The sequence below is a fragment of the Hymenobacter sp. BT491 genome, from assembly GCF_014349165.1.
In the GTDB taxonomy this organism is placed as follows: Bacteria; Bacteroidota; Bacteroidia; order Cytophagales; family Hymenobacteraceae; genus Hymenobacter; species Hymenobacter jejuensis.
Window position 1 is genome coordinate 1 of record NZ_JACSJJ010000001.1, and the last position, 57671, is coordinate 57671.

The 57671-nt window shown below is 55.3% G+C and carries 49 protein-coding genes (1 of these 49 running past the window's edge); 14 read left to right on the forward strand and 35 right to left on the reverse strand.

From position 1 onward, the window contains the following. The 5 genes from H9I52_RS00005 to H9I52_RS00025 form a co-directional block, all read left to right on the forward strand. Window positions 1-644 (forward strand): sensor histidine kinase (locus H9I52_RS00005; protein ID WP_262385910.1); only part of this gene is annotated, 644 nt, incomplete at its 5' end. 170 nt (window positions 645-814) lie between these two features. After that, window positions 815-1468 carry a response regulator gene (locus H9I52_RS00010; RefSeq protein ID WP_187452143.1) on the forward strand — a complete coding sequence of 218 codons (654 nt, stop codon included), beginning with the start codon at window positions 815-817 and terminating at the stop codon, window positions 1466-1468. A 464-nt stretch (window positions 1469-1932) separates the two neighbouring features. After that, window positions 1933-2727: a 3'-5' exonuclease gene (locus H9I52_RS00015; protein ID WP_139514761.1), complete on the forward strand. Its 795-nt coding sequence runs from the start codon at window positions 1933-1935 to the stop codon at window positions 2725-2727. A gap of 352 nt (window positions 2728-3079) precedes the next feature. Beyond that, the gene (locus H9I52_RS00020) at window positions 3080-4231 is read left to right on the forward strand and encodes a DUF937 domain-containing protein (RefSeq protein ID WP_187452144.1); all 1152 of its coding nucleotides are present in this window, start codon (window positions 3080-3082) and stop codon (window positions 4229-4231) included. Between the two features lie 120 nt (window positions 4232-4351). Then, window positions 4352-5692: an OmpA family protein gene (locus tag H9I52_RS00025; RefSeq protein ID WP_187452145.1), complete on the forward strand. Its 1341-nt coding sequence runs from the start codon at window positions 4352-4354 to the stop codon at window positions 5690-5692. A 251-nt stretch (window positions 5693-5943) separates the two neighbouring features. Here the strand turns inward: H9I52_RS00025 and H9I52_RS00030 are convergent, their stop codons facing one another. The 5 genes from H9I52_RS00030 to nuoK form a co-directional block, all read right to left on the reverse strand. After that, a complete protein-coding gene (locus H9I52_RS00030; protein ID WP_187452146.1) occupies window positions 5944-7347 on the reverse strand; it encodes an NADH-quinone oxidoreductase subunit N in 1404 nt (467 codons plus the stop codon). 18 nt (window positions 7348-7365) lie between these two features. After that, the gene (locus H9I52_RS00035; RefSeq protein ID WP_139514757.1) at window positions 7366-8823 is read right to left on the reverse strand and encodes a NuoM family protein; all 1458 of its coding nucleotides are present in this window, start codon (window positions 8821-8823) and stop codon (window positions 7366-7368) included. Then, entirely contained in the window at window positions 8823-9170 is a 348-nt protein-coding gene (locus H9I52_RS00040) for a superinfection immunity protein (protein ID WP_222940378.1), read from the reverse strand. The genes H9I52_RS00035 and H9I52_RS00040 overlap by 1 nt, the downstream gene beginning before the upstream one ends. Before the next feature lie 12 nt (window positions 9171-9182). After that, window positions 9183-11123, reverse strand: a complete 1941-nt coding sequence (gene nuoL, locus H9I52_RS00045; protein ID WP_187452147.1) for an NADH-quinone oxidoreductase subunit L — start codon at window positions 11121-11123, stop codon at window positions 9183-9185. Between the two features lie 85 nt (window positions 11124-11208). Beyond that, on the reverse strand, window positions 11209-11541 hold the full coding sequence (nuoK, locus tag H9I52_RS00050; protein ID WP_139514754.1) for an NADH-quinone oxidoreductase subunit NuoK: 333 nt from the start codon (window positions 11539-11541) through the stop codon (window positions 11209-11211). Window positions 11542-11800: 259 nt separating this feature from the next. On the opposite strand from nuoK, the gene H9I52_RS00055 reads away from it, so the two are divergent. From H9I52_RS00055 to H9I52_RS00065, 3 genes are read left to right on the forward strand one after another with little or no spacing between them, the layout of a single operon-like run. Next, window positions 11801-12361 carry an RNA polymerase sigma factor gene (locus tag H9I52_RS00055; protein WP_222940379.1) on the forward strand — a complete coding sequence of 187 codons (561 nt, stop codon included), beginning with the start codon at window positions 11801-11803 and terminating at the stop codon, window positions 12359-12361. Window positions 12362-12374: 13 nt separating this feature from the next. Further along, window positions 12375-12773, forward strand: coding sequence for a hypothetical protein (locus tag H9I52_RS00060; protein WP_139514752.1), 399 nt, complete (start codon window positions 12375-12377; stop codon window positions 12771-12773). A gap of 32 nt (window positions 12774-12805) precedes the next feature. Then, window positions 12806-13015 (forward strand): hypothetical protein, encoded by a 210-nt coding sequence (locus H9I52_RS00065; RefSeq protein ID WP_139514751.1) that lies wholly within the window; start codon window positions 12806-12808, stop codon window positions 13013-13015. 85 nt (window positions 13016-13100) lie between these two features. Here the strand turns inward: H9I52_RS00065 and H9I52_RS00070 are convergent, their stop codons facing one another. The 19 genes from H9I52_RS00070 to H9I52_RS00160 form a co-directional block, all read right to left on the reverse strand. Continuing rightward, window positions 13101-14072, reverse strand: coding sequence for an alpha/beta hydrolase (locus H9I52_RS00070; protein WP_262385911.1), 972 nt, complete (start codon window positions 14070-14072; stop codon window positions 13101-13103). A 264-nt stretch (window positions 14073-14336) separates the two neighbouring features. Further along, the gene (locus tag H9I52_RS00075; protein WP_187452150.1) at window positions 14337-15767 is read right to left on the reverse strand and encodes a TolC family protein; all 1431 of its coding nucleotides are present in this window, start codon (window positions 15765-15767) and stop codon (window positions 14337-14339) included. Between the two features lie 94 nt (window positions 15768-15861). Beyond that, window positions 15862-17256, reverse strand: a complete 1395-nt coding sequence (locus tag H9I52_RS00080) for an HlyD family secretion protein (protein ID WP_187452151.1) — start codon at window positions 17254-17256, stop codon at window positions 15862-15864. Window positions 17257-17408: 152 nt separating this feature from the next. After that, window positions 17409-19142: a peptidase domain-containing ABC transporter gene (locus H9I52_RS00085; protein WP_187452152.1), complete on the reverse strand. Its 1734-nt coding sequence runs from the start codon at window positions 19140-19142 to the stop codon at window positions 17409-17411. A 22-nt stretch (window positions 19143-19164) separates the two neighbouring features. Beyond that, window positions 19165-19842 (reverse strand): TetR/AcrR family transcriptional regulator, encoded by a 678-nt coding sequence (locus tag H9I52_RS00090; protein ID WP_187452153.1) that lies wholly within the window; start codon window positions 19840-19842, stop codon window positions 19165-19167. A gap of 299 nt (window positions 19843-20141) precedes the next feature. Beyond that, window positions 20142-20651 (reverse strand): NADH-quinone oxidoreductase subunit J, encoded by a 510-nt coding sequence (locus H9I52_RS00095; RefSeq protein ID WP_187452154.1) that lies wholly within the window; start codon window positions 20649-20651, stop codon window positions 20142-20144. Window positions 20652-20681: 30 nt separating this feature from the next. Then, window positions 20682-21224: a NuoI/complex I 23 kDa subunit family protein gene (locus tag H9I52_RS00100; RefSeq protein WP_222940380.1), complete on the reverse strand. Its 543-nt coding sequence runs from the start codon at window positions 21222-21224 to the stop codon at window positions 20682-20684. Window positions 21225-21356: 132 nt separating this feature from the next. Next, window positions 21357-22436: an NADH-quinone oxidoreductase subunit NuoH gene (nuoH, locus tag H9I52_RS00105; RefSeq protein WP_139514745.1), complete on the reverse strand. Its 1080-nt coding sequence runs from the start codon at window positions 22434-22436 to the stop codon at window positions 21357-21359. Window positions 22437-22443: 7 nt separating this feature from the next. Continuing rightward, window positions 22444-23457 carry a 2Fe-2S iron-sulfur cluster-binding protein gene (locus H9I52_RS00110; protein WP_187452156.1) on the reverse strand — a complete coding sequence of 338 codons (1014 nt, stop codon included), beginning with the start codon at window positions 23455-23457 and terminating at the stop codon, window positions 22444-22446. 52 nt (window positions 23458-23509) lie between these two features. Further along, a complete protein-coding gene (gene nuoF / locus H9I52_RS00115) occupies window positions 23510-24850 on the reverse strand; it encodes an NADH-quinone oxidoreductase subunit NuoF (RefSeq protein WP_187452157.1) in 1341 nt (446 codons plus the stop codon). 18 nt (window positions 24851-24868) lie between these two features. Then, window positions 24869-25438, reverse strand: a complete 570-nt coding sequence (nuoE, locus tag H9I52_RS00120) for a complex I 24 kDa subunit family protein (RefSeq protein WP_187452158.1) — start codon at window positions 25436-25438, stop codon at window positions 24869-24871. 22 nt (window positions 25439-25460) lie between these two features. Then, window positions 25461-26717 (reverse strand): NADH dehydrogenase (quinone) subunit D, encoded by a 1257-nt coding sequence (nuoD, locus tag H9I52_RS00125; RefSeq protein ID WP_139514741.1) that lies wholly within the window; start codon window positions 26715-26717, stop codon window positions 25461-25463. Between the two features lie 50 nt (window positions 26718-26767). After that, window positions 26768-27334 (reverse strand): NADH-quinone oxidoreductase subunit C, encoded by a 567-nt coding sequence (locus H9I52_RS00130; protein WP_187452159.1) that lies wholly within the window; start codon window positions 27332-27334, stop codon window positions 26768-26770. A 66-nt stretch (window positions 27335-27400) separates the two neighbouring features. Next, window positions 27401-27958, reverse strand: coding sequence for an NADH-quinone oxidoreductase subunit B (locus H9I52_RS00135; protein WP_316247983.1), 558 nt, complete (start codon window positions 27956-27958; stop codon window positions 27401-27403). 77 nt (window positions 27959-28035) lie between these two features. Further along, window positions 28036-28431 (reverse strand): NADH-quinone oxidoreductase subunit A, encoded by a 396-nt coding sequence (locus H9I52_RS00140; protein WP_139514739.1) that lies wholly within the window; start codon window positions 28429-28431, stop codon window positions 28036-28038. A gap of 244 nt (window positions 28432-28675) precedes the next feature. Next, window positions 28676-30346, reverse strand: a complete 1671-nt coding sequence (gene pruA / locus H9I52_RS00145) for an L-glutamate gamma-semialdehyde dehydrogenase (protein ID WP_187452160.1) — start codon at window positions 30344-30346, stop codon at window positions 28676-28678. Window positions 30347-30439: 93 nt separating this feature from the next. Beyond that, the gene (locus H9I52_RS00150) at window positions 30440-31153 is read right to left on the reverse strand and encodes a YjjG family noncanonical pyrimidine nucleotidase (RefSeq protein ID WP_316247984.1); all 714 of its coding nucleotides are present in this window, start codon (window positions 31151-31153) and stop codon (window positions 30440-30442) included. Window positions 31154-31163: 10 nt separating this feature from the next. Beyond that, window positions 31164-31481, reverse strand: a complete 318-nt coding sequence (locus H9I52_RS00155; RefSeq protein WP_187452161.1) for a (2Fe-2S) ferredoxin domain-containing protein — start codon at window positions 31479-31481, stop codon at window positions 31164-31166. Between the two features lie 22 nt (window positions 31482-31503). Beyond that, window positions 31504-31893 carry an ArsR/SmtB family transcription factor gene (locus H9I52_RS00160; protein WP_187452162.1) on the reverse strand — a complete coding sequence of 130 codons (390 nt, stop codon included), beginning with the start codon at window positions 31891-31893 and terminating at the stop codon, window positions 31504-31506. 110 nt (window positions 31894-32003) lie between these two features. Here H9I52_RS00160 and H9I52_RS00165 point away from each other — a divergent pair, with 110 nt between their 5' ends. The 5 genes from H9I52_RS00165 to H9I52_RS00185 all read left to right on the forward strand — a co-directional run bounded on the left by H9I52_RS00165 (window position 32004) and on the right by H9I52_RS00185 (window position 39063). Next, on the forward strand, window positions 32004-32687 hold the full coding sequence (locus H9I52_RS00165) for a carboxypeptidase-like regulatory domain-containing protein (RefSeq protein ID WP_165699311.1): 684 nt from the start codon (window positions 32004-32006) through the stop codon (window positions 32685-32687). An 82-nt stretch (window positions 32688-32769) separates the two neighbouring features. Further along, a complete protein-coding gene (locus tag H9I52_RS00170; protein WP_187452163.1) occupies window positions 32770-33435 on the forward strand; it encodes a hypothetical protein in 666 nt (221 codons plus the stop codon). A gap of 100 nt (window positions 33436-33535) precedes the next feature. Continuing rightward, a complete protein-coding gene (locus tag H9I52_RS00175) occupies window positions 33536-34918 on the forward strand; it encodes an NAD(P)/FAD-dependent oxidoreductase (RefSeq protein ID WP_187452164.1) in 1383 nt (460 codons plus the stop codon). A 160-nt stretch (window positions 34919-35078) separates the two neighbouring features. Further along, the gene (locus tag H9I52_RS00180; protein ID WP_187452165.1) at window positions 35079-37133 is read left to right on the forward strand and encodes a S9 family peptidase; all 2055 of its coding nucleotides are present in this window, start codon (window positions 35079-35081) and stop codon (window positions 37131-37133) included. 157 nt (window positions 37134-37290) lie between these two features. Beyond that, window positions 37291-39063 carry a glycosyl hydrolase 53 family protein gene (locus H9I52_RS00185; protein ID WP_187452166.1) on the forward strand — a complete coding sequence of 591 codons (1773 nt, stop codon included), beginning with the start codon at window positions 37291-37293 and terminating at the stop codon, window positions 39061-39063. A gap of 112 nt (window positions 39064-39175) precedes the next feature. On the opposite strand, the gene H9I52_RS00190 is transcribed toward H9I52_RS00185, so the two are convergent. Then, window positions 39176-39550: a PH domain-containing protein gene (locus tag H9I52_RS00190; RefSeq protein ID WP_139514730.1), complete on the reverse strand. Its 375-nt coding sequence runs from the start codon at window positions 39548-39550 to the stop codon at window positions 39176-39178. Between the two features lie 163 nt (window positions 39551-39713). On the opposite strand from H9I52_RS00190, the gene H9I52_RS00195 reads away from it, so the two are divergent. Next, window positions 39714-39911: a hypothetical protein gene (locus H9I52_RS00195; protein ID WP_139514729.1), complete on the forward strand. Its 198-nt coding sequence runs from the start codon at window positions 39714-39716 to the stop codon at window positions 39909-39911. Between the two features lie 107 nt (window positions 39912-40018). Here H9I52_RS00195 and H9I52_RS00200 read toward each other — a convergent pair whose 3' ends face one another. The 10 genes from H9I52_RS00200 to H9I52_RS00245 all read right to left on the reverse strand — a co-directional run. Next, window positions 40019-42382, reverse strand: coding sequence for a M1 family metallopeptidase (locus H9I52_RS00200; protein WP_187452167.1), 2364 nt, complete (start codon window positions 42380-42382; stop codon window positions 40019-40021). Between the two features lie 88 nt (window positions 42383-42470). After that, on the reverse strand, window positions 42471-43085 hold the full coding sequence (locus H9I52_RS00205) for a HupE/UreJ family protein (RefSeq protein WP_187452168.1): 615 nt from the start codon (window positions 43083-43085) through the stop codon (window positions 42471-42473). A 229-nt stretch (window positions 43086-43314) separates the two neighbouring features. Beyond that, on the reverse strand, window positions 43315-44319 hold the full coding sequence (locus H9I52_RS00210; protein ID WP_187452169.1) for a hypothetical protein: 1005 nt from the start codon (window positions 44317-44319) through the stop codon (window positions 43315-43317). Between the two features lie 405 nt (window positions 44320-44724). Further along, window positions 44725-47706: a biosynthetic peptidoglycan transglycosylase gene (locus H9I52_RS00215; RefSeq protein WP_222940381.1), complete on the reverse strand. Its 2982-nt coding sequence runs from the start codon at window positions 47704-47706 to the stop codon at window positions 44725-44727. An 833-nt stretch (window positions 47707-48539) separates the two neighbouring features. Further along, window positions 48540-51158 (reverse strand): ATP-dependent chaperone ClpB, encoded by a 2619-nt coding sequence (clpB, locus tag H9I52_RS00220; protein ID WP_187452170.1) that lies wholly within the window; start codon window positions 51156-51158, stop codon window positions 48540-48542. A gap of 355 nt (window positions 51159-51513) precedes the next feature. After that, complete coding sequence (locus H9I52_RS23180; RefSeq protein ID WP_187452171.1) at window positions 51514-52089, reverse strand: hypothetical protein; 576 nt, start codon at window positions 52087-52089, stop codon at window positions 51514-51516. Window positions 52090-52332: 243 nt separating this feature from the next. After that, window positions 52333-53922, reverse strand: coding sequence for a ribosomal protection-like ABC-F family protein (abc-f, locus tag H9I52_RS00230; RefSeq protein WP_187452172.1), 1590 nt, complete (start codon window positions 53920-53922; stop codon window positions 52333-52335). A gap of 321 nt (window positions 53923-54243) precedes the next feature. Further along, window positions 54244-55035, reverse strand: a complete 792-nt coding sequence (locus H9I52_RS00235; RefSeq protein ID WP_187452173.1) for an SDR family NAD(P)-dependent oxidoreductase — start codon at window positions 55033-55035, stop codon at window positions 54244-54246. Window positions 55036-55238: 203 nt separating this feature from the next. Then, window positions 55239-57374: a prolyl oligopeptidase family serine peptidase gene (locus H9I52_RS00240; protein ID WP_187452174.1), complete on the reverse strand. Its 2136-nt coding sequence runs from the start codon at window positions 57372-57374 to the stop codon at window positions 55239-55241. A 219-nt stretch (window positions 57375-57593) separates the two neighbouring features. Beyond that, window positions 57594-57671 carry the end of a 1-phosphofructokinase family hexose kinase gene (locus H9I52_RS00245; RefSeq protein WP_187452175.1) on the reverse strand. 876 nt of this gene lie beyond the right edge of the window, so 78 of the gene's 954 nt are visible here — the last part of the coding sequence; its start codon lies off the right edge, out of view — the gene reads right to left on this strand; it ends in the stop codon at window positions 57594-57596.

A 57671-nucleotide genomic window follows, 5' to 3' on the forward strand; every position in this document is an offset into this window, starting at 1 on the left:
GCGTGCGCCAGCTCTTGGCCCTGGAGCAGGTGCGCCACGGCATCGCCCGCGACCTGCACGACGACATGGGCTCGACCCTGAGCAGCATCTCCATTTTGAGCCAGGTGGCGCGCACCCACCAGCAGCAGCAGCGCCCTCAGCAGGCGGCGGCCGTCTTGGAGCAGATCGGGGAGAGCTCGCGGCGCATGCTCGACGCCATGGACGACATCGTCTGGGCCATCAACCCGGCCCACGACGCGGTGGAGGACGTCACGGCCCGCATGCGGGCCTTCGCCTCCGAGGCCCTGGAGGCGCGCGGCATCGCCCTGGCCTTCCGCGTGGCCCCCGAGGTGCGGGGCCTGGCCCTGGCCATGCCGGCGCGGCGCGAGTTTTTCCTTTTGTTCAAAGAAGCCGTCCACAACCTGGCCAAGTACGCCCGCTGCCGGCAGGCCACCGTCACGCTGGCCCGGCCCGCCGCCCACCGCCTGGTCTTGACCGTGCAGGACGACGGGGTGGGCTTCGACCCGCAGGCCCCGGCCCAGGGCGGGGGCCACGGGCTGGCCAACATGCGGGCCCGGGCCCGGGCCCTGGGCGGCCAGCTGGCCCTGTGCACCGCCCCCGGCCGCGGCACCACCCTCACCCTGACCATCCCCGTGAATGGGTAATCCCCAAAGGCTATTATATAAATATCTGATTGTCAAATATTTATATAATGCTTGAGTAGTGGCCTTCTCAAGAGTTAGTTGCTTTCTGAGAAGGCGCTCACATGATTATGTGGTCTTGTTTTGGGGCGTAAGGATGTATCTTGGTAGGGTTAATATTCTGCCTGATTCTCATGGAAGCGCCCACTCGCGTACTTATTTACGAAGACAATGCCGACCTGCGCACCAGCCTTAGCCAACTCTTGTCCGGTTACCCCGGGCTGGAGCTGGCGGGTGCCCTCGGCAACTGCATGCAGGCCGAAACCGACATCGCGCGCCTCTCGCCCGACGTGGTGCTGATGGACATCGACATGCCCGGCATCAGTGGCATCGAAGGTCTGCGCCGCATCAAGGCGGTGGCGCCCAAAGTTAATGTGGTGATGCTCACGGTGTTTGAGGAAAACGACCGCGTTTTCGATGCGATTTGTGCCGGGGCCGATGGCTACTTGCTCAAGAAAACGCCTCCAGCCAAGCTCCTCGATGCCATCGCAGAAGTACGGGCCGGGGGCGCCCCGATGACGCCCGCCATCGCCCGGCAAGTGCTGCGTTTGTTTCCGAAAGCGCCGCCCAAGGTAGTCGCGGAAGATGCCGTCACGGCCAACCTCAGCGCCCGCGAACAGGAAATTCTGAGCTTGCTAGTGGAAGGCTACAGCTACAAAATGATTGCCGCCGACCGCGGCATCAGCCTCGACACGGTGCGCTCGCACATCAAGAAAATCTACGAAAAGCTGCACGTCCGCTCCATGACCGAGGCCGTTTCGAAGGCCTTGCGCCAAGGGCTTACCTAAAGCAAGTGCCAACGGGTAAGCCACTCACATCATCATGTGATTGACAAGGGCAGGCCTCGCCTGTATCTTCCTGCTGACCAACGACTCCGGAAAATTCGTTTCGTGACGAAGCGATGCGGAACCGTCTGGTGTATTCTTAGCCGTCTATCGTTATGCCCAAACCACGCCGTCAAGTAATCATAATGATGGTGGGCCTCTGGCTCACTGGTCGTCCCGCACTAGCCTGATTGTTATCGGCCATGCCCGCCCCAGATCGTCTGGGCATCCCTAGACCGCGCCTGCTTGATTGCCCCGAGGCTATCAAGCAGGCTTTTTTGCGATCGTGCAAGCTTGGTATCTGATAGATACTCAAAGGGTTGGCTTTTTAGCTTGGAAAAAGCTGTTTAGTAGTATCAGGCAGGCAGTGTAGCTTCTGAGCCCGAATCGGCTATCTTCGGAGTCAGAACCCCGTCAGTGAGCCACCTATGCAAGTACTTCGCAAAGTTCCGTTCGAGCAGATTTTCGTCCTCGACATCGAAACCGTGCCGTGCGTAGGTTGCCACGACGAGCTAAATGAAATGCTGCGACTGCTCTGGGAGCACAAATGCCACGCCCTGCGCCGCGAAAAAGGTTGGAATTCGAGCCGCCTCGACGTCGAGCCGCTGCCGGATTTTCTGCATGCGGCGACGCTGTTTGAGCAGGCCGGCATTTATGCCGAGTTTGGCAAAGTCATCTGCATTTCGCTGGGCTGCTTCTACTTCGACCGGCAGGAAGAGCAGATGCGCTTTCGGGTAAAATCCTTCGCCGACCACGACGAGAAGCAGATGCTCAGCGAGTTTGCGCATGTACTGGACCGCAAACCGCAGCACATACTGTGCGCTCACAACGGCAAGGAGTTCGATTTTCCGTATCTGTCGCGGCGTATGCTCATCAACGGTCTTACGCTGCCGCCCCAGCTCGATATAGCCGGCAAGAAGCCGTGGGAGATTCCGCACCTCGACACCATGGAGCTGTGGAAGTTTGGCGACCGTAAGTCCTTTACTTCCTTGCCGTTGCTGGCGGCCATGTTCAATATCCCGACGCCCAAAGACGACATCAACGGGTCGGATGTGGCGCGCGTGTACTACAATGAGCAAGACCTGCCGCGCATAGTCAAGTATTGCCAAAAAGACATCATTACTACGGCCCGCTTGCTTCAGCGCTTCCGCGGCGAAGAGCCCTTTTCCGACGAAGCTGTTGTGTATGCCGACGAATGGAATGCAGTGATGCGGAAACTCTAAATGCTTGATTATAAAGTATTTATATTGATGCCTTTGGGTGATAAAATACCGCAATCTCTTTGCATCGGGTGCAGAAGTTGAGGCCCCGCCCTTTCCGAATTAAGGAAAGAGGCGGGGCTTTTTTAGAATCCGAAGTTAGAAAGAAAGGCTGCGCTGCCCCTTACCAACTTTTGCAAGACGTGGCTCGTATTGGTGACAGTTGCCGTTTTATGGATGAATATATTTATAAATATTTATGAAATAATATAACTAAATCACTATCCAAGCAATGAATTACGGGTATGGTTATTGTAAATAAGACTATAATTTATTGTATATTACTTAGTAGTAGCTTGCCTCACGTAATCTATCCATGTCAGTCGCCTTATTAGAAAAGGTTAAAAGCTACCTCACTGCTGACGCCGTGCGACTAGCTAGCACGGCATTGGGAGAAGACGAGGCCTCGGTGGCGAAAGCTTTCAATAAAGCTATCCCGTTGGTAATGAAAGCCTTTCAGGATTTGTCTAACCGGCCAGGCGGCACGGATATTCTCTGGAACATGACGCGCGATGCTCATGCCGCGGGCTTGGTAAACAACGTCGAACAGATCATAGATCCCACCGGCGTTTGGCACGAGCGTGGCAAAGAGCTGATGCGGTCGATGCTGGACGAAGAATATACAGGCCAGGTCGAGGCAATTGCCCAAGGCTGCGCGCTCCCTGCTTCGGCAGTGGAAAACCTGCTGAGCATCGCGGCGCCCATCACGCTGGGAGCGATGGGCCAGCAAGCCGCAGAGCAACGCCTAGATGCCATTGGTTTGGGCAAACTGCTGCGCAGCCAGCGCCTCACCGATGCGGCTACGCCTGTAAGCATGAGCAGCGGCGCGCCCTGGACAATCATCAGCGCAAGCGGTGATCTCGGTGCCGACAACCGACACGGCAAATCCAATCCGCTGGCCGGTTTCGACCCGCAGAAGTTCCTGCTGCGGGGGCGCAATACCCGGTCGGTGTGGCTGGCTTTGGTGGCAATTGCTGTAGCCATTGGCGGCTACTTGCTGGGGCACAACAGTTCTTCAGCGGTTCCGGACAGCAGCTTGTCGGCAACCCCTACAACGAGCGTGAGCGACGCCCAAATGCCGCCCAGCGTGGCGGCGCAAAACCGCTACGACAAGCTCGCCAGTGATTACGTGTACAAAGAACTGCCCGCGGAAGAAGCTGCGGGCTCCGATCCGGCACTGTCGGCCTCCAGCACAAATTCGCCCAGCACTACTGCCCCCAACCCGGAACGCGCGGCTATCCCCAAGCTCAGTAGCGAAACCAATGCCAACACAGCGGTGAGCAGCTCGGCCAAACGCCGGACAACGCGTACGCCGGCCCGCCGCACTAAAAAAGCTGCTGGTTTTCTGCGCTCGGTTGGTTCGCGCATCAACCGCCTGTTCCGTGGCTCGAAAACGCAACGGAAGCAGCGCTACAAAACCAAACGGAGTAACGCTGCAGTATGTCCGTGCACGCACCCAGTCAAATGAAACATATTGGTGGCGCTGCTTGCATATTGACTGATTTTCAAAAACTTGATACCTGATACAAGGCTGGTTGATTTCCCTGCTTTCTCCCGACTGGCCCTCCCACCTAAAACTTCTGCTGTTATGTCCCAGAACCTACTCGACAAAATCAAAACCCACTTTGCCGGCGAAACCGTGAGCCAAGTCAGTGTGGCAGTGGGGGAAAACGAAGCAGCCGTCAGCAAAGTCCTCACGCGGGTCATTCCGATCGTGCTGGATAGCTTTATTGAGCTGGCTGACCAGCCCGGTGGCACCGAGGTGCTGTGGGGCATGACGCGCGAAGCAAGCGAATCGGGCATTCTTACCAACCTTACCCGCTCAGTAAGCTCCGGCGGAGGCTGGCTCAACCGCGGCGTTGAGCTAACCAAGTCCTTGCTGGATGAGCGCTATACCACTACCGTCGAGTCGATTTCGCGCACTTCGGGCGCTCACGCCACGGCAGTGAGTAGCCTGTTCGGCATGGCCGCTCCCGTGACGTTGGGCGTATTGGGACAATATTCCGCCGAGCACGGCTTCGACGCGGGCGACCTAGCGCGGTGGCTACAAACGCAAAAAAACACCGTAGTAGGTGCAATGAAGCCGGAAGTAGGAGGCGGAAGTATAGCGCCGTGGACAAAAATTGGTGGTCCTTCGGAGGCCGTGCCGCTCAACAGCTACGAGTTGGACGCCCGCCCGTCCCATTCCGGCGGGCATCTCTATGCACACCAGGAAACGGTAGCGCAGGGCAAAGGCCCGATGCGCTGGATTCTGCTGGGCCTGCTGCTTGTCGCGATTGCCGCGTTGGTGGAAGTCGGCTTTTTCCTGGGCCAGCGGCGTGGGGGAGTAGATGCCAACGGGCTCGGCGGCGATACCGCCAGCGCTACTAGCGCTACTGATAAGGGCGGAAACTCCGCCGTAGCTGCGCCGTTAGCGGGTCGTTATGATAAGGCTTCGGGCAACTTCATTTATGATACGGGAGCGCCGACGCTACTGAAACTAGCCGACGGTTCTCGCCTGATGGCCGGCACCAACTCGACGGAAAGCCGCCTCTACCAGTTCCTTGCGGATGACAACATACAAGTCGATTCGGTCAATCGCACGAAAGGCTGGATCAGCTTCGATCGAGTGTATTTCGAGCCGAACTCCTCCAAGATCACCGGCGAATCGCAGCAGCAGCTACAGAACATCGCCCGTATTCTGAAGAGCTTCCCGAATGCCAAAGTGAAAATCGGGGGCTACACCGACAATCACGGCGAGTTCAAGCTGAACCTGAAACTGAGCGAAGCTCGTGCTACCGCCGCCATGGCCGAATTGGTGGATTTGGGCATTGATGCCACGCGCATCGTAGCCAAAGGGTACGGCCAGAAAATCCCCATCGCCAGCAACGACACCGACGATGGCCGCGCCCTCAACCGCCGTATCAGCATCCGCGTGACGCAGAAATAGCGTTCGATTTCGATATAACTACATACAAAAGGGGCTCCTGCAAAGCAGGAGCCCCTTTTGTATGTAGTTGATAATCAATTACTTATAGTTGTTCGTGTAAAGGCTCTTTTGCGAGGTAGCCCGTCATCTTGTACTGATTGTGGCAGTGTTTGTGTAACTGCTTAGCTCGTCACAGCACTCTGCTGTCTGGGCATAAAAAAGGCGCCTCATGAAGAGGCGCCTTTTTTATAAAGCAACACAGGCTGTACCTGCTACAAAACCCCAGTGAAAATACCAGGCAGGATTCCAAGGAGGACGGTCAGCAAAGCCAGTACCACCAACACCACCGCCTGAAACGTGCCCACCGCAACGGGCTCAGTTGCGTCGGCCTCAGCCGGGCGCATGTACATGGCGATAACGGGGCGCAGGTAATAGTAAATGCCTACCATCGACATCACCACGGCGAATACCACGAGGCCAATATATCCTTTGTCGATGGCAGCGCCGAACAGGAAAAACTTGCCGAAAAAACCTCCGGTCAGCGGAATGCCCGCGAGCGAAAGCATGGCTACGGTCATCACAAACGCCAACAGCGGATTGGTGCGGGCCAAGCCATTGAGCGCCGTGTAATCTTCGCGCTGACGTTGATCAGAAACGAGCTTCAACACCCCGAAAGCCGCCACAGTAGCGATGGAATATGCCAGCGAGTAGAAGAAAATGCCGTTAGCTGACAGACCGCTAAGTGCGCCATTAAAGGCCACCAAGCCAATCATCAGATAGCCCGCATGCGAAATGCTCGAATAGGCCAACATGCGCTTCACGCTGTTTTGGGCCACGGCGCCCACGTTGCCAATAAGCAAAGTCAGCACGCACATCGCGATGATGGTCGGGATCCAGAAATTCTGAGCGGCTGGGAAAGCCTGCACCAACAACTTGAGGAAAGCGGCAAAGCCGGCGGCTTTTACCACGGTGCTCATGAAAGCGGCAAAGAAGGTGGGCGTGCCTTCGTACACGTCGGGCGTCCAGAAATGGAAAGGCGCCGCCGATACTTTGAAGCCTACCCCGATCAGCATCATCAGCAAACCGATGTAGAGCATAGGCTGCATCGAAGCGTTGGCCGGGTTGGCTACTGCTTCGCCAATCTGCGACACGTAGAAGGCACCCGTTGCGCCATATACCAGCGCAATGCCGAACAGCAGAATGCCGGTGGCAAACGAACCCATCAGGAAGTATTTCAGGGCGGCTTCGTTCGAGCGCACGTTGCGCTTGTCGGAGCCGGCCAGCACGTACATCGAAATGCTCAGGATCTCAATGCCGACAAACAGCATCAGCAGGTTTTCGTAGCTCACCATCATGATGGCGCCCACGAGTGAAAACAGCAGCAGCGAATAGTATTCGGCGAGGTTGGCTTCGTCGTCGCGCACGTATTTCTGCGAGAAGGGCAGCAGCAACACCGTCGTCAGGACCACAATGCCGGTAAAGGCAACCGAGTAGCGGTCGATGGTGAGCATGTTGTTGAAATACGACTGCGAAGCCGAATTCCAATCGTACGCGTTGGCTCCGAATACCACCACCAGAATGATCATGGCCACCGGAAGCAGCATCCGGTTGGAGCGCAGGAACCCTAGGAAAAGGTTGACGATGCCGAGAACGGAGAGCAGAATAATAGAAGTCATGTCGTCGGGATCAGGAGCTTAGCGGTTTATCATGGTGATAATCTGCAGGATAGCAGGCTCGGAGATGCGCAGGAACACATTCGGAAACAGACCGATCCAGAACACCATGATAATCAAGGGAATAAGGACAGCTAATTCGCTGCCGCTCAAATCACGGATGGCGGCCGAAAAAGAAGAATCGGGGCCAAGCATCACGCGTTGGAACATACGCAGCAGGTATACAGCCGCAAAGATGATGGTCAGGCCAGCCACGGCGCCCAGCCAGTTATTGTATTGATACACACCGCCCAGCAGCAGAAATTCGCCTACAAAACCATTGGTCAGCGGCAGGGCTACCGTGCCGAGCAAAATCACGAGGAAGGTCACGGAAAGCAAGGGCGTACTGCGGGTCAGGCCGCCGAGCTCGGGAATCTGGCGAGTGTTGGTGCGGCGCTGGATGATGTCGGCGATAAAGAACATGCCCACCACGTTGATGCCGTGCGCCAGCATCTGAACCACGGCACCTTGCATGCCCATCAGGGTAATCGAAAACACGCCTGCCGCCATCAGGCCCACGTGGGAGAGCGACGAATACGCGATCAACCGCTTCATATCGCGTTGGCGAATGGCGATGATGGCGCCGTAAATGATGCCGATAACGGCCAGAATCATCACGACCTTATCCCACTGGCTTACGCCTTTGGGCACAATCGGCAGCAGCCAGCGCAGGCAGCCGTAAATACCCATTTTCAGCATGATGCCCGACAAGAGCATGGTAGCAGGAGCGGGGCTTTCGGTGTAGGTATCAGGCTGCCACGTGTGAAAGGGGAAAATCGGCATTTTCACGGCAAACGCTATGAAAATCAGCCAGAAGAGCCAAGCCTGCTGGGCCGCACTCAGGTTCAGGTTGTAGAACGCAATGATATCCGACGAGCGCATCGCTCCGTTGACTCCCGTCTGGAAATAGAGGTATACGAAGGCGGCCAGCATAAACAGCGAGCCGATAATGGTGTACAGAAAGAACTTAAACGTAACCTGAATCCGGCGCTCACTGCCCCAAATGCCCGCCAGGAAATAGATCGGAATAAGGGCTACTTCCCAGAAGAAGTAGAACAGGAAGGCGTCCAGCGAGATGAACACGCCAATCAGCCCCGTTTGCATAAACAGGATGAGCGCGTAAAAAGCCGAAGCATTGGGGTAATCGTGGCGAAAAGAAGCCAGAATAATCAGCGGCACTAGAAAGGTGGTGAGCAGCACCAGCAGCAAGCTGAGTCCGTCGATGCCCACGTGAAAATTGATGCCTGCTGAGGCAATCCACGGCACGTTCACTTCAAACTGCGCGCGGGCTGTGTGCTGGGACGTAACCGCAATGAAAATTGCCAGTGCGAATTCGACCAGTGACGCGCCAAAAGCCATCACGCGTGCCGCTTGGCCTTTGGCAAAGTGCAGCAACAGCGCGGCCGCCACAGGAAAGAGAAGTAAGAGGACAGTCAGCATTAGCTAAGCAGGTTGTTCTTTTGGCGCTCAAATTCTGTCTGTGTGAGCACGCCTTGATCACACAAGTTGTGCAGCTTAATTATCTCATCGGCTACTGAAGCCTTCGAAGTAGCATTAGCTCCCGAAGAAATAGCTGAAGTAATAGAATCACTGCGCAACGCGAGGTAAAGAGAAAAAACCCAACCAATTATAGACCATCCTGCGAGTAAATTGATCACGAATAGAGTCTTAAAGTCAGGCTTCTTACGCCCAATCAGGTAGGGCAAAAAGTAGAAGAAGAGAACAGGAAGGAGCCACAGAAAATCTACGAAGGTCAAATTCTTCAAGAGAAACTCTGCTGTGCTCATACCTCTTTTGATTTATAGCCGGAAGAAGTTCAGCGCCAGAATCACTACAATCCCGATTACCATCAGCATGAGATACAAGCCGATCGTGCCAGTTTGCACATAGCGCAGCAGTTGCCCGCCGCCTAGGGTAAGACGACCAAAGCCGTTTACAATCGGGTCGATAACTCCTTGCTCGACAAACCGATACAAGCCTTTTGACAGCGCCATCGACGGACGCACAAACAGCGCATCGTACAGCTCATCGACGTAGTACTTGTGATACACCAAGCTCTCAGGAGCCGAACGCTGCGATTCGTCTGCAACCGGGCGCACACCACGGCTTATGTACTGCACATAGGCCAAAACAATGCCCAGCGCCCCGGCTGCTACTGATAGGCCAATCAGCATCAGCTCGGTGTTGTGATCGAGTTCTGCTGCAAATGCCTCAGGATTAAGGCGTTGTGAATACGTGAAAATGGGTGCCAGATAATCGGCTAAGTAATGCTTGCCCAAGATCATCGGAGCGCCCATGAAACCGCCCACAGCGGCCAACACAGCCAGAATAATCAGCGGCAGCGTCATGGAAGCAGGCGACTCGTGCAGATGGTGCTTCTGTTCTTCGGTCCCCCGGAACTCGCCAAAGAACGTCAGGAACAGCAGGCGGAACATGTAGAACGCCGTCAGGAACGATGTAAACAAGCCGATGACCCACATGAGCTTGTTGTGCTCGTAAACGTGGCTCAGGATTTCGTCTTTGGAGAAGAAACCCGAAAATGGCGGAATGCCGGAGATGGCCAGGCAGCCAATAAGGAACGTTAAGAACGTGATGGGCAAGGCTTTGCGCAAGCCGCCCATTTTGCGGATATCCTGCTCGTTGCTCATGGCGTGAATCACGGAACCCGCACCCAGGAACATTAGCGCTTTGAAGAAGGCGTGCGTCAGGACGTGGAACAGCGAGGAGCTGTAGCCCATCACGCCCAAGGCCAGGAACATGTAGCCGAGCTGCGAAACGGTAGAGTAAGCCAGTACCTTCTTGATGTCGTTTTGAGCAAGGCCGATGGTGGCAGCGAAGAGCGCCGTGGCCAAGCCAATGATGCCCACAACTTCGAGCGTCGTAGGGGCGAGCGTAAACAGCACGTTGGCACGCAACACCATATAGATACCGGCCGTCACCATCGTAGCTGCGTGGATAAGCGCCGAAACGGGCGTCGGGCCGGCCATGGCGTCGGGGAGCCAGGTATAAAGCGGCAACTGCGCCGATTTGCCCATGGCACCCACAAAGAGCAGCAGCGTAATAGCAGTCACGACACCGGTTCCAACCTGAAGTTGTGAAGCTTTCTGGAACACTTCGGCGTACTGCACCGAGTCGAAGGTGAGATAGATCAGGAAGATGCCCAGCAGAAAGCCTAAGTCACCGATGCGGTTGATAATGAAGGCTTTCTTGGCGGCGTTATTGTATTCGGTGTTCTTGTTCCAGAAGCCAATCAGTAGGTAAGAGCAGAGTCCTACGCCTTCCCAACCGATAAACAAAATCACGAAGTTGGCGCCCATAACCAGCACCAACATGCTGAATATAAATAGGTTGAGAAACGAGAAGAACTTCCCAACGTTCTCGTCGTGGTGCATGTAGCCGATGCTGTACACGTGAATCAGGAAGCCGACTCCCGTGACGAGCAGCAGCATGATGAGGCTGAGCTGGTCTATCTGGTAGGAAAACGGAATCTGGAAGGAGCCGACCGTAATCCAGTCGAACAGCGTGACCGTGTACTGGTACTGGAAATTGGCAAACAGAAAGACCGAAATCGCGAACGAGCCCAGCACCGTCGCGCTACCCAAGAGCCCAGCTACAGTGCCCGACAGGCGGCGGTTGAGCAAGCCGTTGAGCAGAAAGCCTAAAAAAGGCAGCAGCGGGATCAGAACGTACAGCAGCGTAGAATACGGTGCGCTGGCTGCGGGAATAACAGTTTCTTGCATAAGTTGAATTGTTAAACGGATAAACGTAAGTCATTGATTATCAAATGGTTGTAAAAAATAACCGTTGATAACACAAGTCGTTAGCTTACCATTTAAGCCTATTCAAAAGATTGACGTCGGTATTCTGGAAGTTGCGGTAGATCATCACGATAATGCCCAAGCCTACTGATACTTCGGCGGCGGCTACGGCCATGATGAAAAACACAAAGATTTGCCCGTTCGGGTCGGCGCGGTAGGCCGAGAAAGCCGTCAGCAGTACGTTCACGGCGTTGAGCATCAGCTCGATGCACATGAAAATGATGATGGCGTTGCGCCGGGTCAGTACCCCGACTACGCCGATGCAAAACAGCGTCGTAGCGAAGAATACGTAATACTGCAGCGGGACGGTGCGGATAACTTCCGGGATGGTCTGTTCCATGTAGTTGGGTCAGCAGACAAAGCAAAGAGCCAACCGAAGCTCGGCTGGGGTGAATTAGCTGGCAAAGGTATCCTGAAAATCGGAAACCGCACAGGGAAATGTAGCAACGATGCCGCGGAAGCAAGCCGCTTTTCAGCGCACAGAGGCGCTACCGACGAGGCGTTGATAAATATCTGGGCGGCATAAAGTATTTTGAAACGAAGTTCGTCTGCTTAACCAGATGGAACCTATAGCCTTAACCGGATTAGCCGCGGCCAACATGACTGGACAAGACCGTCAGATACAGGAGGCCGTGCGCGAGCAACGCGGTCGCTTGCTGGCGTTTATCCGCCGCCGCGTGCCCGACGAAGCCGACGCCGAAGACATTCTGCAGGATGTATTTGGAGAGCTGGTGGAAAGTTACCGCCTGCTCAAGCCCGTGGAAAAAGTGGCCTCCTGGCTTTTCCGCGTGGCCCGCAACCGCATCACCGACCTCTACCGCCGCAAGAAAACTACTTCGCTCGAAGCCGAAGCCTTCAACTACAGCGACAACGAGGAAGGCGCTTTGCTGCTCGCCGATGTGCTGCCCGCCCAAGACGACGCTCCCGAAAACCGACTGCTGCGCGAGACGTTGATGGAGGCCCTCGCCGATGCCTTGGAGGAGCTGCCCAAAAACCAGCGCGACGTGTTTGTGTGGCACGAACTGGAGGGCAAAAGTTTTAAGGAGCTGGCCGAAGAAACCGGCGTGCCGCTCAAAACCTTGATTTCGCGCAAGCATTACGCGGTGCAGCACCTGCGCCAACGGCTCCATGCGCTTTACACGGATTTATTCACTGATTAATCTCCCCACCCATATGAACCGCAAATTTTGGCTGCTTCGCGGCCTGCGCTTTTTGCTTTTTGCAGCCTTGTTTATCACTGCTGCGGGCTTTATCACCATGTACCTCTGGAACTGGCTCGTTCCCAATATCTTCCACGGACCGGTGCTCAATTTTGCCCAAGCCATTGGGCTGCTGGCTCTTTCGCGCCTGTTGCTGGGTGGTTTTCGCGGCGGACCCGGGCAGCATCGCTGGGGCCGGGCTCGTTGGAACCAACACCAACGCGAATGGCGCCAGAAGATGGAAACTCGCATGGCGGCCATGACGCCCGAAGAACAGGAGAAATTCCGGCAGAAGATGCGCGCTAGCTGTGGCCCGCCCTGGATGCGCCGACAGGCGTCCACCGAAGAACCTTCTGTAAATCAGGCCGTGTAAGTTAGTGTTAATCAATGATTTGTATTTAAATCATGAAGCCTGCCACCGAAAGGAAAGTCATTCGCTGGTTTCATGTGCTGGCCAGTATCCCGATTGTGGGCTACATCTACGGGCCAGTAGCCTCGAAGCCGGAAGCCGCTTTTGCCACTAAGTTTGTCCTGCTGCCGCTGGTGGTGCTAACGGGCTTGTGGTTGTGGAAAGGCTACGCAGTAAGAAGGTGGCTGAAGACGTTTAGTAATTGAGTCGACGCAAAACAGGCCGCGGATATATCTGCGGCCTGTTTTGCGTCATTATCCAGTGGTATGGGCACACGTTCATTCTGTCTATTTATTTACCGTTTAAAACCTTGCTCAAAAAGGCAGCCGTGTAGTTGAGGGTAGGCTCAAACCAGGGATTAAAAAGCGGGAAAGTGTGCGGCGTATCCGGGATGGCGTGGACCTCGTTGTAAATTTTTAATTCGTTGAGCTTACTGATAAAGTCTGTTCTTCCCGCGTGCATTCTGTCCACGGAGCTATTGATGAACAGGATAGGCGGCATTTTCCCGCTGACGTGATTTAGTGCCGAAGCTTCTTGCCACAACTCCGGCTTCTGACTTTTAGAAGCCCCGAACCAGTACGTCGCGGCCGAAGTCGATTTGCTGTCGTCGCCTTCGCCCGACTCTGGATGGATGAAAGCCAAAATGCCATCTACATCCACTACCGCCTGCACATTGCTAGAAACACCTCTGTTACAGGTGTTTACTTCGTAGCGCTTGTCGCCGTTGGTGGAGCCCATAAGTGCGGCCAGTTGCCCGCCAGCCGAAAAACCCCAGACCGCGATTTTGGTCGTGTCAATAGCATACGCGTTCGCATTCGCGCGCATCCACCGAACGGCAGCCTTCAGGTCATTGACGGCCGCTGGGTAAATGGCTTCCGTGGAAAGCCGGTATTCTGCCGTAACGGTCACGTAGCCTTTCCCAGCCAACTGCTGCGCCATCGGGATGTGATGGGAGCGGTCGCCGGAGCGCCAGCCACCACCGTGAATAAGCAGCACAGCAGGGTACTTAGCTTTCCGCTTAGCCGTGGGATAGAAGATGTCGAGCTTCAGGTCCCGATTGCCAATCGTGCAATACGTGAGATCCCTTTTCGAGGCAACGCCAGCCGGTATTTTAGGCGTGGCAATGCTGACAGCAGGATATTGTTTTTTGGCCTTCACATAAGCGCTGTGCACCGTGAAAGAAGTGTCGCGTTCTGCTGCTTTTTGCTGCGCTTCAACCGAAAAAGAAACGATCGTGAACGCTGCTACTAACAGGCTTTTCAATCTAAAATAGGCTTTCTTACGCATGCGCTTAGGGTTTATGGGGCCGTTGCATGGTAGGCATTTCCCGTGCATCGATAGCTTGGGCATATTACTCAATAATACAGAAAGCGGCACCCGAAGCAGTCAGGTTCCGCTTTTCCCGTTTGTCAGCCTGAGTAACGCGAAGGATCTCGCCCGCCGCAGTAATTAATGAGTTAGCGTGGCCCGCAAGATGCTTCGCCAACCTCAGCATGACGTTCGAGTGAGTGAGATTTTAACTTAATCTCACTCGATACTACCGCCCGCTGCCCAGCGCAGTGTCGCTTGCGTCTGGGCGTATTTGGCTTGCAGCTCCGCCAGCTTCACTTGAGCGCTCACCAGCGAAGCTTCCCGCGCATTGATCAGGAACACCGAGCTTTCGCCGTTCTCGAAGCGGATTTGCTCGCCGTTGCGCAGGGTTTGGGCGTTGCGCACTACCTGCTCTTGCACCCTAAGCTGCTCGTGTAGAGCTTCCCAATCGTTGGCGATGCTGCGCACCGCTGTTTGCACGTCGCGGGTATCCTGCTGCAGACCGTACTCGGCTTCGCGACGCTTGAGTTGGTTGAGCTGGAGCTTGCTGCGCTCCTGGCGCAGGAGCAGCGGGTACTGAAAGCTCAGGCCGAGCTTGTAGTTGTTAGAAAAGTAGCTGCCGTTCCACTGCATTGCGCCTTCCGGGCGAAATGGCTGACCAGCCCGTAGCAGATTGTAGTCGGCAAAGAGCTTAGGTAATAGCTTGTTGGATAATAGCTTACGCTCAACGCCCAATTGGTTGAGCTTGGCCCGCGTCTTGGCCAGATCGGGGTGCATTTGGCCTGCAAGGTTTACCAAGGTCTCTACTGAATCCTGGGGCAGAACGCGCCAGGCGGTGGGGGCCGGCAATGCCTGTGGACGCACAGTAGCGGGTAGCTCACGCGGCTGGTTTTGCTCGTCCCAGAGGTAGTTGCTGAGCTTGAGGGTCGCGTTTTGCCATTGCACGCGCGCTTGTACCAGTTGGGCCTGGCGATTTTGTAGTTCCGTGAGCGCTTCCACCGAATCGATGGCCGCTAAGTCGCCTTGGCGCACGCGCTCGCGCACGGCCCGAAAGCGGACATCGGCCAAATCGGTATTGTAGCGCAACAGCTCCAGGCGCTGGTGGCTCAGGCTCCATTCCCAGTAGTCTTTGGCGGCCGAAAGCACGAGCTTGTTAAGTGTGCTGCGGCGTTCGGCCTCGGCCAAGCCAGCCAACGCCTGCGCCTGGCGAATGGCGGCGCGGCGCTCGTCAATAAGCAGCCCTTGCGCCAGCGGCACCGAGACGCCCACGTAGCTCAGGCCCTGTTGCGGCGTGCGGATTTGCTCGCTCACGTAGCTGCCAACGTTGCGCTCAAAGCCCGCTTTCACATCGAAGCCGAACCACACCGGCACCCGCAGGGTGTTGTCCCAGAGGTTGAAGTAGTCCTTGTCGTTCAGCGTTTTACCGTAGTATTTGCTGCTGATTTCCGGGTCGAGCAAGCCGCGGGCGTACCGGATCTCCTGCTGCGCTCGCTCGGGCAGCAAGCCCGCCTGCCGCGCCACCGGATGCCGCAACATAACGTGCGTAAACAGGTCGCTGAGCGTGAACACCTGGCCCGTCGTGTCGCGCGGCAACGCTTGTGCCGCCGCACGGCCCGGCAGCAACCCAGGCAAGGCAACAAGACACATAACCAGCAAAAAGGCGAAACAAAACATAACCGGTAAGTGCAAAAGGGAAATCAAGGTTTTGTAATTATCTGATAGACAAATAGTTGTGCAGAATCTACTCTTCGGCCGCTGCATACCCATCGGCTTTGTCGGCTTTCTTGCCCGCCTTCTCGGTCTTCTCAGGAGCTTTGGGCTGCGTCACGAAATTGGGTGGGAAGCCGTTGAGCTGCCGCCAAAGCTCGTACCAGATCGGCACGTCGTCGAGCAAGGCCCAGCCATAGACGCCGCTGCCCACGCGCAAGGGCTTCGGCCAGGGTTCCTGCTCCGGATCGGGGGTGACCAGCACGCGGTATTGGCCCTGACTGTCAATGTTATCGATCACGGCCACCACGCCGCCGAAGGTGCCGAAGCTCGTGCCCGGCCAGCCCGAAAACACCAGCGCCGGCCAGCCATCAAACTGCAACCGCACCTTGCGGCCCACCGACAGCAGCGGAATATCCATCGGGCGCACGTACAGTTCGGCGGCCAGCTGCGGGTGCGAAGGCATCACCGTCACGATTGGCTCACCTTCCTTGATAATCTCACCTAAACCTTGCTTAAGGGCGCGCACCACGTAGCCGTCCTGCGGGGCCGTAATGCGGTAAAAGGCGTCGCGAATGCTCAGGTTGGCGTACTCGTTGCGCATCTTGGCAATCTGGCCTTTTGTGTCGAATTGGTACGCGGTGGCGCTGCGCCGGTCGCTTTCCGACTTCGCCAGTTTGTCCTGATACTCAGCACTTAGCGAAAGCAACTCCAGGCGGGCATTCAGCAATTCCTGCTGGCTCGAGCCCAGCTTGTTTTCCACGGCTTGTCGCTTAGCCGTCGATTCCTGAAACTTAAGGCGGCGCTGTTCCAGCTCCGTCAGTGACTTAAGTCCTTGCTGATAAAGCTTTTCCTGGCGGTCGAGCTGCTGGCGGGCGATGGCGAAATCCGTGTTGGCGGCCACCAGCTCGGCGCTATCGCTCTGTACTTTGAGGCGCGTCTGGCGCACTTTGTTGCGTGCTTTGTCGAGGCTCACCTTCAGGGCCTGGCGCAGTGCCGTTTGTTGCTGACCAAGCGCCACGGCCTTAGCGCCGTTTTCACGCAGCGACGCTTCTTTGGCTACCAGCTGTTCGCGGGTGCGGGCCAGCAATTCCGGATCAAAAAACTTGTCCTTGATCTCGGCAATTTCCACCAGGGTATCGCCGCGTTGCACCAGCTGGCCTTCCTGCACGCGCCACCGCAAAATGCGGCCCGCGATGGTGCTCGGCACGGTTTGGGGGCGATCCTGCGGCCGAAGCGTAGTCAGGGCGCCGGTAGAGCGAATGTTCTGGGTCCAGGGCAGGAAGCCGCACAGCAGCACCAGCAAGGCCAGCACGCCGCACCAACGCGCCAGCACGCGTCCGGTACGCGGCGTTTGCACATGCTCAAACGAGCTAAATCGGCGGGCTTCAGGGTGGGTTTCCGGAAGCGGATGCTCGTCGAATGACATAGCTAGGAGAAGGTTATGAGTTGTAACGGCAGGTTTCGGGGGCAAGAAGAGGAGGGCTGATTTCCCTCACGCAGAGGCGTAGTCGTGCCAGGCTGCCTGTAAAGCAGCACTAGGGCCTAATGATATGTTGCTGGTAGTGAGTGGCTTAAGCTTTACGCAGTGAGCAATTCCTGTAGTTCAGGCTGTTGGGCAATAGCAGCAAAAGGGCCGTCGGCCACGATCCGTCCGGTACGCAGCACGGCAGTGCGCGGGCACAGGGCCAAAACACGCGGATCGTTGGAAGCCAGGATCAGAGTCCAGGGCAGTTCGGGAGCCAGGAGGCGCTTTAGAATACGCTGGCGCTCAGTGGGTTCCACGGCAGGTAGAAAGTGGTCGAGTAGCAGCAACCGTGGGCGGCGAACCAAGGCGCGGGCTAAGAGCAGCTTCTGCTTTACGTTATCGGGCAGGGGCGTGCCCGCACTCACAAAGGTGCCGAGGCCGTGCGGCCAGGCAAATACTTCGTCGCGCAGTCCTACCAAGTCGAGGGCCCAGGTAACGTTGGCGGGCTGCACTTCGGGTTGGTTGAGGGTCAGGTTTTCGAGCACCGTCCCGGTAAACAGGTGCTGGTGGGAGAAATTTTCCCCCACGCTGTCCGATAAAGCACTGGGCGAAAGGTCGCGCAGCGACGTGCCGTCGTAAGAAATCAGGCCTTGGTAGCCGTCGAGCAGCCCGCCCATCACGCGCAGCAAGGTGGTTTTGCCCGAGCCATCGTAGCCTGCCAAACCTAAGTGTTCGCCCGGCCGCAATTGCAGCGATACCCCATGCAGTGTGGGTTTGTCCGCGCCGGGGTAGCTATACGACACGAGCCGCAAATCCACGTTCAAACCCTGAGCCGGGTTGGTTGAAAGTGGCAAATTAGCACCCGCCGGCTCTTCTACGGCAGGCAAGCCCAGCACGTGGCCAATTTTGTCGAGCGAAGTCAAGGCGTCGTAGAGCACGTCCAACTTAATCATGATCTTTTCCACCGCTCCGATGGTCAGGATGATCACGATTTCGGAGGCGACAAACTGACCAATGTTGATTTGCTTATTCACCAACAGCCAGCACCCAATGGTCAGCAGGCCGGCGGTAATCAGCGTCTTAAAGCCAACGAAGCCGAAATACTGGGCCATCAGCACCCGAAAATGTGCCTGCCGCGACGCTAAGTACCCGTTGACGTGGGCATCCGTGCGATCTAGAACCAAAGCGTGGCGCGGAGCCAGCCGAAAGGTGTGTACGGTGCGGGCGACATCTTCCAGCCAAGCCACCACGCGGTATTTGTATTTCGATTCGGTGATACTGGTTTCCAAGCCGCGCCGCCAGGTTATGCGCAGCAAAAAGCTCAGCATCAGGACCAACAACAAGCCAAAAGCAATGAAAATGGGGTGGTAAAATGAGAGCAGAATCAACCCAAATAAGATTTGCAACCCAGCTGAGGTAAACTCTAACAGCAAGATTGACAGCCCTTTCTGCAACAACGGCGTGTCGAGCATGCGGTTCATCAGTTCCGGCAAGTACTCGTTGCCCAGCGCCTCCGTACGCACCCGCGGCAAGCGCACGGCAAAGTCAAACGCCACTCGCGTAAACAGCCGCTGCTGCAACACCTCCACCAAGTACACCTGCATAATCTGCAGAGCCCCAACGAGCAAGGTGCCCACCACGATAAAGGCAATGAGTACCACCAGCGACGTGCTCACCGCCCCGCTCGACACAAAGCCGATCACACTTTGCACGCCCAACGGCAGCGATAGCGTAATCAGGCCCGCCAGCGAAGCATACACGTAGAGGTAAGCAATGTCACGGCGCTCGGTCAGCAAGAGCCGCCACAAGCGCTGGACGGGGGTGGCGTGAGAATTGAGGTCAGCCATAAGGTAACAAGTTGATAATTAGCTACTTGCCTAAAACCGAAAAAGCAATGCTTTCTAAAAAAATAAGGATGTTTTTGCCCGCTGTTTCGGGTGTTGGGACGTCGGTAAGGGAGGGTAGGTGCTGTGAGAAAAACAGCTGTTTGCGTGCAGCTTCCAGCAGCGTACTTACCAAAGCGTGCGGGTAAGCGTAGGCAGGATCTATTTCCTGAACCACAGCCGCTACATCGGCGCACAAGCCCTTGTACTCGCGATAGAAGCCCTCGTGGTTCACCTGATCGACCTCGTGGGTGAGGTACGTTTTGGAAGCCTCGGCCACCACCACCCGGTACAAAGCGGCTTCGTCGAGTTCGGGCGTGGTAGCACAGTCGCGGTGGGCGTTGGTAATAATGCTCAGGATGAGCCGTAGGCGCTGGCGAGGATCGGCAATGTTGTGCGTATGAAACCGAATTTGGAACCGCAGCCAAGCCCAATGCCACGAAATAAGGTACACAAGCAGGCGGTGCTTGTTCTCGAAATAGCGGTACAGCGAAGCCTCCGTGGAGCCCATCTGGTGGGCCAGCTTCTTGAACGTGAACTGCTCAAAGCCTAGCTCGTCAATAAGCTGCACACTGGCCGCGACGATTTTGCGCCCTAAGTCTGTCTCCTGCGGATCGCGCAAGAATAGCTTATGGTTGAGCTCAGGACGCAGAGTTGGTAACATGATAATTGGTGGTTTGGGCGAGCGATAAGTACCTGAAGCTTAGATTAATGCCTTGTAGGCTGCTGCAAAGATATACTGCTTGCATGCGTGATAGTTTTACTATCATGACGAATTAATCTGCTTTTAAGGTGAGCGTTGCAATTGGCTTCATCCAGTGCCTGGAACCGTCTTCATGCACCACCTCAGCTGTATTAAGTAAGCGTGGGCAGCTTTAATACAAACTTGCTAAACGCTTAAAAACAAAAAGCGGCGACTGCTACCAGTCGCCGCTTTTCAAAGCCCAAGAAAGAAGGGATGTCTTAGAAATTACGCTCGCCAGTTTCCCGCTTGCCTAACATTACAGCGCCTACCATAGCTGCCAGGAATAGCACCGAGGCTAACTCAAAGGGCAGCAAGTACTTCTGATAAAGCACCAAGCCCAGCTTGTCCACCATGCCGATCTGCGAATTGAAAGTGGCAGCATCGTAGCCGGCGGGTTGAATGTCGCGCATGGCAGCGACCATCACCAGCAGCAACAAGCCACCGGCCACCGCCGCCGTTACTTTCGACAGCGCCGATTTGTGCGGCTCGGTATCGGCGTTCAGGTTCAGGAACATGATCACGAACAGGAACAATACCATGATGGCGCCCGCGTACACAATGATGTTTACTGCCGCCAGAAACTGCGCGTTCAAAATCAGGTAATGCCCTGATAATGAGAAGAATGTGAGAATTAGGAAGAGTACGCTGTGTACGGGGTTCTTAGCTAATACCACACCCAGCGCACTGAGCAACGCTACAAACGACAGGAAGAGAAAGAGAGGGGACATTCCGTGGGGCTGATGAGGAACGGGAAGTAATTAGCGGGCCGCTACCGGCTGCTGGTTCATCTTATTGCGAAGCGCTTCGGCTTGTTCCGGCGTGAGCTGAATGCCGCGGCCCGAGCGGGCATCTGGGTCAACGGGCTCCACAAGGCGGTCCTTACCGTAGATGAACTCATCGCGCTCGAAGCGTGGCGGCGCCATCTTATCGGGCTGCAGGTAGACGGCCGCTTTGGGGCAAGCCTCTTCACACAGGCCGCAGAAGATGCAGCGCAGCATGTTAATCTCGTAGCTCACCGCGTATTTCTCTTCGCGGTACAGGCCTTCCTCGCCTTTCTTGCGCTCGCCGGCTACCATCGTGATGGCTTCGGCGGGGCAGGCTACGGCGCAAAGCCCGCAAGCCGTGCAGCGCTCCCGGCCTTGCTCGTCGCGCTTGAGCACATGCAAGCCGCGGAAGATAGGGGAGAAGGGACGGGTTTCTTCGGGGTAACGGATGGTCGCCTTCTTCATGAAGAAGTGACGCATGGTAATGCTAAGGCCCTGAAAAATAGCCGGCAGATACGCGCGTTCAGCGAGCGTCATCGGCTTCTTTTTCATTTTCTTAGCTCTATTGCTCAGAGATTGCATGGTTCTGTCTTAAAGAAGAACTACTTGTACCACAACCACTTAACTCACTTGCTAAAGATAGGCAAGTGGCTTTAAGCAGTTATTGGGTTATTTAATAACGCCAGCCAGAATAAGGCCGCCGGTGATGAGAATATTGACCATGGACAGCGGAATCAGAATGGTCCAGCCCAGGCGCATCAGTTGGTCGTAGCGGAAGCGGGGTAGCGTCCAGCGCACCCACATGAAGAAGAAAATGAAGAAGAAGATTTTGCCAAACAGCAGTAGCGTGCCCAAGATAGTAATCAGGTTCTGAGCGGCGAGCAAGCTCCAGTCCTGGTGGGCTACCAACCAGTCGCGCAACTCGTATTGAAACGGGAAGTTGAAGCCGCCGAAGTAAATCACGCTCATCACGGCCGAGGCCACGAAGATGTTTACGTACTCGGCAAACAGGAACAAGCCTAGCTTCATCGAGCTATACTCGGTGTGATAACCACCTACCAACTCCGTTTCGCACTCCGGCAAGTCGAAGGGTGTGCGGTTGGTCTCGGCGAAAGCGCAAACCAGGAAGATGATGAAGCCGAGCGGCTGTTTCACGATGTTCCAGAAGTGCCATTCGCCCGCCACGGACTGTTGCAGCGTGATTTCGCGCAGCGACAATGTGCCGCTAATCATCAGTACGGCGATGAGCGACAGGCCCATGGCCAGTTCGTAGCTGATGTTTTGCGAAGCCGCGCGGATAGCGCCCAGCAGCGAAAACTTGTTGTTGGAGGCCCAGCCCCCGATCATGATGCCGTATACGCCCAGCGAAACCACGCCGAATACCCACAGCATGCCGATATTCACTTCAATTCCTTGCAGAAAGAAGACATTGGAGCCGAACTGCAGAATGTTGCCAAACGGAATTACTGCCGACGACATTAAGGCCGTAGTCATCGCCAAACAAGGCCCAAAAACGAACAGCGCGCGGTTAGCTCCCCCAGGGAAGAACTCTTCCTTGGTGAACATCTTCACGGCATCGGCTAGTGGCTGCAGCAACCCGTAAGGGCCAGCGCGGTCTGGGCCCACACGGTCTTGCAGAAAGGCCGCTACAACGCGCTCAGCATAAGTCGAATACGTAGCAATCAGCAGCGAAACGCCGAACACTACCAAGATTACAATGGCTTGCCAGCCCAGTACAGGAATTTCCATCAGCAGGTTAGGATGAGCCTAGTTTGAGAGGCGGGTTTTGTTCGAGATCGCGCATGGTGCTTTCCGGTAGGTCGGCAATGACCTGCGGATTCACTACGGGCAACTCGTAATGGTTGGCCGAAATCACCGACGAGCGGTCGATGTGCGCGGGTCCTTCCAGTACCCAATCAGCAGTTTCCTTTTTCTCGAAGCGGCAGGTGTTACAGATCCACTCTTTTACCTCGCCGTATTCGTTTTTGCGAGCCGTTACGCGCAATACATCTTTGCCTTTGTACCACAAGACCACGCGACCGCAGCACTTCGGATTTTCGCATTCGCGATGAGCATCTACGGGTTTGGTAAACCATACGCGTTGCTTAAAGCGGAATGTTTTGTCGGTCAGGGCGCCTACCGGGCACACGTCGATGACATTGCCGGAGAAGTCGTTGTCGATGATGTTCTCGATGTATGTACCGATTTCAGCAGCGTCGCCGCGGCCTAGTACACCGTGTACGCGGTCACCTTCAGCAATCTGGTCAGCGGTGTACACGCAACGGTAGCACAGGATGCAGCGCGTCATGTGCAGCTGAATCAGCGGGCCGATGTCGATTTTCTCGAAAGTGCGGCGCTCTTCCTCGTAACGCGTCGTGGATACACCGTGCTCAAACGCGAAGTTTTGCAGATCGCACTCGCCGGCCTGGTCGCACACCGGGCAGTCCAGCGGGTGGTTGATGAGCAACATCTCCACGATGCCTTTGCGCACGTTCATAACCTGCTCAGAGATAGTGTTTTCCACTACCATGCCGTCCTGTACGGGCGTTACGCAGGAAGCCACCAGCTTGGGCATCGGACGCGGATCCTTGGCCGAACCGGCGGCTACGCGCACCAAGCAAGCGCGGCACTTGCCGCCCGAGCCCTTCAAGGGCGTGTAGTAGCACATGGCCGGGGGCACAATGCCGCCGCCGATCTGGCGGGCTGCATTCAGAATGGTGGTACCATCTGGTACTTCCACCTCAATGCCATCAAAAGTTATTTTCGCCATTATCAGAGCCTTTCTCTATGGAAAGAAAGATAAGTGTCTGTTAATCAATTAATTATGCTAACACCGCTTTGCCGGGAAATACGGCACCGGGGCGCGTAGCTTCCTGCGGATTGGTCACGTGCCACTCAAACTCATCACGGAAGTGACGAACCGCGGCGGCTACCGGCCACGCGGCCGCCTCACCAAGTGGGCAGATGGTATTGCCTTCGATTTGCTTGGCTACGCTTACCAGCAGATCGATGTCCTGCATGTGGCCGTGACCAAATTCTAAGCGGTGCAAGACCTTTTCCAGCCAGCCCGTTCCCTCACGGCACGGCGAGCACTGCCCGCACGACTCGTGGTGGTAGAAGCGGCTGAAATTCCAGGTGTTGCGCACGATGCAGGTAGTTTCATCCATGGCGATAAAGCCACCCGAACCCAGCATCGTACCCGTTACGAATCCGCCATCCGATAACGACTCGTATGTCATCAGGCGCGGCTCGCCAGCCGCCGTTTTTAAAATCAGCTCTTTGGGCAGAATCGGTACGGAAGAACCACCGGCTACAACTGCCTTCAGGTCGCGGCCTTTCCAGATGCCACCGCAGTACTCATCGGAGTAGATGAATTCCTCAACGGGCACACCCAACTCGATTTCGTAGATACCCGGCTTGTTCAGGTGACCACAGGCCGAAATCAGCTTGGTGCCGGTGCTGCGGCCCACGCCAATCTTCGCGTACTCGTCGCCCCCTTCATTAACAATAACCGGCACAGCAGCAATAGATTCCACGTTATTGACCACCGTAGGACGGGCGTAGAGGCCTTGCACAGCCGGAAATGGCGGCTTGTTACGTGGGTTACCGCGCTTGCCTTCCAGCGATTCCAAAAGCGCAGTTTCTTCACCGCAGATATAAGCACCACCACCAGGGTGCACGTGCAGATCCAGGTCGTAGCCCGAGCCGAGGATATTTTTGCCCAGAAAGCCGGCTGCATATGCCTCAGCAATAGCCTTTTCCAGAATCCGCAGTACGTACAACAACTCGCCGCGAATGTAGATATACGAGGTCTTGGCGCCCAGCGCATACGAGCTCGTAATCATGCCCTCGATGAGCAGGTGCGGCAGCTTCGACATAAGCTGCCGGTCCTTGAAGGTACCGGGCTCCGATTCGTCGGCATTGCACACTAGGTAGCGCGGTACCCCTTCGGGCTTAGCCAGAAAGCTCCATTTCATGCCCGTGGGGAAACCAGCGCCGCCGCGGCCACGGAGGCCCGACTTTTTCACTTCTTCCACCACCTCGTCGGGCGTCATCGTCTTCAGGGCTTTCTCCACCGAGCGGTACCCGCCGTGTTTGCGGTATACCTCAAAGGTGTCAATGCCTTCAACGTTAATATGTTCGGTCAGTAGTTTGCGGCCCATGACAGTATTGGCTTCAGATTATTGCTGGCTGTGCTTCAGGCCCGTTTGCTCCCAAGGCAACAGCGGACGGTGAATCATGTTGCGCAGCTCGTTGAGCATCGCTTCCACGTTTTCAGGCGTGTCTAGCTGCTCGTAATATTTCTCGCGTACCTGCACGATTGGGGCAAAGCCGCAGGCCGCGAGGCATTCTACTTCTTTCAAGGTAAACATTCCATCTTCGGAAGGTCCGCCACCCACTTTCGCTCCCGTAATACGCTCCAAGTGCTGGGTCAGCTCATCGGAGCCGCGCAGCATGCAAGGACCCGTACGGCAGATTTCCAGCACGTGCTTGCCTACCGGCTTGAGATTGAACATGGTGTAGAACGTCGACACCTCGTATACCTCAATCGGCTTAATGTCAAGTACTTCAGCCACTAAGTCCTGTACTTCAGGGCTTACCCAACCGCCAAACTCCGCTTGCGCGATGTGTAGAATCGGCAACAAAGCCGACTTTTTGCGGTCTTCGGGATAGTGCGTGAGCAAACGCGCAATTTCGGCCTGAGCAGCAGCAGAGAAGGCAAGCTTTGTGGGCGCAGTCGTAGATTCCATATCAATCAAATTCAGCAAAAAACTACGCGTCGAGCTCGCCCGCAATGACGTTCATCGAGCTGAGCGTCACGATGGCGTCGGAAAGCGACGAACCAACGACCATTTCGGGGTAAGCCTGGTAGTAAATGAAGCAAGGCCGGCGGAAGTGCAGGCGATACGGCGTGCGGCCGCCATCCGAAACCAGGTAGAAACCCAACTCCCCGTTGCCTCCTTCCACGGAGTGATATACTTCACCAACAGGGGCTTCAATCTCGCCCATGATGATCTTGAAGTGATAGATCAGGGCCTCCATGTTTTTGTACACGGCCTGCTTGGGTGGCAGGTAGTAGTGCGGAGCATCGGCATGGAACGGGCCTTCGGGCAGGTTATCAAGTGCTTGATGGATAATGCGCAAGCTCTGCCAGATCTCCTCGTTGCGCACCAGGAAGCGATCGTAGGTGTCGCCGTTGGTGCCTACCGGAATTTCGAAGTCAAAGTCTTCGTAAGACGAATAAGGGTTCATGACCCGCACGTCGTAATCGACGCCGGCAGCGCGCAGGTTCGGGCCAGTGAAGCCGTAGTTTAAGGCTTTCTCCGCCGTAATCGGACCCACGTTAACCGTGCGGTCCATGAAAATGCGGTTGCGCGTGAACATCGATTCAAACTCGCGCATCACGGCCGGAAACTCCTTCAGCCATTTGCGCAGTTTTTCTAGGGCTACGGGCGTGAAATCACGCTCCATGCCACCCACACGGCCCATATTGGTGGTGAGGCGAGCACCGCAAACCTCTTCGTAAATCTCGTAGACCTTTTCGCGCTCCTGAAACACGTACAGGAAGCCGGTGAAGGCACCCGTATCTACGCCCAAAATCGAGTTACAGATCAGGTGGTCGGTGATGCGGGCCAGCTCCATCATGATCACGCGCATGTACTGCGCGCGCTTCGGAACCGTGATGCCGAGCAGCTTTTCTACCGTCATGTGCCAGCCCATGTTGTTGATGGGCGACGAACAGTAGTTCATGCGGTCGGTGAGGGGCGTAATCTGATAGAACGGCCGGCGTTCGGCGATCTTCTCAAAAGCCCGGTGGATATAGCCAATGGTCGGCACACCCGACACAATGCGTTCCCCATCCATCTGCAAGATGTTCTGGAAAATGCCGTGCGTAGCAGGGTGAGTCGGACCCAGGTTCAGCGTGGTCAACTCCTGATTAAAGTCGTTGACGGTGGGCACCAGCTGGTTGTGCTGCTGCTCACGCGCTTCTTTTATGATTTTATGCGTTCCTTCTAGAGCGTCAGGCATAAGTGCTTGTCAATGTGCGCGTTATGAATAAGCGCGCCGACTAGTAAGAATTAGCGTCCGAAGAACAAATCCGTTTTGTCTTCGCGGGTGCCGTCCTCCAGCGCGTATTCTTTGCGCATGGGGTGGTAGTCCATATCCTCAACATTCAGGATGCGGATGAGGTTAGGATGGCCTTGGAAGATAACACCATAGAAATCATAGGCTTCGCGCTCCATCCAGTTCGCGGTGGCATACACATCCGTGAGCGTAGGCACTACCGGGTCGGCAATCGGAAAGAAAATCTTCAACCGCAACCGTACGTTGTGCACCAAGCTGTGCAATTGGTAAACCATGCCCAGTTCCTTGCCTTCGTGGTCGGGATAGTGAATTCCGCACATCGTAGTCAGGAACTGAAACAGCATTTCCTCGTCTTGGTGCAGCTTCTGAATGATCTCGTGAATCCGTTCGCGCGTCGTAGTAATCGTTAGCAAGCCGTAGGGCTCGTCCACATCAGTGAACGCGTCCTCGCCAAACATGCGACGCAAGTTGGCCAGCACCCGGGCGTTGGTCAACTTATTCGGGTCTTCGACGGGCAAAGCGGCTTGTTGCGCAGCAGATTCTTCGGTGTTTTCAGCCATTGGATAAGCTGTTAGCAAAATGAAAACTCATAAGCGCCTGATTATTAAATGCTTATGAGTTAGCCGTTATTTGATATTATAAGAAGCCAGCAACGCCTGATACTCAGGTTGGTTGCGCCGGCGAATAGACTCGTTGCGGGCCAGGTCCTGCACACGCATCAGGCCATCGAGCACCTGCTCGGGGCGGGGCGGGCAGCCGGGCACGTACACATCAACCGGAATGATGCGGTCGATGCCTTGCAACACCGAATACGAGTCGAAAATGCCACCCGAACAAGCGCAAGCGCCCATAGCCAATACCCAGCGGGGCTCTGCCATTTGCTCATATACTTGCTTCACGATGGGGGCCATTTTCTTGGCAATGGTGCCCATCACCATCAGCAAGTCGGCTTGGCGGGGCGAAAACGACGGGCGCTCCGAGCCGAAGCGCGAAATGTCGTAGTGCGAGCCCATAGTCGCCATAAATTCAATACCACAGCACGAAGTAGCGAAAGGCAAGGGCCACAGTGAGTTAGCGCGGGCCATGCCCACCACTTTCTCCATGGAAGTGGCGAAGAAGCCAGCGCCTTCAACGCCTTCCGGCGCCTCCACCATTTTTATTTCAGGAACACGAATATCGCTCATGAGAAAAGTCTGTTTGAAGCGGGGAAACCTCTTCAATCGAACACCAGCTTGGACTTAAAAGTTTGCCGCTAATTGGGTTAGGCGTGCGTGCCAGTCCACTTCAAAATGCCCTTTTTGATGACGTAGAAAAAGCCTGCCATCAGCAAAGCCATGAAGATGATCATCTGGATGAAGCCTTCGGTGCCCAGCTGGCGGAAATTGACGGCCCACGGATACATAAAGATTACCTCCACGTCGAAGAGCACAAACAGGATGGCGGTGAGGAAGTATTTCACCGAAATCGGCGTCCGGGCGTTGCCCACCGACTCGATGCCGCACTCAAAGGATTCGTCTTTCACCTTGCTCGAGCGCTTCGGCCCGATGAGGTGAGAAGTAATCATGGAAAACGCCACAAAAGCTATGGCCAGGCCGAATTGCACCAGAATGGGCAGATAATCAACCGGCTGGTAATTGGTCGTTACAGCAAGGAACATGATTTTCAGCGGTTAGATGTCGACAGAAAATGACACAGAGGGCAAAGGTAGGGCCTAGGGAGTTGGGAACAAAGGTCAGACTAACCTGATCCAATAACTGAATTCGTGGCTATTTCGTCGGTAAGCTTCACGACTTTTTAGTATTTGAGGAGCAGTATTCTTCTTGGGCCTATCTATTCGAGATAGCAACAAAAAGCCGCTTCAGAAGTCTGAAGCGGCTTTTTGTTGCTGGGCTAGTTAGGGCTTAAAACCCGCCTTGGCCAGTAGCGTTGAGGTCTTCGCCGGTTTCTACGCCCATGAAAGGATAGCGGTAGTCAACGGGCGGCACGAAGGTTTCCTTGATAGCGCGCGGCGACACCCAGCGGAGTAGGTTTAGCAACGAGCCGGCTTTGTCGTTGGTGCCGCTGGCGCGGGCACCGCCGAATGGCTGCTGGCCAACGACGGCACCGGTTGGCTTGTCGTTGATGTAGAAGTTGCCAGCGGCATTCGTTAAGCGCTTGGCAGCCAAATCAATGGCATAACGATCGCGGGAGAATACAGCGCCGGTGAGGGCATAAGGCGAAGTCGAATCGACCAGCGCCAGCGTTTCTTCAAACTGGTCGGCTTCGTACACGTGCATGGTCAGGACGGGGCCAAACAGTTCCTCGCACATGGTCACGTATTTCGGGTCTTTCGCAACGATAACGGTCGGCTCGATGAAATAGCCTTTTGACTTGTCGTAGTTGCCGCCCGCAATGATTTCTGCGTCCGGATCAGCCTTTGCGCCATCAATGTATTTGGCCAGCTTATCGAAGGACGTTTCCGTGATGACAGCGTTGATGAAGTTGCTAAAATCTTCCACGTCGCCCATTTTAAAGGACTTCAAATCCTCCTGCACGTAGCCTTTTACTTCTTCATATAGGTTAGAAGGAATGTACACGCGCGAAGCCGCCGAGCATTTCTGGCCTTGGTATTCGAAAGCGCCGCGCGTGATGGCCGTGGCTACTTGCTTGGCGTTGGCTGAAGAGTGGGCGATGATGAAGTCTTTGCCGCCCGTTTCGCCTACGATGCGCGGGTACGACTTGTACTTGTGGATGTTCTGGCCAATGGTTTTCCAGATGTTCTGGAACACGCCCGTAGAGCCCGTGAAATGAATGCCGGCAAAGTCGCGGTGATTGAAAATCACCTCGCCCGCCACGGGGCCATCGGCATACACAAGGTTAATAACGCCATCTGGTACGCCGGCTTCCTGAAACAGCTCCATCAGTACATGAGCCGAGTAGATCTGGGCATAGGCTGGTTTCCACACCACCACATTGCCCATCATGGCTACCGATGTGGGCAGGTTGCCGGCGATGGACGTGAAGTTGAAGGGTGTAAGTGCAAATACGAACCCTTCTAAGGGCCTGTGCTCCAGGTAGTTCCACATGCCGGGCGCCGACTGCGGCTGTTGCTTGTAGAGCTCCTGCATGTAGTGCACGTTGAAGCGGAAGAAGTCAATCAGCTCGCACGCCGCGTCGATTTCGGCTTGGTAAGCGTTTTTGCTCTGGCCCAGCATGGTGGCCGCATTCAGACGGGCGCGGTAGGGGCCAGCCAGCAACTCGGCGGCTTTCAGGAAAATGGAAGCGCGCTGTTGCCAAGGCAACGAAGCCCACTGCTCGCGGGCGGCAAGTGCCGCCTCAATGGCTTGCGTAACGTGCGAAGCGTCGCCTTCGTGAAAATGGCCCAGCACATACTGGTGGTCGTGGGGCGGCGAAATGGTTTGGGTGTTGCCGGTACGCACTTTCTGGCCGCCGATGTACATCGGCACGTCGACTTGCTGCTGCTTTAGCTCTCTGAGCATCTGCTGCAACTCGTCGCGCTCTTTCGAGCCAGGTGCGTAACTTTTAACGGGCTCGTTGATCGGGGTGGGAACGTTGAAAAAGCCGTTGGACATGGATTGGTGATTAATTGTCGGATTTCGGTGAAAACGAGAGGGACGTGCAAAGGTAAGGCTACCTTGCAATGTAAGGGCGCACGTCCTTTAGCCCTACAAAATCTCCTTCAGCTCGCTCAAACAGCTGATTTCGTAGGTTACTTCGTTAAAGTGACGGCGCTTTTCGGGGTTGAAATACACCTGATCGATGCCGGCATTGTAAGCGCCCAACACGTCGCATTCTAAGTTATCACCGATCATCAGGCTCTCGGCAGCGGTGGCGCCGGTGCGTTCCAGCGCGTGCTGAAACATGCGCGCATCGGGTTTCAGAAACCCACTGCATTCCGATGTGACCACTTCCTGAAAATAGTCGGTGAGCTGCGACGAGGCCAGTTTGATAGATTGCACATCCCTGAAGCCGTTCGTGATCAGGTGCAACGTGTACTTATCTTTCAGGTAATCAAGCACATCGTACGTGAACGGAAACACCGCCGATTTCTGCGGCAAAATGTCGGTGAACTGCTCCGAAATATCGGCGGGCACGTCGGCTTCCGCCAAGCCCAACTTGGTGAGCGTCCGGAGGAAGCGGGTGCTACGGAGCTGCTGCTGCGTGATTTTATTGTTTTGATAAAGCCGCCACAGCGCGTGGTTTATGTCGCTGTACACCGCGATAAATTGATCGACGGTGAAGGTGCCGTAGCGGGCCAAATTGTGGTGCTCAAACAGCGTACGCAGGGTCTCATCGGCGTTTTTCTCGAAATCCCAGAGCGTGTGGTCGAGGTCGAAAAAGAGGTGGCGGTACAGCTTGGCAGGGCGAGAAATAGACACAGGAAAAAGCTTAATCAATCAGAAGTCTGGTAATAACACGGCCCGCGGCCAGGTGTTCGCGCACAATGTCGGCGGCGTCTTTGGGTCTGACGTTGCCGTAAAAAACGCCTTCGGGATAAATGACCACCGCCGCGCCGGGTCCTTTTTTGCACTGCTTACACGCGTCGAGGCAGTTGCAGGTTTGCACGCGGTTTTTGTGCTTCGTCCCGCCGATCAGCAAGCTTTTGAGGCCGTGCTTTTTGACTTCGATTTTGAGGGCTTTGGCAACGGCCTTTCCGATCTCGTCTTTCTGATTGGTGCAGACAAAAATATGGTGGTTGTAAAACATTGATAATCAAATAATTGCGAAATCACTGTTCGCCCGTCCAACGGCGGGTTTGGAGCTTATACGCCGCCAACTCGCGATTCGACCAGAGCGTTTGGTACACCTCCTGATCGTGCAGGAGCTGCGGGTCGCGCTCCAGGAAGGCGAGCTGTTGCTGAACCAAGTCCAAGACTTCATCCTTTAGGTAGTAGAACATCCAATTGTCGAGACGCCGGAAATTCACCAAACCCGCATTTTTCAGCACCAATAATTGCCGCGATGTTTTGGTCTGGGTGAAGTCCAGCACCTGCTCGAGGTCGGAGATGCACATTTCTTGGTTGCGCCAGATCAAATGCAGGATGCGCACGCGGCTTTCGTCGCCGAGCGCCTTAAAGAGTTGCGTCCCGAATGCAACGTTGAAGTGTTTTAGGCGCATCTTTTGTCTGATGAGGGTAAAAGAAGTCTGGCCACGGTCGGAACAAATTTAGCTGAAAGCGGGCAGCGACCTCCGAAAGCGCCGTATACTTGTAGTCTATAATGCCCTATATGTCTGGTATTGTTCCATTTCGTTTCTTTCTGGCGGCGCTGCTTTTTGCGGTAACGACGCTGCTTACGCTGGCCCCCACCACGGCGCGGGCACAGGGCCAGCGGCGCGTCGTGCAGTTTACCGGCATCGTAGCCACTGGCGATAGCTTGCTGGGCGTACCCGGTGCGGGCGTGTTTGTACCCAATGCGGGCCGCGGTACCGCCACCAACGCCTATGGCTACTTTTCCTTGCCCGTACTGGCCGGCGACAGCATCGTGATTCGGTCGTTGGGCTACCGCAACCAGTGGGTGGTAATCCCGCCCGACTACCCGCGCCAGAGCTACTCCGTAATTGTGCAGCTCAAAGAAGATGCTACGGTGCTGCCCGAAGTGCGCATTTTCCCTTACGCTACCGAAAAAGCCTTTAAAGAAGCCTTTCTGGCGTTGCGCCTGCCTACCGAGCGCGGCTCTCGGGCGGCCGAAAACCTCAACGAGCAGATCATGCGGCGCATCTTCAACAACACGCCGGTCACGAGCATGGGCAATTACCGCCAGACCATGCAAACCCAGCAAAACGAGCAAAACCGCCGCATGGGCCTCGGTCCGTCGCAATACTCCAACAACCCGCTCCTGAACCCCTTCAGCTGGCTGCAACTGATCAACCAGATCAAAAACGGCGACCTCAAAAAGAAGGAAGGCGAGTAAGCTGTTTTCTGATATAACTCCACAATCGTCTGTTGTCCAGTGCTTTGCAAAGGATGGCAGGCGATTGTTGCTTTTCAGCCTTATGGACGAATTAGTAACAATTCAGTCGTTCCCAACTCTGGAGCAAACGGCGGACATCACGACCGTGCTCACCGAGTACGGAATTCCTTTTCATCTCGACAACACGCGCTTAATACCTGCTAACGTGCTGATGCAGCGCGAGATAGTGGAAGAAGTGCGCGTGCAGGTGCGGCGCGCCGATTTGGCACACGTTCGGGCTTTGCTGGAAGAGCACGCCGAGGCTACGCTCGCCGACCCACCGGCCGACTATTACCTCTACACCTTCACAGATCAGGAGTTGCTCGACATTTTGGCGCGGCCCGACGAATGGAGCCCCAACGACTACGTGTGGGCACGACGGCTGCTCCGCACGCGGGGGCGCGGCGTGCCGGCGCGCGAAACCGAAATCATGCGCGCACACCGCACCCAGCAGCTCGCCCGCCCGCACGATGCGTCGTCGAAGCACTTGGCGCTGGGGTATGCGCTGGCGTTGTTGGGCGGGGTTATCGGAATCGGGATCGGGTGGGGGCTGCGTGCCTCTACCGTGCTTTTGCCCGACGGCCGGCGGGTGCCGCAGTATTCGCCCGAAAGCCGTCGGCATGGGCTGTTTATCATGATCTTGGGCTCCGTGATGCTGGCGTTGCTTTGGGCTTTGCGGCTGCTACCGCAAGTGCGGCTTCTGACCTGAACGCTAGGGCCTTGGAAAAGGTAGCCGACATCTGAACAGACAACCGCGAAACCGGTTTTACTGTAAAGGCACAGGTACAACGACCTGTTTCTGACTTTCTATGGATACGAACTTACCGGTTTCAGCGCACCCGCGCGTCGTGATTGTGGGGTGTGGCTTCGGTGGACTGCGCCTGGCCAAAGAGCTGCGCAACGCGCCCGTGCAAGTGGTGGTCATCGACCGCAACAACTATCATAACTTTCAACCCCTTCTCTATCAAGTAGCTACCGGCGCACTGGAAGCCGACAGCATCGCCTATCCCATTCGCAAAATCTTTGCGGGGCAGGAGAATTTCTTCTACCGCATGGGCGATGTGCAACGCGTTGATACACAGCGTAATACAGTCGTGACCAGTGTGGGCGATATTCGCTACGATTATCTGGTGCTGGCTACGGGCTCGTTGACCAATTTCTTCGGTATTGAGAGCATCGAGAAGAACGGCATGCAGATCAAGAGCATCCCGAACGCCCTGAACCTGAGGAGCTTCATCTTCCAGAATTTCGAAAAAGCGCTGCTCACCGAAAACCCGCAGGAGCGGCAGGCGCTGCTCAACATCGTAGTAGTTGGGGGCGGACCTACGGGCGTGGAAATCAGCGGCTCGCTGGCCGAGATGCGCAAGCACGTACTGCCCAAAGACTACCCGGAATTGGATATGCAGAACATGCAGATCTTCTTGGTAGAAGCCGGTCCGGCGCTGCTGGGCCCCATGTCGAAGAAATCGCAGGACGATGCCAAGCGCTACCTCGACGAGCTGGGCGTACGGGTACGGCTGAATACTTCCATCAAGAAGTTTGAAGACTGCCGGGCCTATTTCTCTGATACAGAATACATTCCGACCGAAAACTTGGTGTGGGCCGCGGGTGTAAACGGGGCCGCCGTTGAGGGCATGCCGGAGCAGACCGTGACGCGCAACAAGCGCATTAATGTGAATCTCTGGAGCCAGGTGCAAGGTTTCGACAACGTCTTTGCTATCGGCGACGTGGCCAACATGGTAACCGAAGACATGCCCAAAGGCCTGCCCATGCTGGCCCCTGTGGCCCAGCAGCAAGCCGATTTGCTGGCCGAAAATCTGCAACGCATTCTGCAAGGTCAAGCGCCGGTTCCCTTCAAATACAAAAACAAGGGCGTAATGGCCATCGTGAGCCGTAATAAGGCCGTGGTGGATTTGCCCAAAGACGTGCATTTCAACGGGATTTTCGGCTGGTTTACGTGGCTATTTGTGCACTTGATGACGTTGGTTGGCTTCCGCAACAAAGTGGTAGCCTTCGTCGATTGGGCCTTCAGCTACTTCAGCTCCGACCAAGCCTTGCGCCTGATTATCCGGCCCTTTAGCCGCAAGGATGTGAAGGACGACAAGGGCAAAAAAGCCGCCGAACACAAAACGGCGACTGCCGAGTATATTCCTACGCCCCCGGCCATTCAGGAGGCTGCGGTAGGGCACTGAGTTATAGCCTCGGCACCCAGCGTCGATTGCTAAAGGATAGGCCAAACAAGCCCCACAATAGAAATATTGTGGGGCTTGTTTGTATAAAAGGCGCTAATTTGAGGCCCGGCTACTGTATAGCTGCTGTGTAAGAGGCTGATTGACTTGCAATTGTGATTTCATGAAAAAAACCATTACCCTGGTGGCTGGGCTGGCATTGCTGGCGCCCGCCGCACTGGCTCAAACTCCGGCGAAGCGCCCCTTGCAGCTAAGCGATCTGGCGCAGATGCGCGACGTAAGCGACGCTCAGATCTCGCCCGATGGCAATTGGGTGGCCTACACCGTCGCGATGGCCGATACGGCGGCCGATAAGCGCAACGCCGACATCTGGATGGCAAAATGGGATGGTTCTCAGAACCTGCGCATTACCACCAGCAAAGACAGCGAATCGAAACCGCGCTTTAGTCCCGATGGCAAGTACCTAAGCTTTGTGTCGAGCCGGGGCGAAAGCGCCGAAGATGGACAGGCACAACTCTGGTTCCTAAACCGGGCCGGCGGTGAAGCCGAAAAAGTAACCAAACTTAAAGGCAGCATTTCGGACTACGTGTGGGCGCCCGACGGCAAGCGCATCGCCATGATCATCCGCGATGCCGACCCCGATTCGCTGACACAGGCCCAGAAAGCAAAGAAGAAAACTGCGCCGCCCATCGTCATCAACCGCTTCCAGTTCAAGCAGGATGTCGATGGCTACCTCAACAAGCAACGCCAGCACCTGTACGTGTTCGACGTGGCTTCGCGTAAGCTAACCAACCTCACACCCGGCAACTACGACGAGCATCTGCCTTCGTGGTCGCCCGATAGCAAGCAGCTGGTATTCAGCAGCAAGCGTGGCGATGATCCCGACCGTCATTACAACTACGATCTTTACCTGATCGACGCCCAGTCCGGCGCCAAAGCCCGTCAGCTTACTACCAGCGAGTTGCCCGACAGCGACCCCAGCTACCGCAGCCGCCCGGCCTGGAGCCCCGACGGCAAGTCCATTGCTTTCGAGCAGGGCGGACCCAGAGAATTGATGTGGTATTCGGTGCACCAGCTGGTGGTGATGCCCGTAAGTGGCGGAGCGCCTAAGCAGCTGATAGCCAGCCTCGACCGCAACACTTCCGATCCGCAGTGGTCGGCTGATGGCAAGAGCCTCTACTTTCTCTTAGAAGACGACCGGGCCCAGCATCTGGCCAAGGTTTCTGCCTCGGGTGGCAAAGTGGAGCGCGTTGTGGCCGGTCCGCGCGAAATCTCAGAGTACGAAATGGGCCCTAAGGGCAAAATCGTGGTGGTCAACAGCGAGCCCCAACAGCCCGACGAAGTATTTGTCTTGGAAAAGAAAGCTACACTGCGACCGCTGTCGAAGCAGAATGATGCTTGGCTGGGGCAGGTGAAATTCGGGGCGGTAGAACCCATTCAAGGCAAAAGTAAGGATGGGACGATGGTCAGCGGCTTCATTATCAAACCCGTTAATTATCAGCAGGGTAAAACATACCCGACCATCCTGCGGATTCACGGCGGGCCGGTGGAGCAGTTTGGGTATGGCTTCGCTTACGAGTGGCAGTACTTTGCCGCCAATGGATACGCGGTAGTTGTGTCGAACCCGCGCGGCAGTTCGGGCCGCGGCGTCGACTACACGAAAGCCATTTTCGCCGATTGGGGCAACAAAGACACCGAAGACGTGCTCTCCGTAGTCGATTACGCGGTGCAGCAAGGCATTGCCGACCCCGACAAACTGGGCGTGGGCGGTTGGAGCTACGGCGGCATCATGACGGACCAGGTTATCTCCCGCGACAAGCGCTTCAAAGCGGCGTGCAGCGGTGCGGGCATTGGCAACGTGTTCGCCGGCTACGGCACCGACCAATACGTGCGCGACTACGAAACCGAGCTGGGCCGCCCTTGGGAAAAGCCCGACGTCTGGATGCGCGTTTCGTACCCGTTCTTTCACGCCGGCCAAATCAGCACGCCCACGCTGTTTCTGTGTGGTGAAAAGGATTTCAACGTGCCGCTGCTCAACACCGAGCAGATGTATCAGGCGCTGAAAAGCTTAAATATTGATACAGAGCTGATTATCTATCCGGGGCAGTTTCACGGCATCAGCAAGCCCAACTACGTGAAAGACCGCTACCAACGGTATTTGGCTTGGTACAACAAGTACCTGATGCCGAAAGGTGCGGCTACGGCCGGCGGGCAATAACCCACGTTGCTAGCAAATAGAAAGAGCCCGACCTGATCGTCGGGCTCTTTCTTTGGGCGGCAAGTTGAGGTCAGCAAAATGTGTTTTGCCCGTGTAAATAAGCCCGTACAGCACCGGAAAGCCAATAACTTTGTGGCCCGTTTACCGCTTCATTTCTATGAAAATGCCAGTAAAATGCCTGCCCCGCTTGCTGATGCTGCTTATGCTGTCGCTGAACTGGGCGTTCGCAGCTTCGGCTCAGGTCGTGCCCGTCTTTGCCAAGGGCGCCGATGTAAGCTGGATCACGCAGATGGAAGCCGCCGGCTACAAGTTCTACGACGCCAACGGCGTGCAGCAGGATTGCTTTCAAATTCTGAAAGACCACGGCATCAACGCGATACGGTTGCGGGTGTGGGTAAATCCCGCCGACGGCTGGTGCGGCAAAAACGATGTGGTGGCTAAAGCTATTCGGGCCAAAAACCTTGGCTTCCGACTCATGATCGACTTTCATTACAGCGATTCGTGGGCCGATCCTGGCAAGCAGACCAAACCGGCCGCCTGGCAGAATTTCACTTTTGCGCAGTTGAAAACCGCTGTGTACGATCACACGGCGGATGTGCTTACAGCACTGAAAACCAACGGCATCACGCCGGAATGGGTGCAGGTCGGCAACGAAACCAACGACGGCATGCTCTGGCCCGAAGGCCGCGCTTCGACCAACATGGCCAATTTTGCGGCGCTGGTGAGCAGCGGCTACGATGCGGTGAAGGCCGTCAGCAGCACAACTAAAGTTATCGTGCACGTTTCCAACGGGTTCGACAACGGGCTGTTTCGGTATATGTTCGATGGTCTGAAGAATAACAATGCCAAGTACGACGTGATCGGCATGTCGCACTACCCCACGGCGGCCAACTGGCCCACGCTCAACAGCCAAATTGCGGCCAACCTCAACGACATGGTGACGCGCTACGGCAAGGAAGTGCTGATCTGCGAAGTGGGCATGCAATATTCCGCGCCGCAGGCTACACAGGACATGCTGACTGACTTGCTCAAGAAGACGCGGGCTGTTTCGAATGCGAAGGGATTAGGTGTATTTTATTGGGAGCCAGAGGCTTACAATTGGCAGAATTACAGCCTGGGCGCTTGGAATACCAATGGCCGTCCTACCATCGCCTTGGATGCTTTCCTGGAAAACCCGCCGAGTACTACGCCCGATCCCAACTTGGCTACTAATTCAGGCTTCGAATACGACGGCATTGCTTTGCAAACGCCCACCGGCTGGGCCACGCGTGCCACTACCGATTCGGATGCTGATAAAACCGAAGGCGGCGGGCATACCGGTACCTATCGCCTCACACACTATAAGGCAACTGCTTATCAGGTAAGTACTTATCAGTTACGCACTGGGCTTGCCAACGGCACTTACACCCTGAAAGCCTGGGTGCAAAATGGGGGCGGCCAGAAGACGTGCCAGCTTTACGCCAGTGACTTTGGCGGCGCCGAGAAAGCCGTAGCCCTGCCCGTCACTGCCACTTGGACCCAAATTCAGATTACGGGCATCCAGGTAACCAACGGGCAATGCGAAATCGGACTGCTGTCGGAGGGCAACGCCGGCAACTATTGCAGCATCGACGACATCGAATTTGGCCTGCAAGCCACCGTCACGGGCTCGAAGAGCGCCCAAGCCCGTACGACTACCAACGTGTTTCCTAACCCCGTTCGCGACCAATTATCCGTTGAGTATCAGCTCGAAAAGCCCGAAACCGTTGAGATTTCCCTGTATACCATTACGGGGCAATTTGTAGCTACTCTTTTGCCTGCTACGCGGCAAACCGCTGGCAAACAAGTCTTTACCCAAACAGTGGCCCGCAACGTAAGCCCCGGTCTGTATTTGCTTGCTATCACGCACGGCGAGCAGCGCATTGTGCGGCGCGTGAGCTATGGCCAATAATTCTGTCCGGTACAGAATCTTCCGGGTCTGTTTTTCTGCTCTTCTCTAACTGCTTGTCATCCTTCACAAAGCCCAGGATGACAAGCAGTTAGCGTAAAGGGGCAATTAGGCTCTACAGCGCGTACTCACCCAAGGCACGGTACACGTCGTGGATGCTTTTGTCGTCGCGGAAGGTTTTGGAGAGTGGTTCGGCTTGTCCGCGAATCCAGATTTTAAGCTCCGATTCGATGTCGAAATGCCCGGTAGTTTCCATCGAAAAGCGTTCGATGCTGCGATAAGGCACGCTAAGGTACTCGACTTTCTTGCCCGTAACTCCTTGCTTATCAGCCAGAATCAGGCGCTTGTTGGTGAAAATAATCAGGTCGCGGATGATGGCGTAGGCTTTCTGTACCTGTTCGCCGGAGCTGAGCAGTTGTGCCAGCTCCTGTTGGATGGATTGGGCGTCGCTTTCAGAAGCGTTGCCGAGAAGGCCGTCGAGTAGTCCCATGGGTGTCAAGCAAAAGCAAACAGGTGGAAGATGGCCTTAACTTACTCAAAAATGAGGTTGGGCGTCTACGGAGGAGCAACAGCGCATCGACTATCCTCGTAAATTCAGCGCATTGGTACGGCGCTACGTGCCGACGTTTCTCACTCTTACCTGACCCTTACCTATGGATCACCAAGAACAAAAGCTACGGGCATTCGTCGAACAATGGCTGGCTGACAACCCCGACCGCGTAACCGAGCGCCGCGTCGATGCACTCGTGTTGGAAGACTGGAAACGGGCCGCCATTCGGCACATTCTCCAGTTTCATCCTACAGATGCAGAAAGAGAAATCGAACGATTTGCCACGCAGGTAGAGGATTAGATGCTTTGCCGGTAGTCTCTTAGAAGGACCGAATACCAGATTGTTTTTCAACAAAAAAGCCAGGCAACGCTACTTGTCTGGCTTTTTTGTATGCGTTTGATGGTTAACTAGTTAGATCCGCCGCCCGTTGTATTATTAAGCGGCTTCTGTTCTTTCTGCTGCAAGGCGCTTTGCTGCTGCATTGGGTTGAGCGGAGCTTGTTGCTGTTGCTGAAACAACTCAAAGCGCGACGGCGCCGCCTTCTGCGGATAGCTGTTGTTGGAGAGGTCCGTGTCGGCAGTTTGCAGGTACGGGTCGAGAGAGAAGGCCACAACAGGCTTCTCGGTCACGAACACCTTGGTTACGTGCTCGTTGTTTTTGCGCCAGATTTCGGCCGGAATGTTCACTACTTCCTGCTTGCCGTCTTCGTAGGTCATCTGCACGATCACGGGCATTACGAGGCCGCCGTTGTTCTTCAACTCTACTTCGTAGAAATGCACGCCGGCGTTCAGGCGCTGCTGTTGCGCTGGCGTGAGGCCGCTGTAGTATTTCTGGTAACGAGCCCGGTCAGCGTCGGTGGTAGCTGTGGGGTCGTAGTTGTTGTAGAAGTCCTTGAGGTCGGGCTTCACATCCACCAACGTTTTCTTAATGTCTTGGAGGTTACGCTGTTGCGAAATCGTCTTCGGCGCGGCGTTGATTAGCTCGCGCTTCTTGGCGTTCTCCACTTCGGGGTTCTTCGAATCGACGGTGTACCACTTTACGCCTTCGATGCTCAGGTCGGTGTGGTCGGTGGTGTAGAACCAGCCGCGCCAGAACCAGTCGAGGTCGACGCCCGAAGCGTCTTCCATCGTGCGGAAAAAGTCGGCTGGCGTGGGGTGCTTGTACGCCCAGCGCGTAGCGTATTCCTTGAATGAATAATCGAACAGCTGACGGCCCATTACGGTCTCGCGCAGAATGTTGAGGGCTGTAGCCGGCTTGGCGTACGCATTGTTGCCGAATTGCAGCACCGACTCCGAGTTGGTCATGATCGGCGTTTGCAGGCTCTTGTCGGTGCGCATGTAGTCTACAATGTTCTTGGGCTCACCGCGACGCGAGGGGTAATCGCGCTCCCACTCCTGCTCTGTGAGGTACTGCACAAAGGTGTTCAGGCCTTCGTCCATCCACGTCCACTGGCGCTCGTCGGAGTTCACGATCATGGGGAAAAAGTTGTGGCCCACTTCGTGGATGATCACCGAGATCATGCCGTATTTGCGATCGGCTGTGTAGGTGCCGTCTTTCTCCGGACGACCGCCGTTGAAGCAGATCATCGGGTACTCCATGCCGCCCACCGGACCGTGCACCGAAATGGCCACGGGATATTGATAGGGGATGGTGAACTTCGAGTACGTCTTGATGGTGTGCGCTACTACTTCCGTCGAGTACTTGCCCCACAGCGGGTTGCCCTCTTTCGGGTAGTACGACATGCACATCACCGGCTTGCCCTGCTCCTTGATCTGCATGGCATCCCAGATGAATTTGCGCGAGCTGCACCACGCGAAGTCGCGCACGTTTTTAGCGGCGAACGTCCAGGTTTTGGTGCTCTTGGCTTTGCTGCCTTGCTCGGCGCGCTCGGCTTCCTGCTGGGTCACGATGAGCACAGGTTTAGAAGCATTTTCGGCCGAGGCCAAACGCTTGCGCTGAGCAGCCGAAAGCACCTGATCGGGGTTTTGCAGCGTGCCGGTAGCGCCTACCACGTGGTCGGCGGGGGCGGTGATGCTGACTTTGTAATCGCCGAAAGGCAGCGCGAATTCACCGTTGCCCAGGAATTGCTTGTGCTGCCAGCCCTGGAAATCGCTGTACACGGCCATGCGCGGGTAAAACTGCGCGATTTCGTAGAGGTAGTTCTTATCCTCCGGGAAAAATTCGTAGCCCGAGCGCTCGTTGATCTTGAGCTGATCGTTGATGTTGTAACGCCATGATATACTGAACGTTACGTTCTGCTTGGGCCGCAGAGGCGTCGGCAGGTCGATGCGCATCATGGTGTGGTTGATGACGTGGGGCAGGTCTTTGCCGCCTTTCATCTTCACCGACTCAATCTTGAAGCCGCCGTCAAAATCGGAGTTCATCAGGTACTCCATCGCCGGAAAAGTCATTTTTTCCTGCACCTGGCCCACTTGCGTAGCGGTCGTGATGGAGTTTTTGTCCAGAATGTTCTGGTCGAGCTGCACCCACAAGTAGGTGAGCACGTCGGGCGAAAGGTTGGTATAGGTAATGTCCTCCGAACCCGTGATGGCTTGCTTGTCGTCGTCGAGCTTGACGCGGATGTTGTAGTCGGCGCGCTGCTGCCAATAATCGTGGCCCGGTGCGCCGGAAGCCGTCCGGTAGGTGTTGGGAGTGGGAAGCTCGGTTTCGAGCTGCTTGAATTTGTCGGTGCCGGAATTGGTCGTCTGAGCGACTCCTGGGGCAGTGACCGACAGCGCAAAGCCGGCAGCCAGCAGGTAGTGTTTTAGCATGAAAACAGCGAAACGTGAAGCAGAAGTAGATAAAGCAAATCTAAACAAAGTATGCCGCTAACCCGTGGCAAAAAGACAAGTGTCGGGCTTAACCGCTGCTGTTTTGGAGCAGCAGCACCGTCGCAATGCCCGCAGCCGCTCCGCTCGTAACCAAGATCCAGTCGCGGCGGTTGGTCCGAAATCCGCGCAGCACCACAAAGCCCAGCGCCAGAATCAGGCTAACAATCAGTAGCTGACCAAGTTCCACTCCGAGGTTAAAAGCCAGCAACTCTGTCACCGGGCGGCTGTTGCGGCCCAGCAATTCGCGCAGGTAACTCGAGAAGCCCAGCCCGTGCACCAACCCGAAAACGGCCGCCAGCACGTTGGGCACCGTCAGGACGAGGGGAAGCGGTTTGCGGCGGGGAATCTGACTGCGGCCCTGCCCCGACCCGGCTTGCAGCAAGTTCACCAAGCAAGTCAGCAGAATGGTAATCGGAATCAGAATTTCAATCAGCTTGGGGCTGTACTGTACAAAGCCCAGCGTAGCCAGCGCCAGCGTGATGGAATGGCCCACGGTGAAGCTGGTCACCAGCGCCACTACCCGCCGCCAATCGGCCAGCACGTACGGCGCGCACAACGCCAGTAGAAATACGAGGTGATCGTAGGCCTGCAGGTTGAAAATGTGGAAGAAGCCGAGCTTGAGGTAAGTCTGGAAAGCGGACATGCGGCAAATCTAGCCAAGAGTGCGAAACTAGGTCGGAATTGCGTCTAAGCAAGACCTAATAGACTTCTATTCTGAATTCGAAACCTCAGTTAAGCTAATGATTATCAATACAATAGCCCCGGTAACAGCATGGTTTCCGGGGCTATTGTATTGATAATGAATGTGTTATGAAACAGCTAGGACAATGGCTACAAAGGTGCCTCATTGCCCTAGCACTTCCAGTAATGTCTTAAAAACGCACCTTCGCGATTTCGAACTGCGGGGCCGTGGCCTGGTAAGGATAGAGCACATACGCATCCGTCAGGAGGCGCCGGGTAATGGTAGTCGGGCTGGTTGCGCCCGTAGCGAAGGTGCCCGTGACCTGAGTAGAGGCCCAGGAATCGCTGCTGTTGAGGCGAAACACCGTGCTTTGGCTTCCAGACACAACCAACAGTGTTTGAGCGTTTTGCAGCAGCAAGCCATCAGCACCTACTAAGCTTTGGCTGGTAGCCACGGTCGTGAAGCTTTCGGGATTGTTAAGGGGTACTTTGTACAGCGTGCCGTCGCTGCTTTTGGCCGTCAGCAGGTAGCCCCCTGGGTGGTACACAATGCCGTTCAGGCCAAAGCCTGCGCCACCGCTCAGTTGCGCATTTTCCAGGAAAACAGAGGCTTTGCCCTGTTTGTCAACTTTATAGATGATGGGGGAAAGGCTATCGGTTATGTAGGCATTGCCGTCGGCATCCACGGCAATATCGTTGGCAAAGTGAGCAAGGCTGGGCCGCAGAGCGCCAAGATCAACGTAGTTGACCAAGTTGCCGTTATCGGAGTTGAAAATAGCGACGGCGGCCAGTTTACGCACGGTGGCTGGGCTCGTGCGCGTGGGGTTGACGCCAATATCCGACACGGCCGCCAGCAGGCGGTGCCGGGCAACATCGAGGTTCAGCCCAATCGTCGAAACCAGCCGCGAATCGTCGGCAAATAGGGTATAGGTGCCGTCGTCTTCCACGGCCCCGATTTGCCCTTTGGTGCGAGAGCTTACCAAAAACTGGCGGTTCAGCTCGTCGTACTGCACGCCTTCGGGCGATATGCCGGCCTGCGCAACGGTGATTTTGGTGGGCGAAAACGGGTTGGGTATGGTACCATCTTCGGAGCATCCGGAAAGCCAGAACAGCAACCCGAATGCCAAGGGAGCTAATCGAACAACACGAGATAAGGCCGCCAAGCCTGTTGGGCGGGAGGTAAGTAAGTGGAGCATACGCAATAGACTTTAAGTGACAAATAATCAATGGTATAGCTATACGCACCTGCGCTCCGAAGAGATTGAGCATCGCCCCAATTATTCCCTTGGGAGCAGGTGTAAAATTTCAGCTAAAGCGGACGCTTCTTGATTAGACATTAGACAGGGCAGATGCCGTGCTGCATTAAGCGTCGCGACGAGTAGCATAGTATCTGAAATGACAACTCACGGTTATGTCCTTTGTTCACAAAATGTTAATCAGCACAGCAGCGCTAACAAGCTCACATGTAGCAGTCTAAGCACAGATCATTACTCCAGCCTGCAAAACAGAATCAACGACATTAGAAGCACAAAACGGCCAGATTTTGAGTAAGCAAAAATTTGAATAACCATAAAGCTCCGTCGGCATTGCGTCGGCAGGGCTTATCGTGGTGCTACAGCTGCAGACTGCGGTTGCTCTGCATCCGCCTGCACCGAACGAACAACTTCCTTATCATGCTCCAGGGTCTCGCTGCCTGATACCAAATATGGCTGCAGGATCGGGGCCATGCCCAGCAGCACTTGGATGGGCAGAGCAGAGGTGAAGCTGTAGTCGGCCGCATCGCGCCCAGGCACAAAGGCAGTCAGGGTACCGAAGTGGTTCTCGCCGAGGAAGAACACAAAGGTGGCCGTGCGGTTGACAGCGCGGGAGGTTAAGCGTTGCCCGCCGGCGTTCACCGTAACTAAGCGGTTATCCCCGGTACCGGTCTTGCCTCCCATTGGCAGCGTATCACCATTGACGTCGCTGAAGCTCCCCTTCAGGCGGCGCGCCGTTCCGGTTTCCACTACCCCTGACAACGCCTCCTGCACGGCGGCAGCTACTTCCGGAATCATCACCTGCTGTCCTGCCACGGGCGACAGCTTGACGATGGTTTCGTAGGGAGTATTGGCAGCGAAGTGCAGTTGTTCGATACGAACCTTTTGCTGACGCACCCCTTTGTTGATGATAATCCCCATCAGTTCTGCCAGCGCCGCCGGGCGATCGCCGGAGGAGCCCAGAGCGGTAGCATAAGAAGGCACTAAGTGATTGAAGGGATAGCCAAGCCTTTTCCACCTTTGCTGGATGTCTTCGAAAGCATCCAACTCCAGCATGGTTCGAATACGGGAATCGCGGGCGTGCTTATACTGCGTGCGCAAGAGCCAGGCATATACTTGCTGGCGTTGGTTTTGGCTGGCTTCCACCACTTCGGTCCAGCGCGCTTCAGGGTGCTTCCGCAGATAGTCTAAGAGCCATAGCTCGAGCGGATGGACGCCGGCGATGTAACCCTGATCCGATAGGGTATAGGCCTCGGGACCATATCTATGGTACAGTTCCATAATTCTGTGGTCCGTGAGTCGGGCATAGGGCAAGCGCTCATGCAGCAACTTCGCGAAACTGACAGAATCCGTTTCGGGGTACAGGTAGCGGTGCACGGCCGCTAGCCTTACCGGATTTTGCCGCAGGCCACGGAGGAGTATGTTCAGGCGCTCATCCGGGGACTTATGGTCGTACTTGTGCCAGAAGCGCCGTAAGTACATTCTTCCTTCGCGGTCAGCAAACCGAGCCAGGTATACCCGACGGCGCGGGTCGCGGTCGTTTGCAAAGAGCTCCACCGTGCTGCCGGCCGTCTGGTAGGTGCTGTAGCGTACCAAATCCCGCATCAGACGAATAAATGGCAGGTTGATAGATCTGAGCAAAGCTTCACGCACCGTAGGATTGCTGCGGTTGTCTTGGCTTTGGAAGTTGTGGAAAGTGTGCATACCGCCGCCCGTGAAGAAGACCTCCCACGGGCTGGCTGAGTAACGACGCTCCGTGGCTGCCTGCAGAAGTGCCGGCAGACTAGTGTCTTTCTCTCTGATCATGTACTCCAGCACCCAGCGGCTCAGGTTATCCTGCGGCTTGCTCAGGGCCTTGAGCAAAGCACTTGGAGGCTGATTGACGTAGCGTTTATGAATTTCAGCGATCACTTCCAGATATTGGACAAACACCCGCAGCTTGGCCGTAGAACCCAATTCCAGCTTGCTTCCTTCGTTAATATCGAAAGGCTGATCCGTGTTGTCCGCCTGAACGCGTACCATATTCCCCTGCGGTGTGCTTTCGTACAGGATAAAACTGTAGCGCATCTGCCGGGTATGATTGGGGGTTAACAGGTGCTCCCCAAAGAGGCCGGTGGTGCCAGCGAATTCGGGATCGCTCAGCCGATCCAGATAAGCGCTAACCTGCTTCTGCAGGTCTTTTTGCAGGGTAGTGGTAACGGCAAGATCAAACCGGTCTAGGTCGTACAACGGTACATCCAGCAACTCCGAAAGATGCGTGCGGACCATGAGAATGCCCTTATCTATCTCCTTTGGAATCACGGGCGGGTTCTTGCTGAAGTCGCGGAAGGTCACCTCGCGGGAAAGGCTCGCATCGCGCAACGCAGCACTGATGTAGCCGCTTTGCGCCATCAGGCGCAGGTAGCTTCCCGTCAGCGCACTCAGTTGGGCCCTCCCTTCAGGCCTGAGATAATAATACGGTCGGCGCTGGGCAATCATAAGGGATACCACTTGGCGTAGCGCAAGGCCCTGTGCCGATAGCGTATCACCCTTGGCTTTAGGTAGGCGCAACAGTTGGTTCACATGGTTAATATCCTCCCCAAACCAAACCCACAACCCGTCGCCAATGCCATGTACTTCTCCGTACCCCGCGGCTGCACCCAGGGGCACGGAGTTGAGGTACGTAAGCACCAGTTGCCGCCGTGCCGGGAGCGTTTTCGGCCCACCCTGATAGGCACGCACGCTGGCCGAAACCATTTGCCGCAGCTTCTCGCCCCGGTTAGTGGTAAAGCCCCGTGGCGAATGACGATACTTCTCAATCTGGGTGGCCAAAGTGCTGCCACCCATCCGCTGGTAACTCAGACCAACGGATTTAGCAGCCTCGTGCAGGACAGCCCGGGCAAAACGCACCCAATCGACGGCCGGGTTCATGTAGGGCTTGGCCGGATCCAGCAACTTCCGGTTTTCTACAAACAGCAGGGACTGAACAATGAGGGGCGGTACCGTGTCAAAACTGGCATAGACGCGTTTGGGATAGGGAAACTGATAGACAGATTCGCCCTGGCAGTCGGCAATCTTCAGCCCGGCCTGTAGCTTCTCGCGGTACGGCGTAAAGAAGCCGCGGGACGCGTATTCAACCAAGGAAGGGGAGAAGCGCGTCTGGGATTCAAGCTTCATGCCGCGTGCCCGGAGCCGGTTCAGCAGCTGCGGCAGCTGTGAGTAGCCTAGGCGTTTGTCGAAGGGGCCGCCCCTCGGATAAACGACCGCATCGCTTGGGCCGGCCTTTAGGCTATAGCTCAGCATAGCCGCATAGCGCGAAATTTGCTGCGCCTGGCACTTAGAAACCTGCATTTCATATGCCACGGCAGCAAGCAGGGCAACGATACCGAGGAACAGCGTTACTAACAAAATCCACTTAAACGCGGACCCCCGTGTCTGCGCTTTCCTGTCCTCAGAAGTGCGGAGATATTTGATGAGTGCCACAATTGTATTATCAAGAGATAAAAAATCAGAGACAATCTGCAAATTTACTTACACACTAAACGCTCAAAAGGCCACAAAAGGAATGGAAGACAAGCAATGATGCTGAGAAATAAACACGCTTTTCGGTAGGCAAAAAACGACTATAATATACTGAATATAAGCCGATATAGTAGAATTTTTTACGCGAATACATACCTAAATAGGGACCTTGTATTAGTCGAAAGCTTCAGTATAAGCTATTCTCGGCTAAGCCCCGGTTTTAAAACCCTATAGGTCAGAAGAGATTAGCATTATTATAATAAAAACCGGCGTTTTCCTGGCGGCTTGTGCCTCTGATGTTAGGTGTCGGCACTATCAACTAATATCCAGCCGGCGCGCTGCTACCACCAGCAATGCAGCGGCGATTTGAAGCCAAAGTACTTTCGCTTTCGACTTGGCATAGATTGTAATCAGGAGAGCGAAACTTCAAGCGGGAAATAGGCGACTTCGCATAGAATGTATGACTCGATATGGCGCGATAAACTAGCGGGAGCCAACACCTTCACTGACCGGCCTTGGGCTTACTGCTCCTGAAGATGGGCAATGATTTCGGCTGTGGTCTGGACGGGAGGATGCGGCATATGCATAAGTCAGGTTTACAAAAAAGCCCCGTCGGCATATTGATTGCCAACGGGGCTTTTACATGCTAAATCAAGCAATGCTTATTCGACGCCGGGAATATCGACGTGCACGTTTTCGAAGCGAATATGGCCATTATCCAGCACGGCTTCCACTACGGCATCCTTGCTGACCTTGCCCGAGAGGATGTCTTTCGACAACTCGTTCAGGATCGCGCGTTGCAGCACGCGCTTCAAGGGACGAGCACCGAACTGCGGGTCGAAGCCCTGCTCGCCGAGGTAGTCGAGCACCTCGTCGGTAGCTTCCAAGCGGATGCCGGCTTCTTCCAAACGGTGCTGAATCTGGCGGAACTGGATGTCGACAATCTTGCGGATCTCCTTGCGCTTGAGCGGCTGGAACATGATGATCTCGTCGATCCGGTTCAGGAACTCGGGGCGCATGTGCTGCTTCAGGCGCTCGATTACTTCCTCGCGGGTGCGGTCCACAACCTCGTCGTGGTTGTACTCATTCAGCTCTTTGAAATTCTTCTGAATGATGTCGGCGCCCGTGTTGGAGGTCATGATGATGATCGTGTTCTTGAAGTTGGCCATCCGACCTTTGTTGTCGGTAAGGCGCCCATCGTCAAGTACTTGCAATAAGATGTTGAACACATCGGGGTGTGCTTTCTCGATCTCGTCCAGCAAGATCACCGAGTACGGCTTGCGGCGCACGGCTTCCGTCAATTGGCCGCCTTCGTCGTAACCCACGTATCCGGGAGGTGCCCCAATGAGGCGCGACACGGCATGGCGCTCCTGGTACTCACTCATGTCGATGCGCACCATGGCGTTCTCGTCGTTGAACAAGTACTCGGCCAAGGCCTTGGCCAGCTCGGTTTTACCTACCCCAGTCGTGCCCAGGAAGATGAACGAGCCAATGGGCCGCTTCGGGTCTTGCAGACCCGCCCGCGAACGACGCACGGCATCCGAAATCGCCTGAATGGCTTCCGCCTGACCGGCTACGCGTTTGCCTAACTCTTGCTCTAAGTGCAGCAGCTTCTCACGGTCGCTCTGGAGCATCTTGCTCACGGGGATGCCGGTCCATTTGGCCACTACTTCTGCAATGTCCTCACTAGTAACGACTTCCTGAAGCATCGAGCCGCCGTCTTTGTTGGCGTTGGCTTGGTCTTGCAGCTCTTTCAGCTTCTTCTCGGCCTCCTGAATTTTGCCGTAGCGCAACTCTGCCACGCGGCCGTAGTCGCCCTGGCGTTCGGCTTGCTCGGCTTCCAGCTTATAGCGCTCGATGTTTTCTTTCTCGGTCTGGATGCTGGTCAGGATTTGCTTTTCGCCTTCCCAACGAGCTTTCAGGCTGTCGCGCTGTTCGCTGAGGTCGGCAATTTCCTTGCTCAGCGTCGCTTCGCGGTCGCGGTTGTCTTCGCGGCGGATAGCTTCGCGCTCAATTTCCAGCTGCATGATGCGGCGCTGCACTTCGTCGAGCTCTACGGGCATCGAGTCGAGCTCAATGCGGAGCTTGGCGGCGGCTTCGTCCATCAAGTCAATGGCTTTGTCGGGCAGGAAGCGGTCGGTGATGTAGCGCGAAGAAAGCTCAACGGCCGAAATCACGGCATCGTCGGTGATGCGCACGCCGTGATGCAGCTCGTATTTCTCCTTGATGCCGCGCATGATGCTAATGGCATCTTCAATGCTCGGCTCATCGACCATTACGGCCTGGAAACGCCGCTCTAAGGCCTTGTCCTTCTCGATGTACTTCTGGTATTCCTTGAGCGTGGTTGCCCCAATCGAGTGCAGCTCGCCGCGGGCCAGCGCTGGCTTGAGCAGGTTGGCGGCGTCCATGGCGCCTTCGCCCCCGCCACCGGCCCCGATCAGGGTGTGCATTTCGTCGATGAACAGAATGATCTGCCCTTCCGAGTCGGTCACTTCCTTGATTACGGCCTTGAGGCGTTCCTCAAATTCGCCCTTGTACTTGGCGCCCGCAATGAGCAAGCCCATGTCCAGGGACATGATGATCTTATCTTTCAGATTCTCAGGGATATCCCCTGCCACAATACGCTGGGCCAAACCTTCCACGATGGCGGTCTTGCCCACGCCGGGCTCGCCCAGCAACACGGGGTTGTTCTTGGTGCGGCGCGACAAGATTTGTAGCACCCGCCGGATCTCTTCGTCGCGGCCGATTACCGGGTCCATTTTGCCGGTTTTCACCTGCTCGTTGAGGTTACGGGCGTAGCGGTTCAGGCTTTGGTATTGATCTTCCGCGGTGGGGCTGGTGACCTTTCGGCCGCCGCGCAGTTCCTTAATGGCGGCTTTCAGCTCTTTCTCCGAGAAGCCGGCATCCTTCATCAGCGTGGCGGTGCTGTCTTTGCCACTGAGCAGCCCCAACAGCAGATGTTCCACCGACACGTATTCGTCTTCAAATTCTTTTAGGTAGTTCGTCGCCCGCTGCAAGGCCGCGTTGGCCTCGTTCGACAGGTAGGGCGACCCGCCGCTCACCTTGGGGTAGCCCGTTACAATGGCATCCAAGCGGGTGTTGAGCAGGTTCTGATTCGCACCTAGCTTCTTGGTCAGAAAGCTAACCACGTTCTCATCCGATTGCAGAATTCCCTTCAGCAAGTGGCCCGTTTCAATGGCCTGCTGCTGGTTGGCGCCGGCTATTTCGGTGGCCTTCTGCACGGCCTCCTGCGCCTTGATGGTATAATTATTAAAGTTCATGGTTGCGATAGTCTAGGTAGATGCTTCGGAGTAAGAAGTTCTACGCGGGACATAGCAAACGGGGTGCAGAAGAGCTTTTTGTGACTTTTTGGCGCGGCTAGCAGAAGCTTTATGAAGTATTATAGACATTTTGGCATATATCCTTAGCTTAAACCAATTCGACAGGTAAGAATGTTTCGGAGTAACTGTAACGGTTAACGTAACAAACAGCAACGCCCCGTAGCCATTATGGATACGGGGCGTTGCTAATTTTAGAGAAAATACGATTTTTATAAATTTATGATTATCAATGCATTAACATCAGGTTTTTAATTACAAGCTCTCCAACATCACGTTGCTCGGCTAATCTAATCCCCTACGCCAACTGCCGATGCGCAGCCGAGTCGGAGGCGCTTGCGCGGCGAAACAACAGACCCGAAGCGGCCCATATAGCGGCGAAGGCTGCATTAGCGCCTATCACATTCACGAGGCCCACGGAGGGTTCGGCGACAACACCCGAGGGCGTCCAGATAAACAGCGCTATTACGGTAACTAGCACATACGTAAGCGATGCCGCGAACATGGCGTTGGACATGCCCAGCGGCCGGAAGCGAGCGGCAATGGCACCGATGATGGCCACAGCAAGCACCAGCCCATAGAGCAAATTGACGGGGTTGTCTTCGCTCCCAATAAGCCCCACGGCCAGATTCGCCCAGACGAGCAGAAGCCCTGCCGCTACCGCCACCCCGACCCCCATGCGATACGTGGTATTGTTCCATTTCCGGGCCACCAGGATGTACGTAAGGCCTGTGCCGAAGAGGAGGGCGCCCGCAACCACAAAATCCGAGAGGGTCCAGACTACTTCGTGGGTGAATTGCATCGCCACCAAGGGAATGAGTAGCAGAAACGCCGTAGCAAGTATAATGCGAAGGATGCTTTTGGAAAGGGTCATAGCAGTCATGGTTTTAAATTCGAGAGGGGAAGAAGTTTCTTTTGTCGCCGGTGGATACCCAGTGGTTCTGAGAAGGTAGGCTGTTGCTTCTGCTGCTTACACAACCTGTAGCGCAGATTCTAGAAGGATACTCTGCGTGCTTTTCTACGTGTTTTATTACGCTTTCAAAAGTACTTTGTTTTTCAAAGTTAGCAAGCGAATCCTGATAAATTTTATCTTTTTGTTTATCGAGTTGCTCGGGGCTTACCCCAACAAGATGGTCCGTTCTATGTGCAGCTGCTCCAGGAAATACTCGTCGTGCGATACCACAATCAGTGTTCCGTGGTAGTCGCTAATGGCAGCCGTTAGGATTTCCAGGTTCTGGATGTCGAGGTTATTAGTGGGTTCATCCAGAATGATGAGGTCGGGCGCTTGGTTGCTAATCATGAGGCAGCACAGCGAGAGCCGCATTTTCTCGCCGCCGCTAAGGGTACTGCACGGTTTGTCCCAATAGTCTTTCGTAAACAGAAACCGGGTCAGGCGAATCTTCACTTCGTGTTCCTGTAACCCCGACGCATTGAAGTGCTGCGCCTGCTCGAACACCGAGAGCTGGTCGTGGAGGAGGGAATAATCCTGATCAATAAATACTGCTTTATCCCCGGCCCGCGCTATTGTGCCCTGCGTAGGTTCCAGCTCACCCAACAGGAGCTTGATAAGCGTCGTTTTGCCGGAACCGTTCAGCCCGCGTAGCGCCAACCGTTCGCCACTTAGGATCTGAAAATTCAGGGCTTCGCGCCACAGCAGACGCGCGCCATAGGCGTAGTTCACGTTTGTGGCGGCGACCAATATTTTGCCTTTGTGCAGGGCCGAATTGTCGAAGCCAAGTTTCATTTTGTCGGTGTCGGGCAGTTCCTTCCGTAACTCGCTCAGCTCTTGCGAAATCGCGCCGACTTTCTCCGCGTGAATGCCTTTGAGGCGGGAGGTGCTTTTTTCCGCGTTGTTGCGCATCATGTTGAGCACGATGGTTGGCAGGCCGGCCTTGTCCTGGTTTTTCTTGCCGCGGGCATCCAGCTTTTGCTTGCGTTCCAGGGCTTCGCGCTCGGTTTCTTTGGCTTTGCGAAGGGCTCTTTCCCGACTCTTTACGTCTTGGTTCAAGGCATTGCTTTCCACCTGCTTTTGCTCGGCGTAGAAATCGTAGTTGCCGCCATACAGCGTAAGCCCTCGCTTGCTCAACTCACACACCGAATCGAGCAAATTGAGCAGTTGGCGGTCGTGGCTTACCACCAGCAAAGTACTCGGGGTAGTCTTGATGAAATTGTAGAGCAGTTGCCGCCCGGCGGTATCCAGGTGATTGCTGGGCTCGTCGAGCAACACGAGTTCGGGTTGATGAATGGCAATGCCCGCCAGGAAAACCTTGGTTTTCTGGCCGCCGCTGAGGCTTGCCATTGGTTGTGTTAGACTCACCTCGGCCAAGCCCCAATGCAGCAGGGCTTCCTGGCTTCTTTCCTCGATGGTCCAGTCGTCGTCCAGCACGGCCAGGTTGGCGTCTGTCGCTTTGCCGTCCAGGATTTCCTGCAAGGCGGCAATTTTGCCTTCGATGTGCAGCGCCTGAGCCACGGTAAGCTCGTCGAACTGCCCGAAATGCTGCGGCACGTAATACGGCACAGCGCTAGTGCTCACAGTTCCGCCGGACGGCAACAACACGCCAGCAATAAGTTGCAGCAGCGTCGATTTTCCGGCTCCGTTGTTGCCGATTAGCGCGATTTTCTGGTGGGCGTTGACTGCCAGATTCAGGTTGTCAAATAGCACATCTTTATTGGGGTGTGCATACCCGAGGTTTTGTAGGAATAGCATGATTTCTTTCTCAAAAAGCAATTGGCTAGAGCAACCCACGAGGTGGGTCGGCTACTCGATTTTTGAAAGAAGTCAGCTATCACATAAACCGGTTTTTTCTGTTGGTAAAGGCAAAATTAAAAATTCTCACTTAATGCCCCTCAGCAGAACGAGCGATACGCCCATTAAAAATGTTCTGACCCAGCGAAAACAGCGCAAAAGGCGATTATGAATTGAGCTAGTTTAGTAATTTGTATCTATCAAATTATAAGGTACTTACACACGAGCTTGTCCGTATTCTTTCATCCTTGAAGAATACGGACAAGCTCGTGTGTAAGTGGCTTACTTATTCGTCGGATGCAGCTGCGTATTCATCAGCGTGGCCAGCACCGAATCGGGGAGGAGCAGGCTGGAGAAGAAATTTACTTTGGCGCTGATTGTCGGCAGGGAGCGGGCCGCGCCGTCCATTAGCGCGTCGTAGCCTTGTTGCGCAACTTCGCGGGGCGAGGCGGCGTGGTTGGCGGCCCAAGTATCTTCGGCGTGGGCAACGTGGAAGAAGTTGGTGGCCGTGGGCGGCGGACAGAGAATGGTCATGGTCACGGCCGATTTTTTCTGCTTTAGCTCATGCTGCACGGCTTCGGCGAAGCTGAGCACAAAAGCCTTGGTCGCGGCGTACACGGCTTGGCACGGACTGGGCGTGAAAGAGGCCACGGAACCGAGCTGCAGAATCCGGCCTTCGTTGCGGGCTACCATATCGCGCAGGTAGAGCTTGGTCAGGTGTACGAGCGAGGTCGCGTTTACCTGAATAATGTCTAGCTCGGTCTGCATGTCGGTATCGGTGAAATAGCCCGTTTCACCAAAACCCGCGTCATTGACCAGCGCGTCTATTTGAAGGCCCCGTTTGGTTGTCTCGGCATAAATCTGCTCGGGGGTTTCGGGGCGGCTCAGGTCGAAGGGCAACAGCACAATGTCGACGCCGCCGAACTCCTGGTGCAGCAGGCGGGCGGCTTCCTTCAACTCGTCGAGGTGGCGGGCAACGAGCACGACGCGGTAATCGTCGCGGGCGAAGCAGCGGGCCAGTTCGAAACCAATGCCGTTGGAGGCACCGGTAATCAAGGCAGTTTGGTCGTTCATGGCCGAAAAGTTTAGGTGAAAAATCGGATTCCTACTTACCGCATAAAAAGACAGGTTTGGTTGCAAAAGGTGGCTTGTAATAGTAAGATAATCAAGTACTTGGTATAAAGCTAGATTACCGACGTTTGCGTCGCGGCAGGCCTTGAAAAAACTTGCCGGCCCTACTGCGCCGGCAAGTTTTTTCAAGGCCAGTTGTTCCCAACCTAATTTTTTGCAGACGGGTATTGCACGCCCATGTTATGGAACATAAAGGCCCATTTGTCGGTCTGCTCGCTGATTACCTGCGCCGTCGAGCGGCCCGCGCCGTGACCGGCTTTGGTTTCAATGCGGATCAGGACGGGTGACGTACCCTTCTGGTTTTCCTGAATGCGCGACGCAAACTTAAACGAGTGCGCCGGCACCACGCGGTCGTCGTGGTCGGCGGTGGTGATGAGCGTAGCAGGGTATTCGGCAGGCTTGAGGGCGTGGTAGGGCGAATACTTATAGATGTACTCAAACATTTCCTTTGAGTCCTCGGCCGTGCCGTAGTCGTAGGCCCAGCCCGCGCCGGCCGTAAACTTGTTGTAGCGCAGCATATCCATGACGCCCACGGCCGGGAAAGCCACCTTAAACAGCTCCGGATGCTGCGTCATGGCAGCTCCTACCAATAGGCCGCCGTTAGATCCGCCCGAAATCGCGAGGAAATCCTTCGAGGTGTAGTTGTTTTTCACCAGGTACTCGGCGGCGGCAATGAAATCGTCGAACACGTTCTGCTTTTTCATTTTGGTGCCGGCCAAGTGCCAGGTTTCGCCGTATTCGCCGCCCCCGCGCAAATTAGGAACTGCGTAAATGCCACCATTTTCCAGCAACACGATGTTGGAGGTGCTAAAGCTCGGCGTCATGCTCACGCCAAACCCGCCGTAAGCGTACAGCAGCGTGGGGTTCTTGCCGTTCATCACCAAGCCTTTTTTATAGGTGATAATCATCGGAATCCGGGTGCCGTCTTTGGAGTTATAAAACACCTGTTTCGACTCGAATTTCGTTGGATCGAACTGCACGTTCGGCTTTTTATACACCGTCGATTTGCCCGTGGCGATGTCGTACTTGAAAATCGTGGGCGGATAGATGTAAGAAGTGAATGTGTAGTAGGTTTCTTTCTCTTCCTTCTTGCCATTAAAGCCGCTGGCCGAGCCAATAGAAGGCAATTCTACCGAGCGCTCCTTTTTGCCGTTCATGTCGTACTGCTCCACCAGGGAGGTGGCGTCTTTCAAATACTGGGCAAATATTTTCCCGCCGACAGTCGAAACGTCGAGCACGTTTTTCGTCTCCGGAATCAGGTCTTTCCAGTTGGCCGGTTTGGGATTGGCGGCATCCACGGTCACCACCCGGAAGTTCGGCGCGTTTAGGTTGGTAAATACGTAGAGCTTGCTGCCCACATTGTCGACAACTTGGTGCTCGTTGTCGAAATTATCGACCACCTGCACAATGCCGCTGCTGGGCTTGCTCAAGTCCTGCACATAAAGCTCGTTACCAGTAGTAGTATTGGCAGCCGATATCACCAGAAAGCGTTGATCTTCAGTGAGATGCGCGTTGATGTAGCGGCGCGGGGTTTTGTCGCCGCCAAACACCAGTTTATCAGTGCTTTGCGGCGTGCCCAACTTGTGATAATACAGCTTGTGGTACTGCGTGAGGCCCGCCAGCTGACTTCCAACTTTGGGCTTGTCGTAGCTGCTGTAATAAAAGCCGTCGTTGCCTTTCCAGGCGATGCCCGAAAACTTTACGTCCGTGAGCGTATCGCCAATGATGGACTTATCGGCAGTCTTCAACACAATGACTTTGCGCCAGTCGGAGCCGCCCTCCGAAATCAGGTAGGCCGCCATGCTGCCGTCCTTGGTGAAATTGATGCCGGCCAGCGATGTAGTGCCGTCTTTCGAGAAAGTGTTGGGGTCCAGAAAAAGCTCCGGCGCGCCGGAGCCCACCTGGCGGTACAGCGCCGACTGATTCTGCAAGCCCGTATTTTTTGAGAAATACGTGTACTTGCCTTCCTTAAAAGGCGCCTCGTATTTCTCGTAATTCCACAGCGTTTCGAGCCGTTTGTGAATGGCTTCCCGGTACGGAATCTGCGCCAGGTAATTCTGGGTTACTTTATTTTCCTCCTGCACCCAGGCTTTTGTTTCGGCCGCTTGGTCGTTTTCGAGCCACCGGTAGGGGTCCGGCACTTTGGTCCCGAAGTAAGTAGTAACGGTGTCTACCTTCTTGGTTTGGGGGTAAGGCAGCGTTTTGATGGCGGTTTTGGTGTACTGCGCGTAGGCCTGGCTACTGAGTAGTAGCGCCGCAAGAGCGAGGAAGCGTTGTTTCATGAGCTTTGGAGAAGTTGTGACTAAGTATAAAGTCTGAGCAAAGGGTTGCGGGTTGCACAAAGCAAGCGGCGCTGGTTTTACGGCAGTCGCGGGCAGTTTCTGCAATTGCCAAACTCGCTAGGGGCTATTAAGTTGGCAAAGCAAGGTGCACAGAATGAGCTTGTTGCTTTCAGCGCGGGCTTTAATAAAACCAAAAAGCCAACGTCCGGACGGCCCCCGCTAGTCCAGCACCTGTTCAGGCATGGTCCGGATCAGCCACTGATACAACTTTTCGGCATCGCTAGGCTTGAACAGTTC

Excerpts from the sequence above, each read along its gene's own strand:
- H9I52_RS00040 (WP_222940378.1), bottom strand. The coding sequence starts at position 9,170 with ATGAGCACAGCAGAGTTTCTCTTGAAGAATTTGACCTTCGTAGATTTT.
- H9I52_RS00025 (WP_187452145.1), top strand. The coding sequence starts at position 4,352 with ATGTCCCAGAACCTACTCGACAAAATCAAAACCCACTTTGCCGGCGAA.
- H9I52_RS00130 (WP_187452159.1), bottom strand. The coding sequence starts at position 27,334 with ATGGCTGAAAACACCGAAGAATCTGCTGCGCAACAAGCCGCTTTGCCC.
- nuoK (WP_139514754.1), bottom strand. The coding sequence starts at position 11,541 with ATGGAACAGACCATCCCGGAAGTTATCCGCACCGTCCCGCTGCAGTAT.
- H9I52_RS00170 (WP_187452163.1), top strand. The coding sequence starts at position 32,770 with ATGGACGAATTAGTAACAATTCAGTCGTTCCCAACTCTGGAGCAAACG.
- H9I52_RS00195 (WP_139514729.1), top strand. The coding sequence starts at position 39,714 with ATGGATCACCAAGAACAAAAGCTACGGGCATTCGTCGAACAATGGCTG.
- H9I52_RS00185 (WP_187452166.1), top strand. The coding sequence starts at position 37,291 with ATGAAAATGCCAGTAAAATGCCTGCCCCGCTTGCTGATGCTGCTTATG.
- H9I52_RS00095 (WP_187452154.1), bottom strand. The coding sequence starts at position 20,651 with ATGTCCCCTCTCTTTCTCTTCCTGTCGTTTGTAGCGTTGCTCAGTGCG.
- clpB (WP_187452170.1), bottom strand. The coding sequence starts at position 51,158 with ATGAACTTTAATAATTATACCATCAAGGCGCAGGAGGCCGTGCAGAAG.
- H9I52_RS00235 (WP_187452173.1), bottom strand. The coding sequence starts at position 55,035 with ATGAACGACCAAACTGCCTTGATTACCGGTGCCTCCAACGGCATTGGT.
- H9I52_RS00135 (WP_316247983.1), bottom strand. The coding sequence starts at position 27,958 with ATGAGCGATATTCGTGTTCCTGAAATAAAAATGGTGGAGGCGCCGGAA.
- H9I52_RS00080 (WP_187452151.1), bottom strand. The coding sequence starts at position 17,256 with ATGTCATTCGACGAGCATCCGCTTCCGGAAACCCACCCTGAAGCCCGC.
- H9I52_RS00175 (WP_187452164.1), top strand. The coding sequence starts at position 33,536 with ATGGATACGAACTTACCGGTTTCAGCGCACCCGCGCGTCGTGATTGTG.
- nuoL (WP_187452147.1), bottom strand. The coding sequence starts at position 11,123 with ATGCAAGAAACTGTTATTCCCGCAGCCAGCGCACCGTATTCTACGCTG.
- H9I52_RS00060 (WP_139514752.1), top strand. The coding sequence starts at position 12,375 with ATGAACCGCAAATTTTGGCTGCTTCGCGGCCTGCGCTTTTTGCTTTTT.
- H9I52_RS00030 (WP_187452146.1), bottom strand. The coding sequence starts at position 7,347 with ATGACTTCTATTATTCTGCTCTCCGTTCTCGGCATCGTCAACCTTTTC.
- H9I52_RS00055 (WP_222940379.1), top strand. The coding sequence starts at position 11,801 with ATGACTGGACAAGACCGTCAGATACAGGAGGCCGTGCGCGAGCAACGC.
- nuoH (WP_139514745.1), bottom strand. The coding sequence starts at position 22,436 with ATGGAAATTCCTGTACTGGGCTGGCAAGCCATTGTAATCTTGGTAGTG.
- abc-f (WP_187452172.1), bottom strand. The coding sequence starts at position 53,922 with ATGCTATTCCTACAAAACCTCGGGTATGCACACCCCAATAAAGATGTG.
- H9I52_RS23180 (WP_187452171.1), bottom strand. The coding sequence starts at position 52,089 with ATGACCCTTTCCAAAAGCATCCTTCGCATTATACTTGCTACGGCGTTT.
- H9I52_RS00085 (WP_187452152.1), bottom strand. The coding sequence starts at position 19,142 with ATGGCTGACCTCAATTCTCACGCCACCCCCGTCCAGCGCTTGTGGCGG.
- H9I52_RS00190 (WP_139514730.1), bottom strand. The coding sequence starts at position 39,550 with ATGGGACTACTCGACGGCCTTCTCGGCAACGCTTCTGAAAGCGACGCC.
- H9I52_RS00100 (WP_222940380.1), bottom strand. The coding sequence starts at position 21,224 with ATGACGCTCGCTGAACGCGCGTATCTGCCGGCTATTTTTCAGGGCCTT.
- nuoE (WP_187452158.1), bottom strand. The coding sequence starts at position 25,438 with ATGGAATCTACGACTGCGCCCACAAAGCTTGCCTTCTCTGCTGCTGCT.
- H9I52_RS00015 (WP_139514761.1), top strand. The coding sequence starts at position 1,933 with ATGCAAGTACTTCGCAAAGTTCCGTTCGAGCAGATTTTCGTCCTCGAC.
- H9I52_RS00065 (WP_139514751.1), top strand. The coding sequence starts at position 12,806 with ATGAAGCCTGCCACCGAAAGGAAAGTCATTCGCTGGTTTCATGTGCTG.
- H9I52_RS00090 (WP_187452153.1), bottom strand. The coding sequence starts at position 19,842 with ATGTTACCAACTCTGCGTCCTGAGCTCAACCATAAGCTATTCTTGCGC.
- H9I52_RS00075 (WP_187452150.1), bottom strand. The coding sequence starts at position 15,767 with ATGTGTCTTGTTGCCTTGCCTGGGTTGCTGCCGGGCCGTGCGGCGGCA.
- H9I52_RS00205 (WP_187452168.1), bottom strand. The coding sequence starts at position 43,085 with ATGTCCGCTTTCCAGACTTACCTCAAGCTCGGCTTCTTCCACATTTTC.
- H9I52_RS00020 (WP_187452144.1), top strand. The coding sequence starts at position 3,080 with ATGTCAGTCGCCTTATTAGAAAAGGTTAAAAGCTACCTCACTGCTGAC.
- nuoF (WP_187452157.1), bottom strand. The coding sequence starts at position 24,850 with ATGGGCCGCAAACTACTGACCGAACATATTAACGTTGAAGGCATTGAC.
- H9I52_RS00155 (WP_187452161.1), bottom strand. The coding sequence starts at position 31,481 with ATGTTTTACAACCACCATATTTTTGTCTGCACCAATCAGAAAGACGAG.
- nuoD (WP_139514741.1), bottom strand. The coding sequence starts at position 26,717 with ATGCCTGACGCTCTAGAAGGAACGCATAAAATCATAAAAGAAGCGCGT.
- pruA (WP_187452160.1), bottom strand. The coding sequence starts at position 30,346 with ATGTCCAACGGCTTTTTCAACGTTCCCACCCCGATCAACGAGCCCGTT.
- H9I52_RS00140 (WP_139514739.1), bottom strand. The coding sequence starts at position 28,431 with ATGTTCCTTGCTGTAACGACCAATTACCAGCCGGTTGATTATCTGCCC.
- H9I52_RS00180 (WP_187452165.1), top strand. The coding sequence starts at position 35,079 with ATGAAAAAAACCATTACCCTGGTGGCTGGGCTGGCATTGCTGGCGCCC.
- H9I52_RS00110 (WP_187452156.1), bottom strand. The coding sequence starts at position 23,457 with ATGGCGAAAATAACTTTTGATGGCATTGAGGTGGAAGTACCAGATGGT.
- H9I52_RS00165 (WP_165699311.1), top strand. The coding sequence starts at position 32,004 with ATGTCTGGTATTGTTCCATTTCGTTTCTTTCTGGCGGCGCTGCTTTTT.
- H9I52_RS00035 (WP_139514757.1), bottom strand. The coding sequence starts at position 8,823 with ATGCTGACTGTCCTCTTACTTCTCTTTCCTGTGGCGGCCGCGCTGTTG.
- H9I52_RS00215 (WP_222940381.1), bottom strand. The coding sequence starts at position 47,706 with ATGCAGGTTTCTAAGTGCCAGGCGCAGCAAATTTCGCGCTATGCGGCT.
- H9I52_RS00160 (WP_187452162.1), bottom strand. The coding sequence starts at position 31,893 with ATGCGCCTAAAACACTTCAACGTTGCATTCGGGACGCAACTCTTTAAG.
- H9I52_RS00210 (WP_187452169.1), bottom strand. The coding sequence starts at position 44,319 with ATGCTCCACTTACTTACCTCCCGCCCAACAGGCTTGGCGGCCTTATCT.
- H9I52_RS00010 (WP_187452143.1), top strand. The coding sequence starts at position 815 with ATGGAAGCGCCCACTCGCGTACTTATTTACGAAGACAATGCCGACCTG.
- H9I52_RS00240 (WP_187452174.1), bottom strand. The coding sequence starts at position 57,374 with ATGAAACAACGCTTCCTCGCTCTTGCGGCGCTACTACTCAGTAGCCAG.
- H9I52_RS00200 (WP_187452167.1), bottom strand. The coding sequence starts at position 42,382 with ATGCTAAAACACTACCTGCTGGCTGCCGGCTTTGCGCTGTCGGTCACT.